General features: G+C 67.4%; 52 protein-coding genes. 16 read left to right on the plus strand and 36 right to left on the minus strand.

The window, feature by feature from the left end; translation table 11 throughout:
• Positions 1-13 precede the first annotated feature (13 nt).
• The gene (locus tag ACTJK0_RS01130) at positions 14-1,009 is read right to left on the minus strand and encodes a DNA topoisomerase IB (RefSeq protein ID WP_440743947.1); all 996 of its coding nucleotides are present in this window, start codon (positions 1,007-1,009) and stop codon (positions 14-16) included.
• Between the two features lie 119 nt (positions 1,010-1,128).
• Here ACTJK0_RS01130 and rarD point away from each other — a divergent pair, with 119 nt between their 5' ends.
• Positions 1,129-2,154 (plus strand): EamA family transporter RarD, encoded by a 1,026-nt coding sequence (gene rarD, locus ACTJK0_RS01135; RefSeq protein WP_440743948.1) that lies wholly within the window; start codon positions 1,129-1,131, stop codon positions 2,152-2,154.
• An 88-nt stretch (positions 2,155-2,242) separates the two neighbouring features.
• Here the strand turns inward: rarD and gabT are convergent, their stop codons facing one another.
• Both gabT and ACTJK0_RS01145 read right to left on the minus strand, forming a co-directional pair.
• Complete coding sequence (gabT, locus tag ACTJK0_RS01140; RefSeq protein WP_440743949.1) at positions 2,243-3,613, minus strand: 4-aminobutyrate--2-oxoglutarate transaminase; 1,371 nt, start codon at positions 3,611-3,613, stop codon at positions 2,243-2,245.
• Positions 3,614-3,672: 59 nt separating this feature from the next.
• On the minus strand, positions 3,673-5,103 hold the full coding sequence (locus ACTJK0_RS01145; RefSeq protein WP_440743950.1) for an aminobutyraldehyde dehydrogenase: 1,431 nt from the start codon (positions 5,101-5,103) through the stop codon (positions 3,673-3,675).
• A 168-nt stretch (positions 5,104-5,271) separates the two neighbouring features.
• On the opposite strand from ACTJK0_RS01145, the gene ACTJK0_RS01150 reads away from it, so the two are divergent.
• Positions 5,272-6,708 carry a PucR family transcriptional regulator gene (locus ACTJK0_RS01150; protein ID WP_440743951.1) on the plus strand — a complete coding sequence of 479 codons (1,437 nt, stop codon included), beginning with the start codon at positions 5,272-5,274 and terminating at the stop codon, positions 6,706-6,708.
• Positions 6,709-6,748: 40 nt separating this feature from the next.
• On the opposite strand, the gene ACTJK0_RS01155 is transcribed toward ACTJK0_RS01150, so the two are convergent.
• A complete protein-coding gene (locus ACTJK0_RS01155; RefSeq protein ID WP_440743952.1) occupies positions 6,749-8,335 on the minus strand; it encodes a CYTH and CHAD domain-containing protein in 1,587 nt (528 codons plus the stop codon).
• 135 nt (positions 8,336-8,470) lie between these two features.
• Between ACTJK0_RS01155 and ACTJK0_RS01160 the strand changes: the two genes are divergently transcribed.
• Complete coding sequence (locus ACTJK0_RS01160) at positions 8,471-9,778, plus strand: MFS transporter (RefSeq protein WP_440743953.1); 1,308 nt, start codon at positions 8,471-8,473, stop codon at positions 9,776-9,778.
• A gap of 4 nt (positions 9,779-9,782) precedes the next feature.
• A complete protein-coding gene (locus ACTJK0_RS01165; protein ID WP_440743954.1) occupies positions 9,783-10,463 on the plus strand; it encodes a FadR/GntR family transcriptional regulator in 681 nt (226 codons plus the stop codon).
• Between the two features lie 68 nt (positions 10,464-10,531).
• Here ACTJK0_RS01165 and ACTJK0_RS01170 read toward each other — a convergent pair whose 3' ends face one another.
• Positions 10,532-11,071 (minus strand): hypothetical protein, encoded by a 540-nt coding sequence (locus ACTJK0_RS01170; RefSeq protein WP_110541425.1) that lies wholly within the window; start codon positions 11,069-11,071, stop codon positions 10,532-10,534.
• 159 nt (positions 11,072-11,230) lie between these two features.
• Between ACTJK0_RS01170 and ACTJK0_RS01175 the strand changes: the two genes are divergently transcribed.
• From ACTJK0_RS01175 to ACTJK0_RS01185, 3 genes are read left to right on the plus strand one after another with little or no spacing between them, the layout of a single operon-like run.
• On the plus strand, positions 11,231-11,521 hold the full coding sequence (locus tag ACTJK0_RS01175) for a hypothetical protein (protein WP_440743955.1): 291 nt from the start codon (positions 11,231-11,233) through the stop codon (positions 11,519-11,521).
• Positions 11,522-11,524: 3 nt separating this feature from the next.
• Complete coding sequence (locus tag ACTJK0_RS01180) at positions 11,525-12,352, plus strand: DUF1206 domain-containing protein (protein WP_110541427.1); 828 nt, start codon at positions 11,525-11,527, stop codon at positions 12,350-12,352.
• A 28-nt stretch (positions 12,353-12,380) separates the two neighbouring features.
• Positions 12,381-13,583, plus strand: a complete 1,203-nt coding sequence (locus ACTJK0_RS01185) for an SRPBCC family protein (protein ID WP_440743956.1) — start codon at positions 12,381-12,383, stop codon at positions 13,581-13,583.
• A gap of 66 nt (positions 13,584-13,649) precedes the next feature.
• On the opposite strand, the gene ACTJK0_RS01190 is transcribed toward ACTJK0_RS01185, so the two are convergent.
• From ACTJK0_RS01190 to ACTJK0_RS01220, 7 genes are all read right to left on the minus strand, one after another.
• Complete coding sequence (locus ACTJK0_RS01190; RefSeq protein WP_440743957.1) at positions 13,650-15,116, minus strand: FAD-dependent oxidoreductase; 1,467 nt, start codon at positions 15,114-15,116, stop codon at positions 13,650-13,652.
• Positions 15,117-15,139: 23 nt separating this feature from the next.
• The gene (gene cobA, locus ACTJK0_RS01195; protein WP_440743958.1) at positions 15,140-16,396 is read right to left on the minus strand and encodes a uroporphyrinogen-III C-methyltransferase; all 1,257 of its coding nucleotides are present in this window, start codon (positions 16,394-16,396) and stop codon (positions 15,140-15,142) included.
• 87 nt (positions 16,397-16,483) lie between these two features.
• Positions 16,484-16,930: an SRPBCC family protein gene (locus ACTJK0_RS01200; RefSeq protein WP_440743959.1), complete on the minus strand. Its 447-nt coding sequence runs from the start codon at positions 16,928-16,930 to the stop codon at positions 16,484-16,486.
• Between the two features lie 144 nt (positions 16,931-17,074).
• Positions 17,075-18,040, minus strand: a complete 966-nt coding sequence (locus tag ACTJK0_RS01205) for an ABC transporter permease (RefSeq protein WP_440743960.1) — start codon at positions 18,038-18,040, stop codon at positions 17,075-17,077.
• On the minus strand, positions 18,030-18,755 hold the full coding sequence (locus ACTJK0_RS01210) for an ABC transporter ATP-binding protein (RefSeq protein WP_277797150.1): 726 nt from the start codon (positions 18,753-18,755) through the stop codon (positions 18,030-18,032). The genes ACTJK0_RS01205 and ACTJK0_RS01210 overlap by 11 nt, the downstream gene beginning before the upstream one ends.
• A gap of 27 nt (positions 18,756-18,782) precedes the next feature.
• On the minus strand, positions 18,783-19,913 hold the full coding sequence (locus ACTJK0_RS01215) for an ABC transporter substrate-binding protein (protein WP_440744011.1): 1,131 nt from the start codon (positions 19,911-19,913) through the stop codon (positions 18,783-18,785).
• Positions 19,914-20,043: 130 nt separating this feature from the next.
• Positions 20,044-21,210 carry an RtcB family protein gene (locus tag ACTJK0_RS01220; protein WP_440743961.1) on the minus strand — a complete coding sequence of 389 codons (1,167 nt, stop codon included), beginning with the start codon at positions 21,208-21,210 and terminating at the stop codon, positions 20,044-20,046.
• 74 nt (positions 21,211-21,284) lie between these two features.
• On the opposite strand from ACTJK0_RS01220, the gene ACTJK0_RS01225 reads away from it, so the two are divergent.
• Complete coding sequence (locus ACTJK0_RS01225) at positions 21,285-21,722, plus strand: SRPBCC family protein (RefSeq protein WP_440743962.1); 438 nt, start codon at positions 21,285-21,287, stop codon at positions 21,720-21,722.
• A gap of 87 nt (positions 21,723-21,809) precedes the next feature.
• Here ACTJK0_RS01225 and ACTJK0_RS01230 read toward each other — a convergent pair whose 3' ends face one another.
• The 5 genes from ACTJK0_RS01230 to ACTJK0_RS01250 are packed head-to-tail and all read right to left on the minus strand — an operon-like array spanning position 21,810 to position 27,551.
• A complete protein-coding gene (locus ACTJK0_RS01230; protein WP_440743963.1) occupies positions 21,810-23,213 on the minus strand; it encodes a sulfate adenylyltransferase subunit 1 in 1,404 nt (467 codons plus the stop codon).
• Positions 23,213-24,157, minus strand: coding sequence for a sulfate adenylyltransferase subunit CysD (cysD, locus tag ACTJK0_RS01235; RefSeq protein ID WP_440743964.1), 945 nt, complete (start codon positions 24,155-24,157; stop codon positions 23,213-23,215). Before cysD ends, ACTJK0_RS01230 begins: the two co-directional genes overlap by 1 nt.
• Positions 24,154-24,882: a phosphoadenylyl-sulfate reductase gene (locus tag ACTJK0_RS01240; RefSeq protein WP_440743965.1), complete on the minus strand. Its 729-nt coding sequence runs from the start codon at positions 24,880-24,882 to the stop codon at positions 24,154-24,156. Before ACTJK0_RS01240 ends, cysD begins: the two co-directional genes overlap by 4 nt.
• On the minus strand, positions 24,882-26,627 hold the full coding sequence (locus ACTJK0_RS01245; protein WP_440743966.1) for a nitrite/sulfite reductase: 1,746 nt from the start codon (positions 26,625-26,627) through the stop codon (positions 24,882-24,884). Before ACTJK0_RS01245 ends, ACTJK0_RS01240 begins: the two co-directional genes overlap by 1 nt.
• A gap of 54 nt (positions 26,628-26,681) precedes the next feature.
• Positions 26,682-27,551: a sirohydrochlorin chelatase gene (locus ACTJK0_RS01250; RefSeq protein ID WP_440743967.1), complete on the minus strand. Its 870-nt coding sequence runs from the start codon at positions 27,549-27,551 to the stop codon at positions 26,682-26,684.
• A 60-nt stretch (positions 27,552-27,611) separates the two neighbouring features.
• On the opposite strand from ACTJK0_RS01250, the gene ACTJK0_RS01255 reads away from it, so the two are divergent.
• Both ACTJK0_RS01255 and ACTJK0_RS01260 read left to right on the plus strand, forming a co-directional pair.
• Positions 27,612-28,265: a trimeric intracellular cation channel family protein gene (locus ACTJK0_RS01255; protein WP_110541440.1), complete on the plus strand. Its 654-nt coding sequence runs from the start codon at positions 27,612-27,614 to the stop codon at positions 28,263-28,265.
• A gap of 51 nt (positions 28,266-28,316) precedes the next feature.
• Positions 28,317-28,745: a hypothetical protein gene (locus ACTJK0_RS01260; protein WP_110542094.1), complete on the plus strand. Its 429-nt coding sequence runs from the start codon at positions 28,317-28,319 to the stop codon at positions 28,743-28,745.
• A 138-nt stretch (positions 28,746-28,883) separates the two neighbouring features.
• Here ACTJK0_RS01260 and ACTJK0_RS01265 read toward each other — a convergent pair whose 3' ends face one another.
• The 4 genes from ACTJK0_RS01265 to ACTJK0_RS01280 all read right to left on the minus strand — a co-directional run bounded on the left by ACTJK0_RS01265 (position 28,884) and on the right by ACTJK0_RS01280 (position 33,236).
• Positions 28,884-29,360, minus strand: a complete 477-nt coding sequence (locus ACTJK0_RS01265) for an endonuclease domain-containing protein (RefSeq protein ID WP_440743968.1) — start codon at positions 29,358-29,360, stop codon at positions 28,884-28,886.
• A 661-nt stretch (positions 29,361-30,021) separates the two neighbouring features.
• Positions 30,022-31,122, minus strand: a complete 1,101-nt coding sequence (locus tag ACTJK0_RS01270; RefSeq protein WP_440743969.1) for a polyprenyl synthetase family protein — start codon at positions 31,120-31,122, stop codon at positions 30,022-30,024.
• Positions 31,119-32,459 carry a geranylgeranyl reductase family protein gene (locus tag ACTJK0_RS01275; RefSeq protein ID WP_440743970.1) on the minus strand — a complete coding sequence of 447 codons (1,341 nt, stop codon included), beginning with the start codon at positions 32,457-32,459 and terminating at the stop codon, positions 31,119-31,121. The genes ACTJK0_RS01270 and ACTJK0_RS01275 overlap by 4 nt, the downstream gene beginning before the upstream one ends.
• Before the next feature lie 3 nt (positions 32,460-32,462).
• Positions 32,463-33,236, minus strand: coding sequence for a demethylmenaquinone methyltransferase (locus tag ACTJK0_RS01280; RefSeq protein ID WP_440743971.1), 774 nt, complete (start codon positions 33,234-33,236; stop codon positions 32,463-32,465).
• Positions 33,237-33,356: 120 nt separating this feature from the next.
• Here ACTJK0_RS01280 and ACTJK0_RS01285 point away from each other — a divergent pair, with 120 nt between their 5' ends.
• The 4 genes from ACTJK0_RS01285 to ACTJK0_RS01300 all read left to right on the plus strand — a co-directional run bounded on the left by ACTJK0_RS01285 (position 33,357) and on the right by ACTJK0_RS01300 (position 37,663).
• Complete coding sequence (locus ACTJK0_RS01285; RefSeq protein WP_440743972.1) at positions 33,357-34,757, plus strand: isochorismate synthase; 1,401 nt, start codon at positions 33,357-33,359, stop codon at positions 34,755-34,757.
• Between the two features lie 184 nt (positions 34,758-34,941).
• Positions 34,942-35,895, plus strand: coding sequence for an ABC transporter substrate-binding protein (locus ACTJK0_RS01290; protein ID WP_110541446.1), 954 nt, complete (start codon positions 34,942-34,944; stop codon positions 35,893-35,895).
• A 35-nt stretch (positions 35,896-35,930) separates the two neighbouring features.
• The gene (locus tag ACTJK0_RS01295) at positions 35,931-36,890 is read left to right on the plus strand and encodes an amino acid ABC transporter permease (protein ID WP_440743973.1); all 960 of its coding nucleotides are present in this window, start codon (positions 35,931-35,933) and stop codon (positions 36,888-36,890) included.
• Positions 36,887-37,663 (plus strand): amino acid ABC transporter ATP-binding protein, encoded by a 777-nt coding sequence (locus tag ACTJK0_RS01300; RefSeq protein ID WP_440743974.1) that lies wholly within the window; start codon positions 36,887-36,889, stop codon positions 37,661-37,663. The genes ACTJK0_RS01295 and ACTJK0_RS01300 overlap by 4 nt, the downstream gene beginning before the upstream one ends.
• Positions 37,664-37,723: 60 nt before the next feature.
• Here ACTJK0_RS01300 and menD read toward each other — a convergent pair whose 3' ends face one another.
• The 10 genes from menD to ACTJK0_RS01350 all read right to left on the minus strand — a co-directional run bounded on the left by menD (position 37,724) and on the right by ACTJK0_RS01350 (position 50,490).
• A complete protein-coding gene (menD, locus tag ACTJK0_RS01305; protein WP_440743975.1) occupies positions 37,724-39,526 on the minus strand; it encodes a 2-succinyl-5-enolpyruvyl-6-hydroxy-3-cyclohexene-1-carboxylic-acid synthase in 1,803 nt (600 codons plus the stop codon).
• A gap of 87 nt (positions 39,527-39,613) precedes the next feature.
• Positions 39,614-41,680: a PhoX family protein gene (locus ACTJK0_RS01310; protein ID WP_440743976.1), complete on the minus strand. Its 2,067-nt coding sequence runs from the start codon at positions 41,678-41,680 to the stop codon at positions 39,614-39,616.
• Between the two features lie 128 nt (positions 41,681-41,808).
• Positions 41,809-42,180 (minus strand): hypothetical protein, encoded by a 372-nt coding sequence (locus ACTJK0_RS01315; protein ID WP_440743977.1) that lies wholly within the window; start codon positions 42,178-42,180, stop codon positions 41,809-41,811.
• Positions 42,181-42,243: 63 nt separating this feature from the next.
• A complete protein-coding gene (locus ACTJK0_RS01320) occupies positions 42,244-43,284 on the minus strand; it encodes an o-succinylbenzoate synthase (RefSeq protein ID WP_440743978.1) in 1,041 nt (346 codons plus the stop codon).
• A gap of 37 nt (positions 43,285-43,321) precedes the next feature.
• Positions 43,322-44,782 carry an aminotransferase class I/II-fold pyridoxal phosphate-dependent enzyme gene (locus tag ACTJK0_RS01325; RefSeq protein WP_440743979.1) on the minus strand — a complete coding sequence of 487 codons (1,461 nt, stop codon included), beginning with the start codon at positions 44,780-44,782 and terminating at the stop codon, positions 43,322-43,324.
• A gap of 91 nt (positions 44,783-44,873) precedes the next feature.
• The gene (locus ACTJK0_RS01330) at positions 44,874-46,226 is read right to left on the minus strand and encodes an Nramp family divalent metal transporter (RefSeq protein ID WP_110541452.1); all 1,353 of its coding nucleotides are present in this window, start codon (positions 46,224-46,226) and stop codon (positions 44,874-44,876) included.
• 110 nt (positions 46,227-46,336) lie between these two features.
• The gene (gene corA / locus ACTJK0_RS01335; RefSeq protein ID WP_110541453.1) at positions 46,337-47,353 is read right to left on the minus strand and encodes a magnesium/cobalt transporter CorA; all 1,017 of its coding nucleotides are present in this window, start codon (positions 47,351-47,353) and stop codon (positions 46,337-46,339) included.
• Positions 47,350-47,883 (minus strand): MarR family transcriptional regulator, encoded by a 534-nt coding sequence (locus tag ACTJK0_RS01340; protein ID WP_110541454.1) that lies wholly within the window; start codon positions 47,881-47,883, stop codon positions 47,350-47,352. The genes corA and ACTJK0_RS01340 overlap by 4 nt, the downstream gene beginning before the upstream one ends.
• Positions 47,880-49,502 carry an ABC transporter permease gene (locus tag ACTJK0_RS01345; RefSeq protein ID WP_440743980.1) on the minus strand — a complete coding sequence of 541 codons (1,623 nt, stop codon included), beginning with the start codon at positions 49,500-49,502 and terminating at the stop codon, positions 47,880-47,882. The genes ACTJK0_RS01340 and ACTJK0_RS01345 overlap by 4 nt, the downstream gene beginning before the upstream one ends.
• 1 nt (position 49,503) lies before the next feature.
• On the minus strand, positions 49,504-50,490 hold the full coding sequence (locus ACTJK0_RS01350) for an ATP-binding cassette domain-containing protein (protein ID WP_440743981.1): 987 nt from the start codon (positions 50,488-50,490) through the stop codon (positions 49,504-49,506).
• Between the two features lie 53 nt (positions 50,491-50,543).
• On the opposite strand from ACTJK0_RS01350, the gene ACTJK0_RS01355 reads away from it, so the two are divergent.
• Together ACTJK0_RS01355 and ACTJK0_RS01360 are read left to right on the plus strand one after the other, a co-directional pair.
• Entirely contained in the window at positions 50,544-51,728 is a 1,185-nt protein-coding gene (locus ACTJK0_RS01355; RefSeq protein ID WP_440743982.1) for an MFS transporter, read from the plus strand.
• A gap of 36 nt (positions 51,729-51,764) precedes the next feature.
• Positions 51,765-52,670, plus strand: coding sequence for a phosphatase PAP2 family protein (locus ACTJK0_RS01360; protein ID WP_110541458.1), 906 nt, complete (start codon positions 51,765-51,767; stop codon positions 52,668-52,670).
• A gap of 191 nt (positions 52,671-52,861) precedes the next feature.
• On the opposite strand, the gene ACTJK0_RS01365 is transcribed toward ACTJK0_RS01360, so the two are convergent.
• The 5 genes from ACTJK0_RS01365 to ACTJK0_RS01385 form a co-directional block, all read right to left on the minus strand.
• Entirely contained in the window at positions 52,862-53,245 is a 384-nt protein-coding gene (locus ACTJK0_RS01365; RefSeq protein ID WP_440743983.1) for a VOC family protein, read from the minus strand.
• Positions 53,246-53,443: 198 nt separating this feature from the next.
• On the minus strand, positions 53,444-53,941 hold the full coding sequence (locus ACTJK0_RS01370) for a hypothetical protein (RefSeq protein WP_440743984.1): 498 nt from the start codon (positions 53,939-53,941) through the stop codon (positions 53,444-53,446).
• Positions 53,925-54,590, minus strand: coding sequence for a signal peptidase I (locus ACTJK0_RS01375; RefSeq protein WP_440743985.1), 666 nt, complete (start codon positions 54,588-54,590; stop codon positions 53,925-53,927). Before ACTJK0_RS01375 ends, ACTJK0_RS01370 begins: the two co-directional genes overlap by 17 nt.
• Positions 54,580-55,188 (minus strand): SipW-dependent-type signal peptide-containing protein, encoded by a 609-nt coding sequence (locus ACTJK0_RS01380; RefSeq protein ID WP_440743986.1) that lies wholly within the window; start codon positions 55,186-55,188, stop codon positions 54,580-54,582. The genes ACTJK0_RS01375 and ACTJK0_RS01380 overlap by 11 nt, the downstream gene beginning before the upstream one ends.
• A gap of 77 nt (positions 55,189-55,265) precedes the next feature.
• On the minus strand, positions 55,266-55,805 hold the full coding sequence (locus ACTJK0_RS01385) for an alternate-type signal peptide domain-containing protein (protein ID WP_440743987.1): 540 nt from the start codon (positions 55,803-55,805) through the stop codon (positions 55,266-55,268).
• Positions 55,806-55,949: the final 144 nt, after the last annotated feature.

Genomic DNA, 55,949 nt, shown 5'->3' on the forward strand with positions numbered 1-55,949 from the left:
ACAGTCCCCCATTCTAGTTGGCGGCAAGAGCCACCACCTTGCCTTCCCGGTACAGCAACGCCCGGAGTTCCGCCTCCGCAGAGTCCAGGCGCTTCGGATCGATGGTTTCACCGGCATGGTAATGGTCCAGGACGCGGGGGTCGACGTAGCTTTTACGGGCGATGGAGGGAGTGTTGCCCAGCGTCCCGGCGGCATCGTGCATGGCGCGGCTGATGGCCCGCTTCCGTTTTGCGGCCGTCCGCTGGGGACCGGTGCGGGCCAGGCTTTCCGCGGCCGCCACCGTTCCGCGCAGCGTCCGGAAGTCCTTGGCCGTGAAGTCGGACCCGGTGCGCTCCTTCACGTACGCGTTGATGTCCGCGCTGGTGACCGGCCGCCACCTCCGCCCCTCCTTGTAGGCCAGGAGCCGGGCATTGGGCCCGCGCCTCTTGAGCAGGCGCAGCAGGACGGCGAGGTCGGGGTCGCGGATTTCGGATTCCCAGTCCTTGCCGCTCTTGGCAGGGAAGCGCAGCAGGATCCGGTCTTTGCGCACCTGGACGTGGGCGCAGAGCAGGGTGGCCAGGCCGCGGCTGCCGTTCTCGTTGGTGTATCGCTCAGAACCGACCCTGAGGGAGCCGCTGTCCAGCATCCGGAATGCCCCCGCCAGGACGCGTTCGCGGGTGAAGCCGTCGCTGCGCAGGTCCATGGTGACCCGGCGGCGGGCGGCAGGCAGCGATTCAGCCAACTGAAGGGACCGGTCGAACTTCACCCGGTCCTTACGTTCGCGCCACTCGGGGTGGTAGATGTACTGGCGCCGGCCCACTGCGTCCAAGCCCGTTGCCTGGATGTGGCCGTTTTCGAATGGCGCGATCCATACGTCGGTCCATGCCGGGGGTATGCCGATGCTTTCCAGCCGGTCCCGGACGGGTCCGGGCGGCAGGGTGGAACCGTCCAGGTCCCGGTAACTGAAGCCCTTGCCGGCAGGCACCCTGCGGTAGCCCCGGCCGGAGGCGTTGCTGCGCCGGAGCCTCATCGGGCGGGCTCCGGGATACGGGCACGTGTCATAAAAGCAAGCCTACTGACTATTTTTCCGTTTTCCCGCCTGTCTGCTGGAATACCTGTCAGGTGGCTGCTGTTATGGACATCGTGCCTATGCCAGAAGGAATCCCCGCCCCGTCCGTAGCCACCTCCCAAACCGGCGCTTCACCGGCGGGCTCCACGGCGGCTGCCCCTTCAGCCAAGGGCCCCCAGCCGGTGTCAAAGGATACGACGGCGGGAATGCTGTTCGGCGTCGGCGCGTACGTCTTGTGGGGGCTGCTCCCGCTGTACTTCTTTATCCTCATGCCCGCGGGCGCCGTCGAAATTGTCGCCAACCGGGTGGTGTGGTCCCTGCTGTTCTGTGCGCTCCTGATCACCGTTACCCGCGCATGGGGCGTCCTGGGAACCGCGTTGAGGGACCGAAGGGTCTTCGGCTCGCTGGCACTGGCGGCATTCCTGATCGCCATCAACTGGCTCACCTACACGTACGGTGTCACCACCGGGCAGGCAGTGGAAACGTCACTGGGCTACTTCATCAACCCGCTGGTCTCTGTCCTGCTTGGCGTGCTTGTCCTGAAGGAGCGGCTGCGGCCGCTCCAGTGGACAGCCGTCGGCGTGGGGTTCGCAGCGGTTGGCGTCCTCACTTACTCCTACGGGAAGCTGCCGTGGATCGCCCTGACCCTGGCGTTCAGCTTCGGCCTGTACGGCTTCGTCAAGAACCGGGTGGGCTCCAGGGTGGACGCCATCACCAGCCTGAGCGTGGAGACCATGGTACTTGCCCCGCTGGCCGCCGTGGCAATGGTGGTGCTGGCCGTGAACGGCAGCTCCACCCTCGCCTCCGAGGGCCCCGGGCACTTTTGGCTTCTGCTGGCGTCAGGCGTGATTACTGCCGTCCCGCTGCTCTTCTTCGGCGCCTCCGCGCGGCGGCTGCCCATGACCACCATCGGGCTGCTCCAATACTTTGCCCCAATCCTGCAGTTCCTGGTGGCCCTGCTGGTATTCCGGGAGGCAATGACCGTGGAGCGCTGGATCGGGTTCGGTGTGGTGTGGCTGGCCCTGCTGCTGCTGACCCTGGACATGCTGCGGACCGCGCGCAAGAACTCGGTGGCCCGAAAGGCAGCGCGACGCCAGGCCGCCTGACGCGCCGGCCAAGCGGCCGTCCAAACACAGAAGGTGGGCTCCCTGCCGGNAGCCCACCTTCTGTGCGTTGCGGGAGGAGTGGTTCTGTTTAGGCGTTGGCCTTGATGGCGGCGGCAAGGACTTCCAGTCCGTCGGCCAGCAGTTCATCAGTGATGACCAGCGGCGGCAGCAGGCGGATCACGTTGCCGTAAGTGCCGCAGGTGAGGATGATGACGCCTTCCTTCAGGCAGGCGGCGGCAACAGCCTTGGTCAGCTCCGGGTTCGGTTCCTTGGAGCCTGCCTGGACCAGTTCGATGGCCAGCATGGCGCCGCGGCCACGGACGTCACCGATCACGGCGGTGCCGGCAGCGGCCAGTTCGGCCTGCAGGTCGCGGAGCCGGCCGAGGGCGAGTTCCTCGATGTGGCGGGCGCGGCCGTTCAGGTCGTATTCCTCCATGGAGCCGATGGAGGCCAGCGCTGCGGCGCAGGCCACCGGGTTTCCGCCGTAGGTTCCGCCCAGGCCGCCCGGGTGGACAGCGTCGAGCAGGTCGGCGCGGCCGGTGATGGCGGACAGCGGCATGCCACCGGCGATGCCCTTGGCCATGGTGATGATGTCCGGGACGACGCCCTCGTGGTTCACGGCGAACCATTCACCGGTGCGGCAGAAACCGGACTGGACCTCGTCCGCGATGAAGACGATGCCCTTGTCCTTGGCCCAGGCGGCCAGTGCCGGGAGGAAGCCTTCGGCCGGGACGATGAAGCCGCCTTCGCCCTGGATGGGCTCGATGATGATCGCGGCCACCTGGTCGCCGCCGATCTGCTTCTCGATCATGGTGATGGCACGCTTGGCGGCCTCGGCGCCCGTGATGGCGGGGTTTTCCTCGCGGTACGGGTAGCTCATGGGCATGCGGTAGACCTCGGGCGCGAACGGGCCGAAGTTGGTCTTGTACGGCATGGCCTTGGCGGTCAGCGCCATGGTCAGGTTGGTGCGGCCATGGTAGGCGTGGTCGAAGGCGACGACGGCGTCCCGGCCGGTTGCCAGGCGGGCCACCTTGACAGCGTTTTCCACGGCCTCGGCACCGGAGTTGAAGAGGACGGTGCGCTTTTCGTGGTCGCCCGGGGTGAGTCGGTTCAGCTGCTCGGCGACAGCGACGTAGCCTTCGTACGGCGTGACCATGAAGCAGGTGTGGGTGAAGTGCTCCACGGCTTCCTTCACGGCACCGACGACTGCGGGATCGGACGCGCCCACGCTGGTGACCGCGATGCCCGAGCCAAGGTCGATGAACGAGTTGCCGTCGACGTCGTGGATGATGCCGCCGTCGGCGTCGGCAACATAGACCGGGATGCTGGAGGCGACGCCGGCAGCCACCACGGACTTGCGGCGTTCGGTCAGTGCCACGGACTTGGGGCCCGGGAAGTCGGCCTGGACGTTGCGCTTCTGCTCCAGGCGGTACGTGATGTCTGATGCGGTGGTGGTCATTGGGATTCTTTCTTTCTACGTTTCCGGGGTTTCGGCAGGCTCAGCCGGCGGGGAAATGGTCAGGCGTCCAGGGCGGACATCACGTGCTTGATGCGGGTGTAGTCCTCCACCCCGTACATGGACAGGTCCTTGCCGTAGCCGGACTGCTTGAAGCCGCCGTGCGGCATTTCGGCGGTGAGCAGGATGTGGGTGTTGATCCAGACGGCACCGAAGTCCAGGTCGCGGCTCAGCCTCATGGCGGTGCCGTGGTTGGAGGTCCAGACGCTGGAGGCCAGGGCGTAGTCCACGTCGTTGGCCAGTTCCACTGCTTCGGCTTCGGTGCTGAACTTCTGCACGGTGATCACGGGGCCGAAGGTCTCCTTCTGGACCACGTCGTCGGTCTGCTTTGCACCGGTGACGATGGTGGGCTCGAAGAAGAAGCCCTTCTCCCCTGCCCGGTGACCGCCGGTTTCGATCCGGCAGTTTGCCGGCAGGTTCTCCACCACGGAGGTCACCGCGTTGAAGTGGTTGACGTTGTTCAGCGGGCCGAAGTAGTTGTCCTCGTCGTTCTGGGAGCCGGTGTGCAGGGTCCGGGTGTGCTCCACCATGGCCGCCACGACGTCGTCGTGCACGGATTCCTCCACCAGCACGCGGGTGATGGCGGTGCAGTCCTGGCCGGCGTTGAAGAACGCAAACTCAGCGATGGCCGCCGCACTCTTCTTGATGTCCGCATCCTTGAAGACGATGGCCGGGGCTTTTCCGCCCAGCTCCAGGTGGGCGCGCTTGAGGCTCTTGGCTGCACCGGATGCCACGGCGATGCCGGCCCGGACGGAGCCGGTGATGGACACCAGTCCGGGGACCTTGTGCTCCACCATCATGGCACCGGTTTCGCCGGTGCCGAGCACCACGTTCAGGACGCCGGCGGGCAGGATTTCGCCAGCCAGGCGGGCCAGCACCAGGGTGGATTCGGGGGTGGTGTCGGAGGGCTTGAGGACCACGGTGTTGCCGGCGGCCAGGGCGGGGCCGATCTTCCAGATGGCCATCAGGAACGGGTAGTTCCACGGGGCCACCTGTGCCACCACGCCAATGGGTTCGCGGCGGACGTAGGAGGTGTGGCCCTCGAAGTACTCGCCGGCGGACTTGCCTTCGAGGATGCGGGCGGCGCCGGCGAAGAAGCGCAGCTGGTCGGCACCGGCAGCCACTTCCTCGGAGGCGATGAGGGAGCGGACCTGGCCGGTGTTGCGGTGCTGGGCTTCGACCAGTTCGTCGCTGTTGGCCTCGATGGCGTCGGCGAGCTTGAGCAGCATGAGCTGCCGCTGGCCGGGTGTGACGTGCTTCCAGGTCCTGAACGCGTCCTTGGCGGCCGCCATGGCGGCGTCGACGTCTGCCTGCACCGAGACGGGGGCGTGTGCCACGACCTCGCCGTTGGTGGGGTTGACCACGTCCAGCAGGGTGGTGCCGGCGGGGGTGACGAACTTCCCGTTGATGAAGTTCTGCAAGGTCTGGACCACGGTGTGCAACCTCTTTCGTAAGGGCCATCGGCGGCCGGGCGGGCACCAGGACGGATGGATGGAACTGCATTGAGCCTATGCCAGCGCCCTAACGGGGTGAATAGCCACCTGCACACCCTTCCGGAACAGGTTTAGTGCGGTTGCCCAGCTCGCGTTTATCCTTGCTTCATGGCCATTTCCCTTGCTGCCCTGGTGGGCGTGACGTCCCTGAAGCTGTCCAAGGCGGGCGTGGCGGAGACCACCTGGACCCAGGACATCAACTGGGTGGCCGTCACGGAGCTTGAGGATCCGCAGCGGTTCCTCAACGGCGGGGAGCTGGTGCTCACCACGGGGCTGCGGCTCCGGTCAGCGCCTGAGCAGCGCCGGTTTGTCCGCCAGGTGCAGCGTGCCGGCGCGGTGGGCATCGGCTTCGGCGTAGGGCTGTCGCACGAGGCGGTGCCGCCGGCCCTCCTCGCGGAAGCCAACCGCTGGGGCCTGCCGGTGGTGGAAGTGCCGTATGAGACCCCCTTCATCGCCATCACCAAGCTCGTAGCCGATGCGCAGTCGGCGGACCATTACGCCAAGCTGGAACGGCTGATTGCCGGGCACCAGGTGCTGGCGCGGGCGCTGCTGACCGGCGGCGGCCTGGCCGAGCTGCTGAAGAACCTGGGCGGCATGCTGCGCACGGACATCGCCCTCACCCAGTTCACGGCGCAGCTGTACAACAGCAGCAATGCCGGCCCGTCGGCGGACACCTGGTCCAGCTACCCCGTCCCCACCGGACGGCGCGACGCCTGCACCCTGTGGGTGCGCCAGCCCTTCGAGGACACGGGCATCATTGGCTACGCCCAGAACCTGATCAGCGTGGAGCTGAACAACATGGTCAAGCAGCGCCAGGCCCAGCGCGCCCTTTGCGGCCAGGTGCTGGAGGACGTGATCCACGGGGCGCTGGAGACCAGCGAGGCCCAGCGCCGGTTGGCCGGCGTGGGTGTGAACAGCACCCGCAAGAACGTGGTGCTGCTGGCCGTGTCGGCCGCACACGGCAAGGCCTTGGGGAGCACGTCGGTGCCGCAGGAACTGGAGAAGGCCGTGGCCGCCGTCGTGGGCAAGGACCTGGTGCTGGTGATTAATGACGACGGCGGCAGCGCGCCGGCGCTGGCACGGAAACTCAGTGACCACCTGGCCGAGGCCGGCATCCACGCAACGATCGGCATCGGCGGTGCTTACACCAAGCCCAACGGGCTGCGCTGGAGCTACTTTGAAGCCCGTGATGCCGCCAGCCATGGCCTGCCGGTCAACGAACCCGAGCGGCTGAGCCTCACCTCGCTGCTGCTGGCCAGCGAGGACGTGCCGCTGGCGGACATGGCGCACGAGTCGCTGAACCCGCTGCGGTCCTTCGACACCTCGCACGGCTCGGAGCTGGTGGCCACGCTGGAAAGCTACCTGAACAACAATGGCTCGGTGGCTGCGGTGGCCGAGGAACTCACGCTGCACCGCAACACCGTGCGCTACCGGTTGGCCCAGATCACCGAGCTGACCGGCTACGACCCCGCCGTCACCGCGGACCGCGTGCAGTTGTGGCTCGCCCTTGCGGTGGGCCGGCTCTCGGCACGGCAAGGGAAGTAGCGCCGAAGGGCAAGGGGGCGTACCTGCCGGGCCGGATCCGTCAGAGGACCCCGTGGCCCAACAGGTCGCGGGTCTTTTTGCGCGCCTTCCGGTAATCGGTCCGGGCCGCCTGCATCTTTTCCTCCTGCAGGTTCAGCAACTGGGCGTAGATGCCGGCGGTGGCAGCCTCTCCGGCCTCTGCTGACAGTGCGGCCAGCAGGTCGCGGGCCACCACGGCGTCCTGGAACCGGCCGAGGATTTTCTGCTGCCGGCGGGCCGCCTTGGCCACCTTGCCGGCGCGTTTCCCATGGACCAGTGCGGCCGACTCCGCCACGTGCCGGAGCCGCTTGGCATCCTTGCGGACCCGGTGCAGGGCAAGTTCCTGGTCCTTGCCACGCCTGGCGTCCTTGACCGCCTTGTGCGAGCGCCGCAGCCGTTTGGCCGCTTTATCCACCGCCTTCGACGCGGCCCGCCGCCCCGGCTTTACTGCATCGGCACGCACCGGCGGGTTGTCCCGGAAATCCTCGAGCTTGTCCAGGAGCCGGAAGTAGCGCGCCGACCCCAGCGCTTCGTGCAGCAGGCGGTAACCGGCGTCGAAATCGCCGCCGGCACGCTCCTCCACCGTGTTTGCGGCAGCGGCAACCCCATCAGCCGGGGGCAGTTGTCCCAGCTGTTCACGCAGCTGGGACCGCAGGATTTCGGCGTCGCGCGGCCGGCCGAGCAGCTGCCCCAGCCACTTCAACTCGCTGCGCAGCTTCCGGACCGGCGAGGCGCGGTAGAGCCTGCCGTACGCGGCCAGGACCGAGCGGATCCGGCGGGTGGCCGAGCGCATGTTGTGGACGGCGTCGGGTTCTTCGAGCCGAACGGCGGGGTCATCTGCGAGCATCTGGTCGATCTGCGCGGCAACGTAGACGGTGACGACGGCGGCTGCCGGGGCACGCTTTCCCGCCAGGAGCGCCGGGGTGCTTTCGCCTGCGCCGCCGGTTTCCCCTTCAGGAGCCTGCCGGCGGGCTGCATTGCCAGCCTTCGTGTCATCACCGAGGGCGCGCGCCAGTTTGGAGGCGTGCGCTGCCGGACGGGCGCCGGCAGCGGTAAGCACTTCCTCCACCGGTCCGAAGAGGTCCGGCTTCCCGTGGACCAGTTCCAGCTCCCATTCGCGCCATTGCCGGGCCTCCCCGGCGCCGTCCTCCAGCCGGACGGCCGTCACCTGGTCGTCGGCAAGGTCGGCCAGGTGCACGCCGTCCTGCCCGTACAGCGCGTGGGTGGTGCGGCGGGTTTCCAGCCGGACCACCGGGGCGGGAACGGCACCCCGGAGGAACGCCTGGAGGTGGGTCAACAGGGCGTCGGGGACGACGTCGGCCCTGGCAAGGGGTGCGTGCAGTTCCGTCCGCTGCTGCGGCCCTTCGCCGGCCACGGCGGGCGGCAGCTTCAGGTGCCAGCCGGCGTCCTTGCCGCCCGTGCGGCGGCGCAGCGTAATGCGCCGGGCAGCAAGGGCATGTTTGGGGGTGTCGAAATACACCGCCTCGAGCACGTCGGTGTGCGGTTGGCCGGTCCGGGCCACTCCGGCGGCCTGGTCCAGCGGCGGCACTTCGGCGTCGGCATCGACGTCGTACTTCTTCTCGATCTCCAGTCCCCGGGAAGCCTCCACAGCCGTCCTTCCGCACCGCCTGGTCCGTGCCAGGCCCTCCGACAGTCCCTTGGAAGTCTATTCCAGTCGTATGGGACCGGAGAGGTTCGCCACAAAACCACAAACATCAAACGTCTAACCTTTAGAGTGGACGGTATGTCCGCCACACCACCCGCTCCCGCGCCAGCAACCGTCCACGCCCCCGCGACGGGCACGGCTGCCCCGCCCGCGCACAGCGGCGCGGTTCCTGCCAGGCCACGGTCCGCCGTCGTGTTCGGTGTCATTGCGCTGGTTCTGATCGGGCTCAACCTGCGGGCCGGCATCACCGGGGCCTCGGCGCTGCTGCACGATCTCCAGGCGGTCCTGGGGTACGGCGCGCTGGTGGCGGCCATCATCCCGTCCATCCCCACGCTTTGCTTCGCCCTGGCCGGCGCCGCCACGTCCTGGCTGACGGGCCGGCTTGGAGTGGAGAAGGCCATCCTGCTGTCGCTCGCGCTGCTGGCCGGCGGCCTGCTGCTGCGCGGCATCCCCGCCACCGGAATGCTTGTGGCCGGCAGCGTGGTGGGCATGTCCGGCCTGGCCATCTGCAATGTCGCCATGCCGTCCTTCATCCGTGAGTACTTCGCCTCCCGGACCTCGCTCATGACCGCCGTCTACACGGTCACCATGACCACCGGCGGCACACTGACCTCCGTCCTGGTGGTTCCGCTGGCCCAGGCGCTGGGATCCCCGTCCGCCGCCGTGGGCGCCGTGGGCATTGCTGCCGTGGCCGCCTTCCTGGGGTTCCTCCCCGTGGCACTGCACGCCCACCGCAACGCCGCCCCGGCCACGGCCCTGCGGGTGTCCCCCTGGCCGCTGCTGCGGACCCGCAAAGGGCAGCTCCTCACCGCGATCTTCGCCCTGCAGGCCCTGCTCGCGTACGCCTTGCTCAGCTGGTTCCCGTACATGCTCACCACCATGGGGCTGGGCGCCACGGACAGCGGGCTGATGTTCGGGTTGATGCAGTTGGTCTCCGTTCCGGCGGGCATGGTGCTGATTGCCCTCGGAGCCCGGCCGGGGATGCTGCGCCCGGCGTTCTATCTGGTGAGCATCACCATGATGGTTGGCATTGCGGCGCTGCTGGTCCTCCCTGTGGGGCTCGCAATTATCCCCGCCGTCCTGCTGGGTTTTGGCCTGGGCATCTTCCCGCTGGTCATGGTGATGATCAGCCGCAGCGGCACCAGCACGGCGGAGACCACCGCGTTGTCCACGCTGGCCCAGTCCTCGGGGTACCTCCTGGCCACCGTGGGCCCGTTCGGCATGGGGCTGCTGCACAGCGCCACTGGCGGCTGGACGCTGCCCCTGGTCCTGCTGCTGGTGCTGGCGCTGGTCCAGATCGTGGTGTCCCACCTCATCACCGGCGCGGCCATGAACGGCAAACCCTCCGGCTCCGCCAGCCGCCGGACTGCGGCGGGAAGGAAGTAGCAGCGTGTCCCTGAGCCACTCCGTCCGTCCCCCGCTTGCCGCTGAAGTGACTGCCAAGCTGCGGGAAATGGTCCACTCCGGCGAATGGCCCCTGAACGGGCGGATCCCGCCCGAGCCCGAGCTCATGGCCCGGCTCGGTGTTTCCCGCGGCACCCTCCGCGAGGCGGTGAAGGCCCTCGCCCACGGCGGCATGCTCGAGGTCCGGCGCGGTGACGGCACCTATGTGCGCGCCACCAGCGAGATGTCCGGCGCCGCCCGGCGGATGTACCAGGACCACACCGAGCAGCACATCCTGGAGGTCCGGCTGGGCCTGGACACGCAGGCGGCCCGCCTCGCCGCCCGGAACGCCTCCGGGGAAGACGTCACCGCGCTGCGCGCCTTCCTGGCAACCCGTGACCTGGCCTGGAGAAACGGGGACTTCGAGGCATGGGCCGACGCCGACTGGCACTTCCACGAAGGCATCGCCCGGGCTTCCGGCAATCCGCTGCTGCACGAGCTCTACGCCAGCTTCGGAACCGTGTTCCACCAGGATCTGCTCACGCAGCAGGGCCGGCCGGGCTTCAACGGGCTTCCCCGGGACGGCCACGAAACCCTGCTCGAAGCGATAGAACGGCGGGACGGGGAAGCGGCGGTGGCCACCGTGAACCGCAACCTCAACTCCTGCGCGGAGTGGCTTGCGGAGTAGGGCCCGACGCCCGGACACACAGGTACGGCCCGGCANGTGCCGGGCCGCCGTCGTGGTTCCCTACCGCGCTACTCGCCGCGAAGGCCCGCAAACACGTTCTTGGGGCGCTGCATCTCACCGTGCTTGGCGCCGAGGATGATCACCAGGGCCGCGAAGCCGGGGATGGCCCACTGCAGGAGCTTGAGCTGCTGCTGGGCCGTCTTCAGCTCGTCGGAGGCAGCACCGTGCGGCTCCGTTGCACCTTCGGCACCTTCACCGGCGAGCTTCTCGACCTTCTTGCCCAGGACGCCCGAATACAGGGTTACCGCTGCGCCCACCACAGTGACGGCCGTCTTGATGACGGTGTCCCGGGCCACGCCCTCCTGCTTGGCAATGCGGCCCTTGTTCTCCCAGGCGATGGCCAGGTCGGCCACCAGGTGGGAAGCGAACGCAGCCGTCTGGAACGGGGCCCACTTCATCCAGCCGGCGCTGGAAAGGCGGGTGCGCTCCGAGGGGTCCTTGGCCTGGGCTGCTGCCCCGTTGAGTCCGATGGCGCCCATCAAGGACCCGCCGAACCATGCTGCCGCCGTCAGGTCGTGAACTGAACGGGCAATGAGATTTCCTGCCATGATGTGCATTCCTAACGTTGTGAACTGGTTCCGGTTGCCGCTGTGTTGCGGACTTCACGTGCCGTATCCCATCGAAGTATGGTGTGCTCATGGTAAGCACACTTACTAATATTACGAAAGCCCGTCCAGGACCGGTGCCGACCGCGTAATATCGTCGCCATGGGAAACACAGGGACATTGTTCGGCTGGGCCTTCGGGGATCCAGCCCGCGAAAACGACGGCGGCTACGTGGACGGCCTGCAGCGCGAGGCGTTCGGCAACGCGAAGGAGACGGCCAAGGCCAAGGGCGTGGACGTGGTAGCGGAATCCGAAGTGTTCACCGTCCTCAGCGCCGATGATTCCCTGGTGGAGCTGGACAACGCCCCCGGCCGGCTGGTGGTCAGGTGCACCGTGCACGTCGAGGGTCCGGGCGCAGAAAAGCTGCGGGCCGAAGGTCCCATGAACGGCTAAGAGATGTCCGACGGCGATTCCACCCTCAGCCAGGCAGCGGACGTGGTCGAGGAGGCGTCCAACGCCAAGGCCCTGGACGTCCTGGCCCGCACGGGATTTGCCGTCATGGCCCTGCTGCACGTCATCATCGGGGCCATCGCCATTGCCATCGCATTCGGCCATCCCGGTGAGGCAGAACCCACCGGCGCCATTGCACGGCTGGCCGACAACCCCTGGGGTCCGGCTGTCATGTGGGGCTGCGTGGTGGCGTGCCTGGGCCTGGCGCTGTGGCAGGCCAGCGAAGCAACCCTGCGTGCGCGGAGCCTGCCCCGCAAGGAACGGCTGGCCAAGCTGGTGTCATCCGGCTTCCTGGCCGTTGCCTACGGCAGCGTCGGCCTGACCTTCGCAGGCTTCGCTCTGGGGCAGCGGAGCGACTCGGGCGACAACACGCGTGACTTCAGCGCCAGACTGATGGCCAACCCCGTGGGTCCCTGGGTCCTGGTTGCCCTGGGCCTGACCATCCTGGGCATCGGCATCTACTTCATGGTCAAAGGCTTCCGGCGCGGGTTCAGGGAAGAGCTCCTTCATTTCGAGGGCACCCGGCGCGGCAGGCTCATCGAGAGCCTGGGCGTCACCGGGCACGTGGCCAAAGGGATGGCGCTGAACCTTACCGGGTTGTTGTTCATTATTGCTGCTGCCAAGCACCGGCCTGACGAATCCACCGGCCTGGACGGCAGCCTCAAGGCCCTGCAGGGCCACCCGTTCGGGCCCACGCTGCTGGTGGCGATCGGCGGGGGCTTTATCGCCTACGGAATCTTCGCGCTGATCCGGGCCAGGTTCGGCCGCATGTAGTCCCGGGGTTTGTGGGTAGGGAGGAAGTATGACCCAACAGCTGCGCGTTGTTTCCGCCGTCACCGGGAGTGCCGGGCAGGCCTTTGCTGCCCTCTTCCGGCTCCTGAAAGTGGCGCGCCCTGACCGGCCCATCCACCCGGAGGGCCTGGGCCTGACCGGAACGTTAACCAGGACCGGCAACCCGGCAGGCCCCAGCGGGATCGACTGGCTGGACTCGTCCGGGACGGACCAGGTGGTGGCACGCTTTTCGCGGTCACTGGGGCTGCCGCAGGTATTGCCTGACATCCTGGGCCTGGCCCTCCGGGTGACGCCTTCCGGTGCCGCGGCTCCTGGTTCCGGTCCCGCGGACGTCCTGTTCGCCTCCACCGGCTGGGGCCTGGCCGGCCGGTTCCTGCTGATGCCCCGGCTGGATGTTGCCGGGGCCGCGATGACCACGCTCATGCCCTACCGGAGCCGCAGCGGCCCCGTGCTGCTGGGACTTCGGACCCGCAGCCTCCCGCCGGGTTCGCTGTCTTCCGGTGAGTGGGTCCTGGGGCTGCACTGGGCCAAACCGGGCGGCCGCTGGCGGGAATGCGGTGAACTGCGGCTGCAAACGGGCGCCACTCCGGGGGACATCCCCTTGCGTTTCGATCCCCTCGAGAACCAGCCGCCCGGGGCCGGAACCTACGGGTGGACCCGGCGGCTGCGGAAGCCGTCCTACCGGGCCGCGCGGCGGCCCGCACCTCCCGCCGTCGTACGTCCCACCGGACCGGCCGCACAGCACAGCACCACTGGAAGGAACTCCATGTCCACCGTCTCGCAGTTGTTCGAATCCCCCTCCGCGGACGTCTGGCGGGTCATCGCCGACGGTTGGCTGTACTCCGGCTGGGTGGTGGGCGCCTCCAGGATCAGGGACGTGGACGCGGAATGGCCCGGGCTCGGAGCCCACCTCCACCATTCGGTAGGCGCCTGGCCGCTGGTGATCAATGACAGCACCCGCGTCACCGCCGTCGAGCCCGGACGCTCACTGGAACTGGTGGCGCGGGGCTGGCCGATGGGTGAGGCCAAGGTGGACATCAAACTTGAGGACCGCGGCAACCAGTGCCTGGTGACCATCGCGGAGGACGCCATCCGCGGCCCCGGCAAGCTGATGCCCAAGTTCCTGCGCGATCCCATGATCTCGGCACGCAACCGGGAGACCCTGCGGCGCCTCGAGTTGATGGCGGTCGGGGGCGCGGGCAAACCCAAATAACCCAAGCGGGTTAAACCGTTAAAAGCAGGAACCGCGGGANCCCGCGGTTCCTGCTGTTCCAGACTCCTAGACCTGGGCGGACACGCCGTCACGCGAGATGTCCACCATGTCCCCGCGCGGCACCACCTTGATGCGCTCACGCGTGACCTCCACTCCGTGCGAGCCGCCGGCTTCGGTGGCCGCTGCGCCGAGGGCGAGCTCGTGGGCGTCCAGTGCCAGCCAGCCTTCCCAGCTGGTGAACTTCACGCCGCGCGAATCGAGGAGGTCCACGACGGCGTCCTCCTGCGGGGCGGACGCGACCGGCAGGTTTTCGCGGTCTTCGAGCAGGTAGGTCACGGTCTCCAGGGCGTCGCCCTTGGTGTGGCCGATCAGGCCGACCGGTCCGCGCTTGATCCAGCCGGTGGCGTAGAGGCCCGGCACGTGCTGGCCGTCGGCATCCAGGACGCGGCCGCCGTCGTTCGTGACAACGCCCTTCTTGTGGTCGAACTCGACGTCCGGCAGGGCGGAGCCGAAGTAGCCGATGGCGCGGTAGACGGCCTGGACAGGGTAGTCCACGAACTCGCCGGTGCCGCGGGCGTTGCCGGTGCCGTCCAGTTCGGTGCGCTCGAACTTGATGCCGGCAACCTTTCCGGGGGTCTCGGCGTCGTCGTAGATCTCCACCGGGCTGTGCAGGAAGTGCAGGTGCAGGCGGCGGGAGGCCTTGAGCTCGGAGAGGTCCTCGGGCTGCTCGGCGATCCAGTTGGTGAGCGTGCCCACCATCGTCTTGGTCTGGTTGTTGGTCTGGATCTGGCGGTCCGATTCCTCGTCGAACTCGAAGTCCTCCGGGTACAGGATGATGTCCACGTCCTTGGAGTGGGACAGCTCGCGCAGCTCCAGCGGGGTGAACTTGACCTGGGCGGGACCGCGGCGGCCAAAGACGTGCACGTCCGTGACGGGCGAGGCCTTCAGGCCGGCGTAGACGTTGTCCGGGATCTCGGTGGTGAGGAGGTCGTCGGCGTGCTTGGACAGGACGCGGGCCACGTCCAGGGCCACGTTGCCGTTGCCGAGCACGGCGATTTCCTTGGCCTCCAGCGGCCATTCGCGCGGGACGTCCGGGTGGCCGTCGTACCAGGACACGAAGTCGGCGCCGCCGAAGGAGCCCTCCAGCTCGATGCCGGGGATGTTCAGGTCCGCGTCCTTGATGGCGCCGGTGGCGAAGATGACGGCGTCGTAGTGGGTGCGCAGGTCCTCGATGGTGAGGTCGGTGCCGTAGTCCACATTGCCGAAGAAGCGGATGTCGCCGCGGTCCAGCACCTTGTGCAGCGCGTTGACGATGCCCTTGATGCGCGGGTGGTCCGGGGCAACGCCGTAGCGGATCAGGCCATAGGGTGCCGGGTAACGGTCAAAGAGGTCGATGCTGACCGTCAGCTCGCCGCTCTTGACGGCTTCGCTCTTGGTGAGGATGTCAGCGGCGTAAACGCCGGCCGGGCCGGAGCCCACGACGGCGACGCGCAGCGGACGTTCGGCAGAACCTACGGAGGTGCTTGATGACACGGCTGTGTTCCTTTTGTTCGGTCTTAGGCGGTGAGGACGCGGGGCTTGTTCGGGGTGGTGGTGCTGTAGTCAGCGGTTTTGAAGTGCGACGGCGCGTACGGGCTCACGCGCACCACATCACCGATGACAATCACGGCAGGATTTGCGACGCCGGCCGCCTGGGCCTGGTCGGCGATGGAACCGAGCGTGCCGATGGTGACGCGCTGGTCCGGCAAATAGCCGTTTTCCACGATACCAACAGGGGTGTCGGCGGGCAGGCCGGCTTCGCCCAGCGCGGACGCGGACTCTCGCAGCTGGCCGACGCCCATGAGCAGGACAATCGTGTGGTCGGCGCGGGCCGGAACCTCGGAGAGTTCCTCGTGGCCAGTGACGACGCTGAAGCCCTTGGCCAGGCCGCGGTGGGTCACCGGGATGCCTGCTGCGGCCGGAACCGAGATGGCGGAGGTCACGCCGGAGACCACTTCCACCTCCACGCCGTGCTGGCGGCAGTATTCGGCTTCCTCGCCGCCGCGGCCCAGCACGTACGGGTCGCCGCCCTTGAGCCGGACCACGCGGTGGCCTTTCAGAGCTTCCTCGACGAGGATCCGGTTGATCTCCGCCTGCGGGACCGGGTGGTGGCCGGGGGTCTTGCCGACCTCGATGATCCGGACGTCCGGAGCGAGTTCATTCAGGAGTTCGCGCGGGCCCAGCCGGTCGGCCACCACGACGTCGGCCTGGCCCAGGAGCCGGCGGCCGCGGACGGTAATAAGGCCGGTGTCACCGGGCCCACCGCCGACCAGGGCGACGCTTCCCCGGTGGGCGCGGCGGCGGCGCAGCGGCAGGTCGCCGGTTTCCAGGGCGGTGGCCACGGCGTCACGGACGGCCATGGCGCGGCGCGGGTCTCCCCCGGCGTTGACGGCGATCTTGACGTCATCCACATGGGCGACCGCGGGGGTCCAGGCGGCGGAAGCTTCATGGTTGGAGGCGTTGACGCACCAAACCCGCTGCGCCTCGGCGTCGGCCGATACCTGGGCGTCCACCGCGGGATCCCCGGTGGCAGTCTGGACGAACCAGACGCCGTCGACGTCCTTTGAGTCATAAGGGCGCGCTTCCCAGGTAAGCAGGCCGGCGTCGGCCATGTCCCTCAGCGCGGGTGCGGCAACCGGAGCCACGACGGTGACTACGGCACCGGCGTCGAGCAGCCCCTTGGCGCGGCGGGCAGCAACGGGGCCGCCGCCCACCACCAGCACGGGACGGCCGAGCAGCCGCAACGCGGTGGGGTAAATATCCTGAATTGCCATGGATCAACGGTAGGTCCGCGTCACATTCGCCCACAAAGGCCGAGCAACACCAGTTCACGCAAGGTAACGCTGCGTCACAAACGTTTCTTAACCGCGGGTGGACAGGAACTGCCCCCTGCGGATGATGAGGCGCTCCAGGTACCGGGCCAGGAACAGGCGTTCGACGGCACGGCCCAGGACGCCCAGTGGGGCAGTGAATTCCACCCGGTCAATCATTACGCTGCCGGTTGCCGTCGGTGCGAAGTCGTGGAGGTGCCGGAAGGCCTTGAAAGGACCCGCGACTTGCTCGTCCGTGAAGCTGCGCGGGTAGTCAAAGGCGGTGATGCGGCTCGTCATCATGAGCGGTATGCCGAAGTGCGTGGCCCGCCACGTTACTTCCTCGCCCTCCCCGATCAGTCCGCTGGTGATGCCCTTCACGGCCCTCTCCCCCGCTTGTTTTTGGGAGTCGAGGTGCAGGTCGATGCTGCGGGCCCGGTCGAAGAGCTGCTCCACGGGGAGGGCGGACGCGGTGCGGCACTCGAAGCTGACGGTCATGGCGCCAGTCTTCCATGGGCGCTGGTTGCGCGGACGGCGCTCACTCCAGCCCGCCAGCCTGGACGCAAATGCGTCAGGGATGCAGAAAGCCCGACGGCGGGAGGTCGCCGTCGGGCCCTTGCGGTGCGGTGGGATGGGGCAGGGTCAGCGGGTGCTGCCGGCCAGGAGGCCCCGGCGGCGCAGGAGCCGCTTCTCGATGGGGCCGAACACCAGGAGTTCGATGAGGATGCCGACACCGAGGATCAGCAGGATCGCGGCCATGACCACGGACATATCCGAAAGCGTGCGGCCCTGGTCCAGGAGGGAGCCCAGGCCAAAGCCGATGGTTCCGCCCACCGCGATGATTTCCGCGGCCATGAGCGAGCGCCACGAGAATGCCCATCCCTGCTTCAGGCCGCTGAGGTATCCGGGCAGCGCAGCGGGAAGGATCACCTGCAGGGCCATCTGCAGCCGGCTGGCCCCCAGGACTGTACCCACGCGGCGGTACTGCGGCGGGATCTGGTCCACCCCGGAAATGAGTCCGTTGATGATGGATGGGATGGCGCCCATGAACACCACGAAGTACACGGTGGCGTCGGTCAGGCCGAACCAGATGATGGCCGCCGGGACCCAGGCCACGGACGGCAGCACCTGCAGGCCGGAAATCAGCGGACCGAACGCACGCCGCAGCGGTGCAACCTGGGCCAGCAGCAGGCCGACGGGGGTGGCAATGGCCACTGATATGAGGAAGCCAATTACCCCGCGCTGCAGCGAGGTCCACATGGACTCCTGAAGCTTGCCCTCGCTCCAGAGCGAGCCCATCTGCGCCACCACGTCCAGCGGCCCGGGGACCAGGTCGCGGCGCTTCATACCCAGCGACACGTAGAACTGCCAGACCAGCACCAGGACCACCAGCGCGGCCACGGGCAGCAGGATCCGGCTCCAGTCGATGCGGTGTTTGCGGTCGGCGTCGGACTGCAGCGAGTCCAGGCCGGATTCAAGCTCCCGGAGGTCCTCGTTCCCGGTGGACGTCCGGGTCAACGCGGCATGCACGTGGCGGGTTTCAGCAGCTGTGGTTTCGACAGGCTCAACCACCGGCTCCTCCTCAAGCAAAGGCGGGTTACTTGGCATGGCGGCGAATCTCCTCCCGCAGCCGGGCGGTGATGACCCCGGTCAGCTGGCCGGCGAGCCCGGCGTCGGTTCGGTGTTCCTCGGTGACGGCCCATTCCTGGACCACGCGGCCGGGTCGGGAGGACAGCAGCAGCACGCGCTGGCCAAGCCGGACGGCTTCGCGGACGTTGTGGGTGACGAAGACGATGGTGCGCCCGGTTTCCTTCCAGATGCGCTCGAGTTCGTCGTGCAGCAGGTCGCGGGTGATGGCGTCCAGGGCGGCGAAAGGTTCATCCATGAGCAGCAGCTGCCGGTCCTGGGCCAGGGAGCGGGCCAGGGATACGCGCTGGCGCATGCCGCCGGACAGCTCGTGCGGGCGCTTGTCCCCGGCCGAGCCGAGGTGCACGAGTTCCAGGAGTTCCTGGGCCTTGGTGCGGCGTTCGGCCTTGCCCACGCCGCGCAGCTTCAGGGCGAGTTCGATGTTTTCGCGGGCGGTAAGCCAGGGGAACAGGGCGGCGTCCTGGAACATGAAGGCGGCACCGTCGCTGGGCACTTCCAGGGCGCCCGACGTCGGCGCTTCCAGTCCCGCGATGATGTTCAAGAGGGTGGATTTGCCGCAGCCGGAGGCACCAAGGAGGGCGACGAACTCGCCTCTCCCGATGTTGGCGTTGACGTCGTCCAGTACCGGGGCGCCGTCGCCGAAGCGCTTGCCCAGGTGTTCCAGTACCACTGGCATGGTGGCGTCCTTCGGTAGTTGGGTTGGTCAGTCCTGGCCGAGGCCGGCTGCTGAAATCTTGTCGGTACTGCCGGTGATCCCGTTGAGTGCGCGGAGGTCGAAGAGGCCGTTGATGTCCGCCTTCTTGGTGGTGCCTGCGTCCACGCCGTCCTGCAGCAGCTTGGGGTAGCTGCCGGCCAGCGGGTCAAGGGTGAAGGTGATGTTCGCCAGCGACCGGGCCAGGACGTCAGCGGGCAGGGCTGCACCGGCGGTCTCCTGCAGGGCGGAGTTGATGAGGGTTGCCTTCTCGTCGGCCGGTGCAGAGTTGAGCCAGGCCACCGACTCCGCGTTGCCCTTGATCAGGGCCTTGACGGTGTCCGGGTGGTCGGCGGCGAACTTCTGGTTCACGATCAGGATGGTGGTGGGGAACTCGCCGGGCTTGCCGGTGCCGCTTCCGTCCCACAGGTCTTTTTCGTCCACCAGGACTTTGGCTCCGGCGGTGAGCACCAGGCGGGACGCCCACGGCTCAGGCAACCAGGCGCCGTCGATCTTTCCGTCCTGGAACAGCTTGAGCGTCTGGGCGTTGTCCGTGGGGTTGATGGCGACGTCGCCGCTGCCGTCCACGTTGGTCTTGTAGCCCTGTCTGGCCAGCCAGGCCCGCAGCGCCACGTCCTGGGTGCCGCCGAGCTGAGGCGTGGCCAGGGTCTTGCCCTTCAGGTCGGCGGCCGAGGTGATCCCCGGCTTGACCACCAGCTGCGCACCGCCGGCCGCGGCCCCGGCGATGACGCGCACGGACTGGCCCTGGCTTTTGGCGAACGAGTTGATGGCTGGGTTGGGGCCGATGTAGGCGGCGTCGATGGCTCCGGCGTTCAGGGCTTCGATGGCGGCCGGGCCGGCGTTGAAGGTCTCGGTGCTGAGACTGGTGTTGCCCAGGGCATCGGCCAGGAACCCCTTCTTGACTCCCACCAGGGCGGCGGCGTGCGTGACGTTGCCGAAGTAGCCGAGCTTCAGTTCGGCGGCCGGGCTGGGCTCGGCAGCCTGGGCCTCCGTGTTCCGGGAGACGTTTGACGCCACGATGGCCCCAAAAGCGATCAGCAGGACCAGCCCGAGGGCCAGGGCAGCCTCAACGGCACGCTTGCGCTTGGGGACCGCGCTTTCGCCTGCCACGATGCGGGTCATCCCGGGCTTGGAACTAGTCATTGTTTCACCATAGGGAGTGGCCCAAACCCGTTCAATGAAGCGGAAACGGGGGGTCACGCACGTTCATCTAGCGTCACATTTGGCCGCGCTGCTGCCCGGTTTGGCAGATTCAGTTGCCTTTGACGTTGACCAACTGCCGCAGCTTGTGCCGCACCCTGACGAGGTCCGCGGCGTCCTGCATGACCTGGTCGATCGGCTTGTACGCGGCCGGGATCTCGTCGATGAAGGCCTCCGACGCGCGGAACTCGATCCCCCGCATGGCCCGCTTCAGTTCCTCCAGGGTGAAGGTTTTGCGGGCGGCGTTGCGCGAGTACTCCCGGCCGGCGCCGTGCGGGGAGGAGTTCAGCGACGCGGGGTTGCCCAGGCCTTCCACCACGTAGGACGCTGTCCCCATGGACCCGGGAATCAGTCCCGGATCGCCGGCCGCGGCCTTGATGGCACCCTTGCGGGACACCCATACCGGCTTTCCGTAATGCGTCTCCTGTTCGGTGAAGTTGTGGTGGCAGTTGATCCGTTCGCGTTCCCGGACCGGCCCGCCTGCCCAGCGGCTGAACTGGGCCATCACGCGGTCCATCATTTCCTCCCGGTTCAGCAGCGCGAAGTGCTGGGCCCAGCGCAGCTCGGCGATGTAGCGCTCGAACTGCGGGGTGCCTTCGTCCAGGTAGGCGAGATCGGGGTCCGGCAGGTAGATCTGGTGCTTCCTGCTGATGTGCTGGGCGACGCCGATGTGGTGCTGGGCGATCCTGTTGCCGATGCCCCGCGAGCCGGAATGCAGGAAGAGCCACACGCCGTCGTCCTCATCCGCCGAGACCTCGATGAAGTGGTTCCCCGAGCCCAGGGACCCCAGCTGCAGCTCCCACTTGTCGACGTACTGGGCGGGGTTGAAGCCGGCCTTCGCAGCCCGGCGCTTCAGTTCGGCGACCCGGGGCTCCGCCGTGGGCAGGACCTTCCGGTTGTTGCGCCCGGCGGACAACGGAATCGCCCGCTCGATGTCCTCCCGCAGGCTCTTCCGGTCCTTGGGCAGGTCCTTCACGGAGTACTGCGTCCGGACCGCGATCATGCCGCAGCCGATGTCCACGCCTACCGCGGCCGGGATAATGGCGCGGAGTGTGGGGATGACCGATCCCACGGTGGCGCCCTTGCCCAGGTGCGCGTCAGGCATCAGCGCCAGGTGGGGGTAAATGAACGGCAGGCCCGACGTCATCACCGCTTGTTCGCGGGTCTTGTCATCCAGGATGGACGCCCAGTTCAAGAGCTTGGGACCTATGGTTTCCATTGCCGCCTCCCGCCGCAGTGACCAGGACTAGGGTAGGTCCTAGGCTAACCCCGCCTTCGAGAGGAGATGCAGCCATGGTCAGCGTCCAGACGGACATCCACATCGACAGGCCGCGGGCCGAAGTGGCGGACTTCGCGGCGAACCCGGACAACGCGCCGCGGTGGTACGTCAACATCCACTCTTCGCAGCGGCTGGACGGCGGCCGGCTGGGCCCGGGCTCGAAGGTGGCCTTCACGGCGAAGTTCCTGAGCCGGGAGCTCAATTACACGTACGAGTTCGTGGAGTACGTCCCCGGCGAAAAGCTGGTGATGCGCACCGACCAGGGCCCGTTTCCCATGCAAACCACCTACACGTGGACGGACGACGCCGGCGGGACCAGGATGACCCTTGGCAACAGCGGGAGACCGTCGGGTTTCTCGCGGCTGGCCGGGCTGGTCATGGAACCAATGATGCGCCGCGAAAACCGGAAGGACCTGCAGCGGCTCAAGGCGATCCTCGAGGCGCGAACGTAGGCCGTTAACCGCGAAATCGCCGGAACAGTGCGAGGCAGCCGTAGCGTTACGGCTGCCTCGCAGCGTTTCCGGCGATTTCGGCGAAGACTAGATGCTGTAGCGCTCGTCCTCGTGGTCGCCCGGGTGGTCCTTGACCAGGCCCGCGGCCAGCGTGTTGCCGTCCAGCGGATCGATCACCAGGAACGCGCCCGTGCGGCGGTGGTGCAGGTAGTTCTCCAGCGGCAGCGGCGCGGCGAGCCGGAGCTGCGCGTGGCCGATGTCGTTCAGTTCCAGGGTGGACGCCGGCTCCAGTTTGAAGGAGGCCAGGTCCAGCTTGCCGGTGACGTTGCGGACCATCGCCTGGACGGTGCGCGTGCCGTGCTTGACCAGCACCTTCTGGCCTTCGCGGAGGGGCTTGGGCGAGAGCCAGCACAGGGCTGCGTACAGGTCGGCCGACGCTTCGCGGACGGTTCCGGCAGCGGCGATGGTGTCTCCGCGGGCGACGTCGAATTCGTCTGCCAGCCGGATGGCCACGGACTGCGGCGCGGCGGCTTCCTCGAGGGAGGCGCCCGCGAAGTCGATGCCGGCCACGGTGGTGGTGCGGGGATCCTGGCCGGGGGTCAGGACGGACACCTGGTCCCCCACCTTGACGGAGCCTTCGGTGATCTGGCCGGCGTAGGCACGGTAGTCACGGAAGGCCTCCGCGTCCAGGCCGGCGGCGACGGCGTCGGGAGCCAGGGCGCCCTGCGGCCGGATGACCAGCTGCACCGGGAAGCGGAAGCTTTCCAGGTGGCTTTCGAGTTCGTCGGCGGCGGGGAGGGTTTCGAGGACCTCGAGCAGGGCCGGGCCGTTGTACCAAGGGGTACGTTCGGAGCGGTCCACCACGTTGTCGCCATCAAGGGCGGATACCGGGATGACCAGCAGGTCGCTGATGCCGTCCGAGCCGAGGCCCAGTTCGCGGCCCACCTGCTGGACGTCGGCTTCGATGTCGCGGAATACGGACTCGCTGAAGTCCACCAGGTCGATCTTGTTCACGGCCACGATCACGTGCGCCACCCGCAGCAACTGCAGCACGGAGAGGTGCCGGCGGGTCTGCTCCAGGACACCCTTGCGGGCGTCAATGAGTACGACGACGGCATCCGCGGTGGACGCGCCCGTCACCGTGTTCTTGGTGTACTGCACGTGCCCGGGGCAGTCGGCCAGGATGAAGCTGCGGCGGTCGGTGGCGAAGTAGCGGTAGGCCACGTCGATGGTGATGCCCTGTTCCCGCTCGGCGCGCAGGCCGTCGGTAAGCAGGGCCAGGTCGATGCCGCCCTTGTCGCCGCCGAAGCCGCGGTCGGCCGAGGTGCGGGCCACGGCGTCGAGCTGGTCGGCCAGGATCGCCTTGGAATCGTGGAGGAGGCGGCCCACCAGGGTGGACTTGCCGTCGTCGACCGATCCCGCGGTGGCGAAGCGGAAGAGCGTGGTGGGCAGGGCCGACTCGAGGTCTGCAGCCAAAGTTTCGGTGCTCATTAGAAGTACCCGTCCTTCTTGCGGTCTTCCATGGCGGCCTCGGAGATGCGGTCATCTGCGCGGGTGGCGCCACGTTCGGTCAGGGTGGAGGCGGCGACTTCAACCACTACGTCGGACACGGTGTACGCGTTGGACTCGACGGCGCCGGTGCAGGACATGTCGCCCACGGTGCGGTAGCGGACGGTCTTGGTGATGACGTCCTCATCGGGGCGGGGCTGGGATACCTCGCCGACAGCACGCCACATGCCGTCGCGGGCGAAGACCTCACGCTCGTGGGCGTAGTACAGGCCGGGCAGTTCGATGTTCTCGCGCTCGATGTAGCGCCAGATGTCCAGTTCGGTCCAGTTGCTGATGGGGAACGCGCGGACGTGCTGGCCCACGGTGTGGCGGCCGTTGTAGAGGTTCCACAGCTCGGGGCGCTGGTTGCGGGGGTCCCACTGGCCGAACTCGTCGCGGAGGCTCAGGATGCGTTCCTTGGCGCGGGCCTTGTCCTCGTCGCGGCGGCCGCCACCGAAGACGGCGTCGAACTTGTTCTGCTGGATGGCGTCCAGCAGCGGCACGGTCTGCAGCGGGTTGCGGGTTCCGTCGGCACGCTCGGCCAGCTCACCGCGGTCGATGAACTCCTGCACGGAACCCACCACGAGTTTCAGGCCGAGGCGCTCGACGGTGCGGTCGCGGAAGTCGATGACCTCGGGGAAGTTGTGCCCGGTGTCCACGTGCAGCACGGGGAACGGCACCTTGCCGGGCCAGAACGCCTTGGTGGCCAGGTGCAGCATCACCACTGAGTCCTTGCCGCCGGAGAACAGCAGCGCAGGCTTCTCGAACTCGGCAACCACCTCACGGATGATGTGGATGGCCTCGGATTCAAGGGTGTCCAGGCTGGACAGTCGGGTTGAGACGCCGGCCTCGGTCACCTGGGTCTCCTCGGTAAGTGAAGTGCTCATACGTGTAGTCCGCATTCTGTCTTGTCGGATCCTGCCCAGCGGCCGGCGCGGGGGTCTTCGCCGGGCGCCACCTTGCGGGTGCAGGGCTGGCAGCCAATGGAGGGGTAACCCTGGGAAAGCAGCGGGTTGACGGGCAAAAGGTTGTCGTCCGAATACTGGACCAGCTGGTCGAACGTCCACGCAGCCATGGGGTTGACCTTGACCAGGCCGTTCTTCTCGTCCCAGCTGACCAGCGGCGTGTTGGTGCGCGTGGGGGCTTCATCGCGGCGGACGCCGGTGAACCAGAGTTCGTAGCCGGCCAGGGTGCGCTGCAGCGGGGCCACCTTGCGGAGGGCGCAGCACTGGGCGGCGTCGCGGGCGAAGAGGTCCTTGCCCAGCAGCCGGTCCTGCTGCTCCACGGTGTTCTCCGGGAGCACGTCCACCACGTTGACGCGGAGGTTCGCGGCCACCTCGTCACGCGTGGCGTAGGTTTCCGGGAAGTGGTAGCCGGTCTCCAGGAACAGGACGTCGACGCCGGGCATCTGGTCCGCCACCAGGGCGGGCAGGACGGCGTCGGCCATGGAGCAGGCGACGGCGACCGCGGGCAGGTCGAAGTTGCGCTCCACCCAGGCAATGACGTCGCGGGCGGGGGCGTCCCAGCCAAGCTCGGCAGCGCCGGCTTCGGCCAGGGCCTTCAGCTCTTCCGTGGGCCGCTTGGCGGGTGCGGGTGCGAGATGCTTTGCCATTACTGCAGTGCCTCCTCGTCTGCTGCGTGGGCCCATTCGGCGAAGGTCTGGCCTTCGGCATGGTCGGCCACGAACCGGCGCACCACGCGCTCCACATAGTCGGGCAGGTCGTCGACGTAGACCTTCAGGCCGCGGACGGTGCGGCCCAGGCCTGCTTCCTCACGGTCATTGTTGGCCAGCCCGCCGCCCAGGTGGACCTGGAAACCCGGGGAGGGGTCGCCGTCGGGCGTTGGCAGCATCATGCCCTTGAGGCCGATGTCCGCGGTCTGGATGCGGGCGCAGGAGTTGGGGCAGCCGTTGATGTGCAGCGACAGTGCCTGCGGCAGCCGGCCCGAGTCCGCAAGGTCGGCCAGGCGGCGTTCCAGCTCGGCGATGGCGGTGGCGGCCGTGTACTTGGTCTCCACGATGGCCAGCTTGCAGTACTCGATGCCGGTGCAGGCGATGGTGCCGCGGCGGAACACGGACGGGCGGGCGGACAGGCCAAGGGTGTCCAGCTCGGTGATGAGCGGCTCCACCTGGTCCTTCTCGACGTCCAGCACCACAATCTTCTGGTGCGGCGTGGTGCGCAGCCGGTAGGAGCCGTGGACCTCAAGGGTGTCGGCGAGCTTGACCAGGGCGGCGCCGGAGAGGCGGCCGGCGATCGGGGTGGCGCCGATGAAGAACTTGCCGTCCTTCTGCTCGTGCACGCCCACGTGGTCACCGGGGGTGGCGGGCTTGGGTGCGGCGGGACCGTCGGCCAGCTTGTAGCCCAGGTATTCGTCCTGCAAAATCTGGCGGAACTTCTCCGGGCCCCAGTCGGCCAACAGGAACTTCAGGCGGGCCTTGGTGCGCATCCGGCGGTAGCCATAGTCACGGAAGATGCTGGTGACACCCAGCCACACGTCGGCGGCCTGGTCCGGCTGGACGAAGGCGCCCAGGCGCTTGCCGAGCATCGGGTTGGTGGACAGCGCGCCGCCTACCCAAAGGTCGTAGCCGGCCCCGAGTTCGGGGTGGCGGACACCCACGAACGCGCAGTCATTGATTTCGTGGACCACGTCCTGGCTGGGGTGCCCGGTGATCGCGGTCTTGTACTTGCGCGGCAGGTTGGACAGCAGCGGGTTGCCGATGAACCGCTCCCCCAGCTCGGCGATGAGCGGAGTGGGATCAATGATCTCGTCCTTGGCGATGCCGGCCACGGGCGAACCCAGGATGACCCGGGGCACGTCGCCGCAGGCTTCGGTGGTGGACAGGCCAACACCTTCCAGGCGGTTCCAGATTTCCGGAATGTCTTCGACGCGGATCCAGTGCAGCTGGATGTTCTGGCGGTCGGTGAGGTCGGCCGAGTCCCGGGCGAAGTCCACGGAGATCTGGCCGATGACGCGCAGCTGCTCGGTGGTGAGGGCGCCGCCGTCGATCCGCACGCGCAGCATGAAGTACTTGTCTTCGAGCTCGTGCGGCTCAAGGGTTGCGGTCTTGCCGCCGTCGATCCCGGGCTTGCGCTGGGTGTACAGGCCCCACCAGCGGAAGCGGCCGTGCAGGTCCTGGCCGGGGATGGCGTCGAAGCCTTCCTTGGCGTAGATGGTCTCGATACGCTCGCGGACGTTCAGGCCGTCGTCTTCCTGTTTCCAGGTTTCGTTGGCGTTCAGCGGCGTCTTGCCGTCCACTTTCCACTGCCCGTGCGGTTTTGCAGCGGGGCGGGACGGGCGTGCGGGGCGCTTGGCGGCAGCGGAATCCGCCGACGCTCCGGCTAGAGCTGTATCAGTCATGCATCGACTGTAGGGCCGCGCCGAAGGGCGTCACAAAGGCCCGGAAACGCTAAGTCACCTAGGGAAATATTTCGTCACGAAACGCCGGACAGCCTTGAAGAAGCCTCCCTGCTGTGCATCGGCGGCCGCTTCTTTTTGGGCTGCCGCGGGGGCCCCGGGTGCGGCTTCTTCGGGCGCTGCGGCGGGTGCTGAATTCATCCGGGCGACGGCGGCGTCGTACCTGTCCAGCGCGATTTCCGCGAGCACGCGGGAGGGCAGCAGGGGCTCGGTCACGAGGTCGGCTCCCGCCTTGGCCAGCTGGTCGTGGAAGAAGCCCGGCGCCAGGAGGTAGGAGGCAACCACCACCCGCCCGCCGACGTCGACCGCTCCCGCGGACTCCCCCGCCCCGGCACCCCCGGCGAGCTCCTCGCGAAGCATGGCGACGGCGTCGGGCACGGAAGGCTTGGCGGACGCACCGTAGGCGGCCACGATGCGGTTTGACCGCAGCTCCCGCAACTGGCCCAGCAACTCCTCCACGCTGACGGCGGCCTTGGGGTTGGAAGAGCCGGCGGCGGCCAGCACGATCACGTCATTGTCCGTGGTGCCGGCCTCACGCAGCCGCTGGTCCAGCAGCCGGGCGAGCCGCGGGTCGGGGCCCAGGGGCGCGGCGGCTGCGCTGCCCGGGCGGCTCTTCACGGCGCGGGCGATGTCCACCTTCACGTGGTAACCAACGCTCAGCAACAAAGGAACCACGACGGCGGGCTCCCCGGCCGGCAGGCCCGCCACCACGTCCACCAGGTCGGGCTGCTGGACGTCCACATAGGCCTCCCGGACATCCAGTCCGGGGCGCAGTTCGGCGATGGCCGCGCGCAGGGCGTTGACCTCCGCGGCTCCCTGTGTGTTGGACGTCCCATGGGCGCAGGCGATCATGATGGGGCTGTTCATAGGGGTTAGCGTAACGTTGGAGCCGCCCTGTCCGCCCTCTTTGAATTGCCGGGACGCTCCATGACATTCGCCTTTGACAACTCCCCGGTGTGGCTGGATCTGCTGGGCGTATTCTTCTTTGCCGTCTCGGGCTCGCTGCTGGCCGCGCGGAAGCAGATCGACATTGTGGGATCCCTGCTGCTGGCCTCCATGGTGGGGCTTGGCGGCGGCGTCATCCGCGACATCATCCTTGGCACAGTTCCGGCGGCCTTCACCAACCCGGCGTATTTGGCCCCGCCGCTGCTGGCGACCGTGCTGGTGTTCTTCCTGTTCTCCAGCGTCCAGCGCTACACATCGCTGCTGATCCTGTTCGACGCCGCCGGACTGGCGCTGTTCTGCATGACCGGCACGCTCAAGGCGCTGGCCACCGGGCTGAATCCGGTGGCCTCCGTACTGCTGGGAGTAACGACGGCGGTGGGCGGCGGCCTGCTGCGGGACATCACCGCCAACGAGGTTCCGGAACTGTTCAACCCCAAGGACATCTATGCCCTGCCCGCGTTTCTGGGTTCCACGCTGACGGCAATCCTGTGGGTCTTCGGTGTGTTCAACGTCCTGACGGCCGCAGTCATCGCTGCCGTGGTTTTCACCTTCCGGGTCCTTGCCTGGCGGCGGTCATGGCAGGCGCCCCTTGCGGTCCGCGGGTGGCAGCGGCGGACGGCTGATCCGGGCCTCTGAGGGTTCGCCCGATGGCATTTTGGGGTGGTCCGGATTGGCTAGGATATGAGCATGACTGACATGTTCCTCGAGAAGTTCAAAGCGCTTGTTCCGAAGTATCTCGAGGATGAATGGCAGGAAGAGGACGGCCTGACCCTCGAGGAGCTGGACAAGGCCCTCGCCGACCATCAATTCCAGATCCCGCTGGTCCTGCGTGAGTTCTACCTCGCCCTGGGTGGCTGCGAGGACTTGATGGAGGCCTACCACTACTTCTGGGACCCCGAGGAACTCGAGGTCGATGACGAGGGCTTCCTGATGTTCCTTGAGGACGAAGAGGAACAGTTCACGTGGGGCTTCCGCGTAGGCGACCTCGGCGTCCCCGATCCCATCGTGTACCGCCGCAACAACGCCCGCGGCCAGTGGAAGTCCGAGGAAGGCACCTTCTCCGAGTTCGTCTTCGACATGTTCGAGTGGGCGTTTGAGGACGAAGAGGAAGAGTAAAGGGCTCTCTCCTTCCTGGTCCGCTGCCTTCGCGGGTAACCTCAGCCTGCTGAACTTCCCCACCTTTGCGGGCTTCCGACGGGGTGTCCCCCGCTTCTACGGCGTGTCTGGACGTCCCCGATTCAAACCCGGGGTATTTCAGCGGACAACCCGGCCGCGCAGCACCTGCCACACCTCGGCAACCACTTTTTCGGGGTTGTAGACGACGTCGGCGTATCCGTAGCGCAGGACGGCATAGCCGCTGAGGGTACTGGCGTTGTTCCGCGAGCGGTCCTTCTTGACCTGTCGCGGCTCTAGGTGGCTGCGGCCGTCGATTTCCACGATCAGGAATCCCTCGAGCAGGAAATCCACGAAGCCGATCCCGGGCAAGTCGACCTGGGTCTCGGTGTAAATCCCTTCCGCACGGAAGAGCAGGCGGGCCACCACCTCAATGGCGGAATCAGCCGTGCCGTCAACCAGGTCAAGCACTTTCCGGGCAGCTCCATTACGGTTTCCCGGCAGCCGTTGGTGCAGGTACGGCAACGTAGTCACGCCCTGCCGTATGGCGCTCTCCACCATTACCGCCGCTTCGATCTCAGCCAGGCAGCGCAACCCGTGAATGAGTATGTCAGTCATGCTTGCGACCGGCTCCGCAGTTCCGCGTGGAACCAGTGACGTACGGTGCACCACTGCATTTCGTGGTCCGCCATGCCGGCATAACAGGTGGACTTTATTCGGCTGGTGCAGCAACCACAGCCCGCGGTGGGCAGCGCCCGACGCGCAGGTCACCAGCCCATTGCCTAGGACCGCATCAACCAGATCCGACGGGGCTCCGGGCAGGGCCAGCACTCCGTGCCTGAGACGGCAAACTTCACCGGAGGCGGCCGCATTGCGGATGTCCCGATCCGAAAATCCAGCTCTCAGGATCGTTTGCGTGCGGGCCACAGAACCGGCGTTGTCCAAAAAGCGGCAAAGATCCATAGAACCAGCACAGCGGATGGCCGCTTCGGCCAGAAGGCGTGAAGCGGGCCATGTGCGTAACCGGCATTGGAAAGCTCTTTGACATAGGGAGTTACACAGAACTTGCGCATTGTGACAAATCTGTCATAAGCTATTCACGGATCCGCTAAACGCCTCCGGCGGGTCTGATGCGAACGGAGAGATAGCCCCGGTTCACAGCAGCTTCGGTTGCCGCGGACCGGGGCTGTCCCGTTAAACAGCCGGCGCAACAGCAGTCAAAGAAGAAGCCCGGCTCCCGGCTGGACAACCAGCGGAACCGGGCTCCTGTCAGGCTCGATCAGCTGGCGCGGTCCACCACGGCCAGCGCGAAGTTGGACAGGGACTCCTTGACCACGCCTTCGGGCAGCGGAGCCAGGGCGGCGATCGCCTCGTCGGCCCACCGGCGTGCCACCACCCACGACTCGGCCGTGACGGAGTGCTCGCGGAGTCCGGCAACGGCGGCGGCCAGGGCCTCGTCCGAGGACAGGTCGCCATCAATCAGCGTTAGAAGGTCGACGGCGGACTGGTCACCATCCGCGGCGGCCTTGCGCAGCAGCAGCACCGGTAGGGTGGGGACGCCTTCGCGCAGGTCGGTTCCCGGGGACTTGCCGGACTTCACCTTGACGCCGGTGACGTCGATGACGTCATCCGCGAGTTGGAAAGCAACGCCCACCTTCTCGCCGTACTCCACCAGGATGTCCTCGAAGGCCTCGTCGGCGCCCGAGAAAATGGCACCGAACTGGCCGGAGGCCGCCACCAGCGAACCGGTCTTGTCCGCAATGACTGAGAGGTAGTGCTCCACCGGGTCCTCGTCCGGCCGGGGGCCCACGGTTTCGTGCAGCTGGCCCAGGCACAGCCGCTCAAAGGTGCGGGCCTGGATTCCGAGTGCACGGCCGCCAAGTTCGGACACCAGAATGGAGGCACGGGCAAAGATCAGGTCCCCGGTGAGGACGGCCACGGAGTTGCCCCACACCTCGTGGGCAGTAGGCGCGCCGCGGCGGAACGGGGCGGAGTCCATGACGTCGTCGTGGTACAGGGTTGCCAGGTGCGTCAGTTCAACCACGACGGCGGCCTGCACCACCGCGGGCAGGGACGCGTCACCGAGGTGGGCGCAGAGCAGCGTCAGCAGCGGCCGGATGCGCTTGCCGCCGGCTTCCACCAGGTGGCGCGACGTTGCGTCAGCCAGGGGATCCGAGTTGGCGATGGCTTCGCGGAGTTTCTTCTCCACTTTGGCCAGGTTGTTGGTGATGGCAGGGCCCAGTTCAGCGTCCGCCGCAATGGCCGCGAAGCCCGCCGGCAGCTGGAGTCCCGTGGCGATGGCCGTGGTGTTGAGGCTGGGTTCGGAGTCCGGCAGGCCGTGCCCGGCGTGCGTCCAGCTGTGGTCTGCGGATTTGGTCACGGGTTAACCCTAACTTTTTGTTGCGGATACCGCTGGTTCGTAGCTGGCGGGACAGTGGACGTATTGCTAGTGGCCGGCACCAGCGATTCGAGGACGCGGATCACCCGGTCCTCGAGGCCTTTCGCGGAGCTGTCCGTGAGGTTCGCCAGGAGCCGCACCACGAACCGCATCAGCACGGGGATGGGCATTCCGGTCCGCAGGGCCAGTTTCATGACGGTGGGTTTCCCGATCAGCGCGGCGAATGCCCGGCCCAGGGTGAAGTGCGAACCCCACTGGTCCCGCACATAGTCCGCGTACCGCGAAAGGTGCGCGTCGGCGTCGTACGTTCCGCCGGAAGAAGCCGAGCGTGAGGAAGCGTCGATGATGAACTCGGCGGCGAAGCGCGCCGACTCCATGGCGTAGGAGATGCCTTCGCCGTTGAACGGGGAGACCATGCCGCCGGCGTCGCCCAGCAGGAGGAGCCCGGGTGAGTAGTGCGGGGTGCGGTTGAAGCCCATGGGCAGGGCCGCGCCGCGGATCTCGCCCACCTGGTTGTCGGGTGTGAAGCCCCAGTCGGCGGGCATGCCGGCGGTCCATTCGCGCAGGACCTGCTTGTAGTCGAGCTTGCCGAATTCCTTGGAGGAGTTCAGGATGCCCAGGCCTACGTTGGAGGTGCCGTCGCCCACGCCGAAGACCCAGCCGTAGCCGGGCAGCAGCTTGCCGTCCCGGCCCGGGAGCTCCAGCCAGCCCTCCATCCAGTCGTCGTCGGTGCGGGGGGACGTGAAGTAGGTGCGGACGGCGACGCCCAGCGGCCGGTCGTCACGTTTTTGGATGCCAAGGGATACGGCGGTGCGGGTGGAGTTTCCGTCGGCGGCGAGGACGACGTCCGCGGGAAACTCACGCGTCTCCCGTGTCTTGCGTCCGGACTCGTCAAGGAGCGCTGCGCGGACCCCGGTGACGCGGCCGTCGTCGTTGCGGAGGGCATCGGTGACGCTGTGCCGTTCGAGGATGGTGGCCCCGGCGGCCTGGGCGTGCCGGGCCAGTTCCTCGTCAAAGCCCAGTCGGGTGCGGATCAGCCCGTATTGCGGGAAATCGGACACCTCGGGCCAGGGCAGTTCGATGGTCCGGCCGCCGGCGATGAGGCGCAGGCCCTTGTTCCGGCGCCAGCCGTCGTTCTCGGGGTGGGGCAGGCCGAGCTTCTGGATCTCGCGGACGGCGCGGGGCGTCAGGCCGTCGCCGCACACCTTCTCCCGTGGAAACGACGTCTTCTCCAGGACCGTGACGTCAATGCCGGCCTTGGCCAAGTAGTACGCGGCGGTGGATCCGGCGGGACCCGCGCCGACAATCAGTACCTTCACAGGTCAGCGGACGATGTTGCGGCGCAGCTTGGCCACCGGGCCCTTGTGCGCGGCGATGGCGGCAGCGGAACCATTGGATGAATCTGCGGGCTTGGAGGCGCGGTGGACCGCGACGATGCCGCCCGTGAGGTTGCGGTAGGTGACGTTCTCCCAGCCGCTCTCCTGCAGCCACGCGGCCAGGTGATCCTGGTCCGGCCACGCGCGGATGGACTCGGCAAGGTAAACGTAGGCGTCCGGGTTGGAGGCCACCTTGACGGCAATGGCAGGCAGCGCGCGCATCAGGTATTCGGTGTACATGGTGCGCCACAGCGGAACCACGGGCTGCGAGAAGTCGGCGATGACCAGGCGGCCGCCGGGCTTGGTGACGCGCAGCATCTCCCGCAGTGCCTTTTTGGGCTCGTTGACGTTGCGCAGGCCAAAGGAAATGGTAGTGGCATCGAACGTGTTGTCCGCGAACGGCAGGTTGGTGGCGTCGCCCGCGACGAAGTTGATGTCCGGCCGGCGGCGCTTGCCCACCTTCAGCATTCCCAGCGAGAAGTCGCAGGCCACCACATCTATGCCGGCGTCGGCATATGGTTCGCTGGAGGTACCGGTTCCGGCGGCGAGGTCCAGGACGCGCTGGCCCTTGGAGACTTCCATCGCGTCCACCACGATCTTCCGCCAGCGGCGGGTTTGCCCCATGGAGAGGACATCGTTGACGACGTCGTATTTCGGTGCGACGTCGTCAAACATCGTGGCTACTTCGTCCGGACGCTTATCCAAGGATGCTCGGTTCACCATGACATTGTCTCAAATGTTCCCGAAGGTCCTGACCAGCCCCGCCAGGAAAGGATCGCTACTGGGTTCTACCCAGGCCACACGGTAAAACGCAGCAGAACACAGTAAGTTGGAGCAATCATGACGAGCACGCTCCGCACCTTGACATTTCCCCTCAACGGACACCAATACTCCGGCGGACTGCCTTCGTTTGTGGTCCGGGACGACGTTCTCTGCTGGACCCGCCGCGAAGCCGGACTGGCAGGCTTCGGGGAGACCGCGCGTTTCACCGCCACCGGCCCCGACCGGTTCCTGGAGGCCGACATCTGGTGGCGGCACCTGGTCCTGGAAGCAGACGTCACCGACTCCGTGGAGCTGCCCGGGACCGGTCCAGTGGCGTTCGGCTCCTTCGCTTTTTCCAAAACGTCCGCCCATGAGTCCCGGCTGATCGTGCCGGAGATCGTGGTGGGCGTTCGCGACAACCGGGCCTGGCTCACCCAGCTGACGTTCGACGACTGCCCCCTCACCGAAGAGACGGCCCTCGCGGCGCTGGACAAGTGGCTCAGCGGTGGTACCACCGGCGCTCCTGCCGGTACAGGCACGACGGCGGCAGCGGACTCCGCCGGGGACGGCACCGGGGAGAGCGGTCCCGGCACGGCGGGGGGCGCCGTCGTCCGCCCGCTCCGCCTGGCAGCCGGGGCGACGCTGCACACGGGCTCGCTCAGCGAGGAAGCCTGGATGGACGCTGTTGCTGCCGGGGTGGCCGAGATCCGCACCGGTGCGCTGGAAAAGCTGGTGCTGGCACGGGACGTGGTGGCAACCATTCCTGCCGGCGTACATGCCGCCGACGTCCTGCGGGAGCTCGCCGCCCGGTACCGCGAATGCTGGACCTACGGCGTGGACGGGCTCGTGGGTGCAACACCGGAAATGCTGATCCAGGTGGAGGGGCGCACCGCCCAGGCCCGCGTCCTGGCCGGCACCCTGGACCGGCGCGACGCACACGGCGAGGACGGCGCGCCGATGGATTACGCAACACGGGTCCTGGCAGGCTCCGAGAAGCAGCGGCATGAGCATGAGATCGCCATCCAGTCCCTCACCAGGCAGCTGGCGCCGTTCTCCGAGGCGATGAACGCCCACGACGAACCCTTCATCCTGGAACTGCCCAACGTCTGGCACCTGGCCTCGGACGTCAAAGCCGAGCTCACCGAGGTTGAGGGCCACGTGCCCACCTGCCTGGCCCTGATCAACGCCCTGCACCCCACGGCGGCTGTCTGCGGAACCCCCACGCTGGTGGCGGGCGAACTGATCCGCAGGCTGGAGCACCTGGACCGCGGCCCCTACGCCGGACCGGTGGGGTGGCTGGATGCGGCAGGCAACGGGGAATGGGGCATCGCACTTCGGGGCGCCGTGATTGAATCCCCCGAAACCGTCCGGCTGTATGCAGGCTGCGGAATTGTGGACGGTTCGCAGCCGGAGGCCGAACTCGCGGAGACGTGGGCCAAGTTCCGGCCGATGCTTGAATCCCTGGGCATCAGCAGCTGAATCTTTCCCCATCAGGGCCCCCCAGTCCGGGATTGCAGACTGTTCTCTTCCCTGAAGGCTTGATTTTGCCCCCGATACAGTTATCCAATAGTGAAACTTAGTTGCGTGTGACGTACCTCTCTTGTTGAGCGTTACACTATAAGCCGCGTTAGTACCTCATAGCCCCTGCAACAAAAGGTAAGAAATGCAGACTCCCCGTACCCTCCTGGGCACTTCCAAGCTGACTGCCGCCACCATGATCGCCATCAGCGCCCTGGCCCTCTCAGCATGCACGAACGCCTCGGAAACGGGCCCCTCCAGCGCGGCCACCTCCTCCGGCAGCGCCGCCGCAAGCTTTGACCCCACCACCGTCAAGAAGGACGACAGCCTGGCGGCAATGGTGCCTGACGCCATCAAGTCCAAGGGCACCATCACGGTGGGCTCAGACACCAGCTACGCCCCGGCCGAATTCCTCGGTCCGGACGGCCAGACACCTGTCGGCTACGACGTTGACATTGCCAAGGCCATCGGAGCCACCCTGGGCCTCAAGGTGCAGGTGCAGACCGCAGAGTTCACGGGCATCCTCCCGGCCCTCGGCCCCAAGTACGACCTGGGCATCTCGTCATTCACCATCAACCCGGAGCGCCTTGGCGCGGTGAACATGGTCAGCTACTTCAACGCAGGCACCGCCTGGGCTGTGAAGAAGGGCAACCCCAACAAGTTCTCCCTGGATGATGTCTGCGGCAAGTCCATCGGCGTGCAGACCGGCACCGTCCAGGAAGACCCGGACCTCGCCGACCGCAACAAGAAGTGCGCCGCCGATGGCAAGAAGCCCATCGACATCGTCACTTTGAAGAACCAGACGGACGTCACCACGCGCCTGGTCAACGGCAGCATCGACGCCATGGCAGCGGACTCCCCCATCATCGGCTACGCCCTGACGCAGACCAACGGCCAGCTGGAGAAGCTCGGCGACGTCTACGATGCCGCTCCGCAGGGCATCGCCGTGGCCAAGGCAGACACCGCCTGGGCCGACGTCATCCAGAAAGCTGTCACCAAACTGATGCAGGACGGCTCCTACAAGAAGATCCTTGAAGGCTGGGGCAACTCCGAAGGCGCCATCTCCAAGTCCGAAGTTAACCCGGCGGTCAAGTCTTGAGTTTTCGGGTTACCGACGAAAAGTCAGGTGTGCACATGCACGGGCAGCATAAGGACGAGGCGCCGGTACTGAACAACCCGGTACCGGTGCGCCACCCCGGCCGCTGGGTCAGCGCCGCCATCATTCTCCTCTTGGTTGCAGGTTTCCTGCAGAGCATGTTCACCAACCCCAACTTCCGTTGGGACATCGTGGGCACCTACATCCTGGACGTCAAGGTTGTCCAAGGTGTGGGCTGGACTCTGCTGCTGACTGTTGCGTCCATGGTTCTGGCCATCGTCCTGGCCATTCTCCTTGCGGTGATGCGGCAGTCCGACAATCCGGTATTCCGTTGGACCAGCTGGGTATGGGTGTGGTTCTTCCGCGGTACTCCTGTTTACACGCAGCTGGTGTTCTGGGGACTGGTGACGGTTCTCTACCCTGCGATCACGCTGGGTATCCCGTTCGGACCGGAACTGTTCAGCTACGCGCTCTCGGATCCCACCAAGGGTTTGATTCCCGCCATCCTTGGTCTTGGCCTGAACGAGTCTGCTTACCTGGCGGAGATTTTCCGGGCCGGGCTGAAATCGGTTGATAGGGGCCAGCAGGAAGCCGCCGAGGCGCTTGGGATGTCCAAGGGCAAGATCATGTGGCGGATCATTCTGCCCCAGGCCATGCGGATCATCGTTCCGCCCACGGGCAACGAGACCATCGGCATGCTGAAGACCACTTCCCTTGTCCTCGCGGTTCCGTTCACCCTGGACCTGACGTTTGCCACCAACGCGCTGGCAAACCGTATCTACCTTCCCATCCCTTTGTTGATCGTTGCGGCATTCTGGTACCTGCTGGTGACCAGCATCCTCATGGTGGGCCAGCACTACCTTGAGGCCTACTACGGCAAGGGCATGGACAACCTCGCTCCGGCCGCGGTGAATCCTGCTGCCGCCAAGGCAGCCGGTGCCGGTGCTGACGCCCAGCACTCGATCAAGATGGACTTCCCCGAGGAGAGTGCACGATGACGGTCACAGCAGAAATGCCGCTGGTCAAGATTGAGGGCCTCCATAAGTACTATGGGCACCACCATGTGCTCCGGGGTATCGACATGACGGTCAAGCAGGGCGAGGTGTCGGTGGTGATCGGTCCTTCCGGGTCCGGCAAGTCCACCATGCTTCGCTGCGTCAACCTCCTGGAGACCATCAGCGCAGGGCGGATCTCCGTAGGCGGCCAGCTGATCGGCTACCGCGAGGTCAACGGCAGGCTCCACGACCTCAAGACCAAGGAGATCGCAGCCCAGCGCCGCGAGATCGGCATGGTGTTCCAGCGGTTCAACCTGTTCCCGCACAAGACGGCGCTCCAGAACGTGATGGAAGCACCAATTCATGTAAAGGGACAGTCGAAGGCCGACGCGCAGAAGCGTGCCCTTGAGCTTCTGGACCGGGTGGGGCTGGGGGACCGCTCCGGCCACTACCCGTCCCAGCTCTCCGGCGGACAGCAGCAACGTGTGGCCATCGCCAGGGCGCTGGCCATGGAGCCCGAACTGATGCTCTTCGACGAGCCCACGTCGGCGCTTGACCCCGAACTGGTGGGTGACGTGCTCAACGTGATGAAGGACCTGGCCAAGTCCGGCATGACCATGATCGTGGTGACCCACGAGATCGGCTTCGCCCGCGAAGTGGGCGACACCCTGACCTTCATGGACGGCGGCGTGGTGGTGGAATCGGGCGATCCCCGCGAAATCATCGCCAACCCGCAGCATGCGCGCACCAAGGAGTTCCTGGGCCGCGTGCTCTGACGCCTGGCTTAAAGGACGACGGCCGCTGCGTGGATTCCGCGCAGCGGCCGTCGTTCTTTTTTACTGCCCGGCCAGCACGCCCTCGACGGCAGCGGACACGGCATCCTTAATGCCGGCGTGCAGCTGCCGGAGCTGCGTTCGGTCCGTGTGGACTTCCACGATGCTGCGCCCCTGCACAGGGCGGGACAGTGCTTCGGCGAGTCCCGCCGTCGTACTGACCAGGGAATGTCCGACGCCGTACGCTGCGGCGAGTGCCGCGATGTCCACGGAGTGCGGGGTGCCGAAGAGGCGCTCGACGGCGTCCCCGTAGCGGCCGCTTTCCTCCACTCCCCCGTGCTCGAGCAGCCCGAAGATGGCCCCGCCGGAATCGTTGAGGACCACGATGCGCAGGTCCGGCTGTTCTTCCCCGGCGCCGAGGAGGAGTCCGCCGGCGTCGTGCAGGAAGGTCACGTCGCCCAGCAGGACGGTGGTCTCCTGCCGGCCGCCAACGGCGATCCCGGTAGCGGTGGAAATGGTGCCGTCGATGCCCGCCAGGCCGCGGTTGGCGTAGACGGTGGCGGCGGGATCGGGGGCAGGCAGTCCGGCGAGGTCCACGTCCCGGATGCCGTTGGAGGATCCGAGCAGCAGCTGGCCGCGCGCATGCTTCCAGACCAGGGAAGCAACCGACGGACCGGTGGCGGCTGCACCGGCGGACACCACCTGGTCCAGCGCGTGCTGCGCCGCCGAACCTGCCAGGAGCCACGTGTCCAGCCAGTCGGAAGTCCCGCGGCCGGCGAAATCGGCCAGGTCAGCGAGGTTTTCCAGCGGCAGCTCTGTACGGCGGCCCGGTTCGTACCAGGCGACGGGTACCGGCTGGTACAGGGCTGATTCAACATCGGCCCGGGCCAGGAGGGCGGCCACCGGGCGGGACAGGGTGGGCCTGCCGAACAGCACCACCCGCTCGATCGGCTGTGCGGAACCGGGCCCGAAATGCTCCAGCAGCAACCGGTACGGGCCCAGTGCGTTCGGTCCGAAGCGTGCGTTGGAGGACGGTTCGGCCAGCAGCGGCAGGTTGTGGGCGCGGGCGAACGCCTCGGCGACCGGCCCGGCGTCGTGCCCTGCCAGCACCACCGCCCGCCGCCCGGGCAGTGATTCGGGGGCCGGCGGCAGGTTCATGACCAGCGGCTCGGTGCCTACCCGGTAGCGCTGCCGCTCCACCACATCCGGCAGCCCCTCGCCGGCGGAGGGAACCAGCGGGTCGCGGAACGCGAGGTTCAGCTGCACCGGGCCCGGCGGCAGATCCGGAAACGCGCCGGTGGCTGCCGAGATGGCCGTTTGAACGGCTCGCTCGGGGCTCGTCCCGGCGGGAACATCGGCGGCGAACCGGACCTGCTCGCCGAAGAGGTCCGGCTGCACGGTGGTCTGGTTGGCGCCGGTGCCCCGAAGCTCATCGGGCCGGTCCGCGGACAGGACGATCAGCGGGACGGCGGCGTGGTTGGCCTCCATCACCGCCGGCATCAGGTTACCGACGGCGGTCCCGGACGTGGTGAGCACGGCCGCCGGCGACCCCGTGGACAGGGCGAGGCCAAGCGCCGTGAAGCCGGCGGACCGCTCGTCGATCCGGACCAGCAGGTCCACCCGGCCCGCCGCCGAGGCCTCGGCCAGGGCGTACGCCATGGGGGCAGACCGCGAACCTGGTGACACCACCACGTGCCGGACCCCGCCGTCAAGCAGCACGTCGACGGCGGCCCGTGCGGCAGCCAGCGCGCTCAACTCGCCGGCACCCACCTCGGGCACGGTTTCCGGGGTGTCGGCGGCGGGAATGTCCGGAACGGATTCGTTGGGCGAAGTCACCAATCCAGTCTGCCACCCCCGACGCCCCATCACTTCCCGTCGAGGTGGACAAGAGGTGATGGGGCGTCGCCAAAAAACACACCAAAGGTGACGGGGCGTCGCCGGTTGGTGGCGGGGTCAGCCGCGGAACACCTGAACCACGGCGGGACGGGGCGCGCGCACCTGGCCGGGAGCCGGCGTCGTACCTGCCGGGACGTAGTCCGGGAAGAAGGAGTGCGGGGCCTCGAAGGTGCCTTCCTCGCCTGGGTGCTGCACGGAGACGAACACCATGCGCTCGTCGTCGTGGATGACCGGTCCGCAGGTCTCGGCGTCGCGCGGGACGGAGAGGAACTGCTCCACCTTACCGCGCTCGGCGCCGTCCAGGGTCACTTTGAAGAGGCCGTCGTTGTAGCCGATGCCGGAGGGGGCGCCGTCGGTGGAGATCCAGAGGTTGCCCACGGAGTCGAAGGCTACGTTGTCCGGGCAGGAGATGGGCGAGACCTTGTCCGCCGGGTAGCCGGAGAAGTAGGTGACGTCGCCCTGCGCGGGATCGCCGCAGACCATCAGGAGGGTCCAGTTGAACCTGGTGGAGGTCTGGTCGCCGGATTCGGTGATTTCCACGATGTGCCCGTCGCGGTTCTGGGTGCGCGGGTTCACCTCGGTGGCGGCTTCCTTGGTGCCGGTGCCGCGGTCCGAGTTGTTGGTGCAGACCACGTAGACCTTGCCGGTGTGCAGGCTGGGCTGGACGTCCTCGCAGCGGTCCATCTTGGTGGGGCCTACTTTGTCCGCGGCCAGGCGGGTGTACACCAGGACCTCCTCGACGGACATGCCGGGGACGGCGGATTTGCCGCCCACCACGAGCGGCAGCCATTCGCCGGTGCCGTCGAACGCGCCGTCGGACGGAAGCGCTCCGGTTCCGGTGATTTCGGCTGCGGGCGAGTTTCCGGTGAACTTGGCGACGTAGAGGTCGCCCTCGGACAGCAGGTTCATGTTGTTCCTGCGGTCCCCTTCCACGTACTTGCCCTTGGAGACGAACTTGTAGAGGTAGTCGAACTTCTCGTCGTCGCCCATGTAGGCCACCACGTGGCCGGATTCGGCCACGATCACGTTGGCGCCCTCGTGCTTGAAGCGGCCCATGGCGGAGCGCTTCTTGGGGGTGGAGGTGGGGTCGAACGGGTCAACTTCGACAATCCAGCCGAAGCGGTTGGCCTCGTTCTCATAGCCGGGGTTGCGGGTGTCGAAGCGGGGGTCATCGAGTTCCCACTTGCGTGCGGTGGGCTTGGCGGTGAGCCCGTAGCGCTTGTCGGAGGCGGAGGTGCCGCCGGCGACGAAGTAGCCGTTGAAGTTCTCCTCGCCGGAGAGGATGGTGCCCCAGGGGGTGGTGCCGCCGGAGCAGTTGCCAAACGTGCCCTTGATGGCGCGGCCGGACGGGTCTGCCACGGTCTTCACCAGCGCCGAGCCGACAACCGGGCCGGTCAGTTCGTAGGTGGTGTCAGAGAGGTAGCGGCGGTTCAGCGGCGCGCCCTTCACATAGCTCCACGGCTTGGTGGTGTTCTTGCGTTCCAGTTCCACTACGGCCAGGCCGTGGGCGGCGCGGCCGATGGCACGGGTTTCCACGAGGTCGTAGCCAGCCGGCACCATGATGTTTTCGTTGGTGTACTCGTGGTTGGTGAACAGCACGGCGCGGCGGCCCTTGCTGCCGGGGATTTCCACAATGTCCGTGTAGTCGTTGTTGTAGCCGAACTGGCGGGCCTGGGCTGCGGCGGTCTGGTTGTTCAGGTCGAACTCGGGGGAATCGCTGAACAGCGGGTCGCCCCAGCGGATGACCGGCTGCCAAGTGAAGCCCTCCGGCACGGTGAAGGCGTCGACGGCCTTGTCCACCGGCTTGATGGCGGTGAACTGCAGCTTGGAGTTGCCGAAGCCTTCCTTGGCGGCCTTGGACAGCCCGGCGGCGGAGGCAGGTTCGGCGGAGCTCACGGCTGAACCGAGGGCGACGGCGAGCGCACCGGCGGCGCCAAGGCCCAGGGCGGCGCGGCGGGACATGGTGGCGGAGGCGATGTCGCGGAAGTAGCTGTTGGAGCTGGTGTTGCAGACGTCGCCGGCGCAGGCGTTGTCGCACTTGAGCGCACACGTGACGGGGCTGCGCTTGCCCTTGGTATGGCCGAGCATGGGCAGCAGGGTGAACTTGCGGGCGGTTTCAGACATGGGGAACCTTCCAAGGAATCTCACTGGGGTGCCCGACCCCCCCCTTCCAGCCGCTTCCTACAGGAACCCATCCAGTTGATGAAGTTAGGGTTAACCGCCCGTGACCTGCAGGAACGTTGCCCAATCCCTCATCGGCTGCTCCGTGGCGGGAAGAAGGCGCGGACCGGCAGCAGGAGCCCGGCGAGCGAAAGGGCGATGAAGACCACCTGGTGGACGTGGTCGTTACCCGGAGGGAGATTCCCTATGAGATGCGCCGCCCAAAACAACGGATAGAACCAGAGTGCGTACCAGGCCCAGCGTTCGCGCCGCCGGTACGGCACCAGCACGATCAGCAACCCGAAAAAGCCAAGTCCTGCAGAGGCCAGCCCATCCGCGCGGTAGAGGCCGGCATCCCCGGCCGGCGGAAACAGGGCAACCACCACACCGAACACCAGGATGCCCAGGCTGACGGCAGCAAGGCAGAGCCAGCCCACCCGCATTGTCAGCTTCTCCCCGCGCACGCCGCCACCCTACCGCCTCATCGACTGCTCCGTAATTGCCGTTTTCGGGCCTGTAAACGGCAGTTACGGAGCAATCGATGGGGTGAGGAGGGCGTGGACCCGGCGGAGCCGGTCCAGCCACCAGTCCCGGCGTTCCTGCGGCGCGGCAAACCGCTCCAGCAGCCCGGCGTCGGCGGCGACGTCGCGGAGGCGGATGGCGCCGTCGTCGGCCACCAGCGGGTCCAGGGTGATGTCCGATTCGAACAGCGACACCGTCCCCAGGCCGCACGCGTACGGCAGGTCCGGCAGGGCGGCGGCCAGCGCCAGCCCGGCGCGGATGCCCACGGACGTGTCCAAAGCTGAACTGACGACGGCGGGAAGTCCGGCCTGTGCCACGATGTCCAAGGCGCGCCGCACTCCCCCAAGCGGTGCCACCTTGACCACGATCAGGTCCGCCGCGCCGGCCCGCGCCACGCGGAGGGGGTCGGTCTCCTTGCGGACACTCTCGTCCGCGGCGATCAACACGGGAGTTCCGGCGTCACGGAGCCGGGTCCGGACCTCGGCCAGGCCCTCGATGGACGGCACCGGCTGCTCTGCGTACTCGAGCCCCACCGGCGCAAGCCTCGTCAGCGCCTCCACCGCCCCCGGTACGTCCCACCCGCCATTGGCATCCACGCGGACGGCAGCCTCCGGCAATGCGGCGCGGACGGCGTGAAGCCGCGCAACGTCGTCGTCCAGTGACTGCCCCTGCTCCGCCACCTTGACCTTGACGGCGTCCACCCGGCCGAACCGTGCCAGCACGTCTGCCACCCTGTCTGCGGGAACGGCCGGGACCGTGGCGTTGACCGGCACCACGGAACGCAGCGGGGCCGGAAATCCGTGCCACCCCGCCTCGATGGCGGCAACCAGCCACCGGGACGCTTCGGCGTCGCCGTACTCCGGGAATGGGCAGAACTCGCCCCAGCCCGCGGGACCCTGGAGCAGGAGGGACTCCCGCTGCATGATCCCGCGGAACTTCACGCGCATGGGCAGGCTGACCACGCGGGCTCCCGCCAGCAGTTCCGCCAGCGGGGGAACTGGTTGGGGCGTGTTGGCAGGAGCGGGAGGGCGACCGGGGTTGGGCATGCCGTTTACTGTACGCCGCAGGTCAGGAGCACACGGGTTACTCCCGCACCACCCGGATGGTGCCCAGCGACGGGTCGGCCGGATCGGGCAGGACCATCCCGGCCTTCAACCCGGACTCCAGGTACTCAAGGACCGCTTCGTTGATCCTTTCGCCGGGAACAACCACCGGGATGCCGGGCGGATAGGGCGTGATCTGCTCAGCAGCGACCCGTCCCACGGCTTCCCGGGCGGGCACATCCTCGCGGGGACCGAAGAAGGCGTCACGGGGAAGGGCAACCGTCTCAAGTTCCAGGTCCGACGGCGAGGGCAGGGAAACCTCGGGCGGGGCCGGAAGTGACGGGGCTGCGTCGATAAGGGCCCGCAGTGCCGCCAGAAGCCGCTCCGCAGAGGCGTCGTCGTCGGCCATGGACATGGTTGCCATGATCCGGCGGTGGTCGCTGAGCCCCATGTCGACGCGGCAGTTTTCCCGCAGCCAGTCCGCCGCCTGGTAGCCGCTGATCCCCAGCCCCGAAAGGTCCATGAGGATCTGCAGCCGGTCCAGGTCATGCGAGGACTCTTCGGCCAGGAGCTCGTCCTCGAGGACGTGGATCCCGGGTAGAGCGTCGATGTCGCTGCGCAGCCTCCTGGCCAGGTCCAGGGCGTTGCCAAGGAGTTCGGTCCCGTGCTGGACCATCTGGCGGCGCCACCCGTCGATGGCCGAGTAGAGGATGGCATTGGGGCTGGTGGTCATCAACAGGTCCGCGCACTGTGACAGGTGCGCGGCGTCCACCAGGTCGCCTTGGAGGTGGTAGACGGAACCCTGCTCGAATCCCGCGCCCATTTTGTGCACCGAGACCACACAGACGTCCGCGCCCGCGCTCATCGCCCAGGTGGGAAGGCCATCATGGAACGGCAGGTGCGCACCCCAGGCCTCATCAACGATCAGGGGCTTCCCGCGGTCATGGCATATCTTGGCGATGCCGGCGATGTCGGCGCAGGTGCCATAGGGCGTGGGGCTGACAATCAGGGCGCCGGCCGCATCCGGGTAGCGCTCCCACATCTCCTCCACATCCGCGGGCGACGGTGGGTGGGCGATATGCAGGTTGGGGTCCCAGCGGGGGCGGATCCAGCGCGGCTGGATGCCGGAAAACACCAGTCCGGCAGTGATGGATTTATGCGCATCGCGGCTGACAAGCAAATCACCTTTGCCGGCAGCCACGGCGATGACGGCTGCCTTCACTGACAACGAACTGCCGCACGTGGAGAAGAAGGCCTGCTCTGCACCCACGGCGTCCGCCATCAGCTCCTCTGCCTTTTTCAGGTATCCGCCGGAAGATGACCTGTCGTCCAGGCCCGCCGAGGCAAGGACGTCGGCGCGGAAGGTATCCGCCCCCAGGATGTCCCGCACGCGCGGATCGGCGCCGCGGCCCTGCCGGTGGCCCGGCGGCGTGAAGCCGTAGCGGTCCAACGTGTGATAGCTGTCCAGCGCGTCCAGCAACGGCGCTTCGTTGTGGTCCATGGTGTCTCACTTTCGGTAGGTCGGTCAGGAAGTTTCGTTGAGGGCTGTTTGGGAAGGCGGTCGACGGCGGCAGTATCGCCGGGCGGTTGGCCTAGGCTCCGGTAAGGGTCGTCCAGACACCGACGCCTCCCGCCACCACCATGACGGCGGCCGTGAACCACCCCAGGGTGGCAGCCAGCCGGCCGTTCCTGTAATCGCCCATGATGGCCTTGTCCCGGGAGATCAGCATGGTGACTACCAGGAACGGGGCCGCGGCGATGCCGTTGACGGTGGCGCTGAAGACCAGGAGGCCAATGGGGTCGGCGGAAAAGAAGCTGATCAAGACCCCGGCCACCATTCCCACGCCCAGCAGGGTGTAGAACAAGGGGGCACGCCGCGGGCTGAGGTCCAGGCCCCAGTCCTTGCCGAGCAGGCCGGCCAGTCCGGCTGCACCGGAGGCTGCGAGCACGGGGACCCCCAGGATGCCCGTGCCGATGAACCCGGCCGCGAACAGGAATGTGGCAGCCGGCCCCACCACCGGTTGCAGCGCTTGGGCCACGTCGGCTGCAGTGTTCACCTCCGTCCCGTTCCTCCCCAGGGTTGCCGCCGTAGCCGCCATGATCGAGAACATCACCAGGACGGAAAAGACCATTCCGATGAAGACGTCCGCCCGCGCCTTCCGCAGGGTGTGGGCAGAGGCAGCGGCGTCCGGGCGGTCTTTCAGGCCCACGGCCTCTTCACCGCCATGTTCCTCCGCGCGCAGTTCCTGGACCCGGTGGGCGCTTTGCCAGAAGAACAGGTACGGCGAGATGGTAGTGCCCAGGACAGCGACGATCAGGCCGAGGTACTGCGGAGCGAAGCTGAACTTCAGTCCCAGCAGGCCTTCCAGGACGTCCGGCCAGTTGACGTTGGCGACGAACAGGACGGCCACATATGCCAACAGCGTGACGCACAGCCATTTGAACACTTTGGCGATCACTGCGAATGATCCGCTCATGAGCGCCACGGCGATGCCAACCCCGGCAACGGCGCTCCACAGATGGTCAGGCCCGGCACCGAGCATCTGCATCCCCTGCCCGATCGCCATCAGGTCCGCGGCGGCGTTAAGGATGTTGCCCACCAGGAGGGCGACGATCAGCACGGCAATCACCACCCGCGGGCGGCGGGAGAACTTGCGCCGGGCCAGCCTGCCCAGGCTTTCGCCGGTGGCCAGCGCCGTCCGGTCGCAGATCTCCTGGACGGCCATCATCATCGGCAGCGTGACCGGCGCGGTCCACAGCATGCCGTTGGAGAACGTAGCACCAGCTTTTGCGTACGTTGCAATGCCTGAGGGATCGTCATCCGCGGCTCCGGTCACCAGCCCGGGCCCCAGCAGCGACCCGAAGCGGCGCAGGCGGGACTTCGGCGCTGCTCGGAGCGACGTGTCGCCGTCTGGCGCGCGTCCGGTTGTTTCGGCCGTACTCATCCAATTTCTCCACTTACCATCGGCTGTAAGCCCGCCAACTGCTAAGCAAGCTTATGAATAAGAGCCCATGGTAAGGCATGAATCTGGAAGGCCACCTGATGCGGGGACGCTCAGATCCACTTGTTGTGCTTGAACGCCAGGTAGAGGACAAGGCCCATGGCCACCATCAGCCCCAGGGCGTAGGGGTAGCCGTAGGTCCAGGACAGCTCGGGCATGTTGGCGAAGTTCATGCCGTATATGGATGCCACCAGGGTGGGAGCGAACAGGATGGCCGCCCAGGAGGAAATGCGTTTGACCTGCTCGTTCTGTTCGAAGCTGGACTCGGTCATCCGCTGCATCTCGTCGTTCTGCCGCTGGGCCACCAGGGCGGCGTTGACGGCGAGCGCGTTCTGGAGCAGGGCCCGGAAGGAGGCCACGCGCTCGTTGAGCCGGATGACGTGGTCCAGGACGTCCCGGTAGTGGTCCCGAAGCTCGCTGGCTTCGCCGCGGTCGGGAGCTCCGGCCATCAGGGCCTGCAGGATTCCGGCGAGCGGGCTCGTTGCCCGCTGGAAGGTGATGACCTGCCGGGACAGTTCGTAGATGCGGCGGGAGACGTCCGGGTCCGCGCCAAAGAGGTCGTCCTCAATCTCGTCGATGTCGTTTTCGAGGCCCGCCACCACCGGCTCGTATTCGTCCACCACCTGGTCGAGGATTCCGTAGAGCACGGCGTCGGGCCCGAGGGCCAGGAACTCCGGCATGGACTCCATCCTCCGCCGGACCTTGGCGAGGTCCGGGGACTCGGCGTGCCGCACGGTCACCACGTACTCATCGCCGACGAAGACGTGGATCTCGCCGAAATCCACTTTTTCCTCGTCGTCCCGGTACCGTGCCGGCCTCAGCACCAGGAATAGGCACTCGCCGTAGTGCTCCAGCTTGGCCCGTTGATGGCCGGCGAGGGCGTCCTCGACGGCCAAGGCATTCAGGTCGAATTCCTCGCCTACGGACTGGAGTTCCGCGGCGTCCGGCCGGTAGAGCCCGATCCACGCCATCCCCTCGCGCTGGCGGAGCAGGAAGTACGTCTCGTCGAGGTCTTCGGGGTCCTCGGTGCGGACCCCGTTCACGTAGACCGCGTTGTCGATGATGGTCACTGCCCGCCCTCCCTCGTGCGCTCCCGCTCCCAGTCGTCCAGCAGGGCCGGCATGCGGGACTTGAGGAACCGGTAGAACCTTGCCATCTCTGCCATCCGGGCCCGGGCAGCCGAGCCCTCGGGCAGGGTTTCGGCGGTGGCGTCGGTCAGGGCCGCGAGCTTTTCGTACACAGGGCTGTTCCGCATGGACACCACGTACCACTCGTCCTCGTGCAGGGCGTACAGGTCCCGGCGGCTTCCGGGCTGCGATACCCGGTGGACGAAACCTACGGTCTGCAGGTAGCGGACGGCCCCCGATACCGCGGCGGCACTGGCCCCCAGCCGCTCCGACAATTCGGCAGCTGTCAGGCTCCCCTGCTCCGAGGACACCAGGGCCAGCAGCGCCCGGGCGGGCATCTTCGGAAACCCGGCCGCGGCGAAGGCGGCTGCCGTCCGTTCGGCTGCCGCGGCGGCGGCATCAGCCGCAGCCGCAGCCGGATAACCGTCCGTTGTTGGAGCAGCGCCGGACTCCACGTGGGCATCGGTGCTCATGCGGAGCCCACCTCCCGCCGGCGCATTGCCCCAATCGCCAGCGCCCCTGCCAGGACGGCGATGGCCAGCATCCACCACGCCCCGCTCCAGTCCGTGGCATCCCCGTGCGGCACGGGCGTGTGGGTGAACGGTGACAGGTCGCGCAGGCTTTGGTCAATGCCCAGCATGCCGCCGAAGATGCCCAGCAGCACGCCCAAAGCCAGCAGTGCCCAGCTGGTCCCGATGGTCGCCGTTGGCCACAGGACGAACACGAGTGCGGGAACGGCAAGGTAGACCAGCGCCGCCGGCAGCTGGGCCAGGGCGGTCTGCCACAGCGCGTCCGCCGGCATGGACTGGTCGCCGGAACCGTTAAGCGTGGCCCAGGCACCCACCCCCGTGAGGCCCACCACCAGCACCACGGCCGCCGCGCCCAGCAGCAGGTAGCCGGCAAGCCACCGGACCCGGCCCACCGGCGCCGAGAGCAGGAGTTCGGCGGTCCCGGCCGCTTCCTCCTGCCGCATCCTGATCACCGCCTGAAGGGCGCAGGCTGCCGCCAGGACGCCGGCCATGGAGAAGATCACCGAGACCATGAGCTGGGTCAGCGAGGTCCCCTGCGACTGCAGCATGGCGCGCATAACGGCAGTGATGTTGGTGTCCGGGGTGTCGACGGCGGCAATCGCCTTTCCGAGCGAGCCGGCAAGCAGCCCGAGGGCCAGCCCGCCGGCGCCCCAGCCGATGATCGATCCGGCCTGCAGCCGCAGGGCAAGGGCCACCGGACTTTCAAGTCCGCGGCGGGCGGCAGCGCGTCCCGGCCGGGCGCCCCAGATGCTGGTACCGCTGTCACGGGTGCGGAGGATGAGCCAGGCCGCGGTGAGGCAGCCGGCACCGAGTGCCACCGGCAACAGCAGCGGCCAGCCGCGGTTTCCGGTGTAGGCATAGGTTTGCTGGCCCCAGCCGATGGGCGAGAACCAACTGGCGGCCCCCTCCGTCATGGTGGTCCCGTCCGGGCCCGGCGTCCCGGTGGCATCCCCGATTCCGCGCAGGAGGTAGGCAAGGACCACCAAGGCAGCAGACACACCGTTCGCGCCGCGTGAGGTCCCCATGAACTGGGCCACCAGCAGTCCAACGCCAAGGAAAGCGAAGCCGACGGCGCCCGTTGCGGCTCCGGCTATCAGGGACCCTTGGGGTTCCAGGCCCTGTGCAGCGAACCCGCCGAACACGGCGAGGGCCACGAGGAGGTTGGCCGTGGTCCCATGCAGCAGGGTGGCAATGGACGGCAGCAGGCGGCCGGCGGGGGTGGCGGCCACCAGTTCCGCGCCGCCGCTTTCCTCGTCGGCGCGGGAATGGCGGACGGCCAGGAACGTGCTCATCAGGCCCGCCAGAAGGGCGAGGAATGCGTAGATCAGGAAGAACGTGAAGGCGCCTTGGTCCGCCCCTCGGGGAAGGCCGCGCAGCAGCAGGATGGCCGGGGTAGCGATGGCCACCTGCAGGATTTGGGTCCGGCTGGCCACATTGCCGTAGGTCTGGGAGACGGCAGCCGCCGCGAACAAGGCAAACGCGCCGATGGCCACCACCCAGCTCAGGAGCTGCCAGCGGTCCCGGCGCAGCCGCTGACCCCAGAGGACCAGGAGGACTGCCATGTCAGCTGCGCCCCCTCGCGCCGAGCAGGTGGCGGCGGGAGGCATGGCCGGCGGCGTCAGCGGGCGCGCCGGCCCCGGGCATTGCGGAGGCGTCCCCGTAGTGCCGGAGGAAGAGCTCTTCCAGCGACGGCGGGACGATGGTCAGGCCCTGCACGGCCAAGGCGCCCAGGGCGGGAAGCACCTCGGCGATCCGGTCCGAGTCGGCACTGAACCTTACCCGGCCGGCGTCGACCGTCAGGTCGTGCACCACGCCAAGGCGGGCCAGGGCGTCAGGGTCCAGCCCGTCCGCCGCGAAGGACACCTCCGACCGGGTGAGGTGCCGCAGCGAGTCCAGCGTGCCGCCGTCGACGATCCTGCCGGCGCGGATGATGCTGACGCGGTGGCAGAGCACTTCCACCTCGGAAAGGATGTGGCTGGAGAGGAGCACGGTGGCGCCGCGTTCGACGGCGGCGAGCAGCTCGCGGCGGAAGACCTCCTCCATGAGCGGGTCCAGTCCGCTGGTGGGCTCGTCCAGGAGGTAGAGCTCGGCTTCGGTGGCAAGTGCCGCAATCAACGCCACCTTCTGCCGGTTGCCCTTCGAGTAGGCACGCCCCTTCTTGGCAGGGTCGAAGTCGAATACCTGGCACAAGCGGTCCTTCCGGCGGCGGTACCCTTCGCCGTCGGCCGTCCCGCCGCGCAGCCGCGACAGCAGGTCGATGGTCTCACCGCCGGACAGGTTCGGCCACAACCGGACGTCACCGGGAACATAGGCCAGGCGCCGGTGCAGTTCCACGGCCTGGGTCCAGGGCTCGAGGCCCAGGACGGTTGCGGAGCCGGAGGTCGCCCTGGCCAGGCCGAGCAGGATGCGGAGCGTGGTGGACTTTCCGGCGCCGTTGGGGCCCAGGAAGCCGTGGATTTCACCCCGCAGGACGTCGAGGTCGAGTCCGTCCAGGGCCCTGACCTTTCCAAAGTGCTTGTGCAGGTTCGCCGTGTGGACAACGCTGTTCATGCTTCAAGTCTTCGGAGTTTTCACAAGTTTGTGAAGGTACTAAAGTCCCCCGTATGACCCCCGCCAAACCCGTGCCCAGCGATCAAGCAACCCGCGGGTCATCGGCACCCCTTTACGCCGCAGGGTTCGTCACCGCCTTCGGCGCCCACAGCATCGCTGCCGGCCTGGGCGCGCAGAGCGGCAATATCGGCCTGAGCCTGCTGAACCTCGGAATCCTGCTGGCCCTCTACGACGTCGCCGAGGTGTTCCTGAAGCCCGTCTTCGGCGCGCTCAGCGACCGTATTGGCGCCAAACCCGTGGTGGTCGGCGGCCTGGCAGCCTTTGCCGCCCTGTCACTGATCGGCCTTGGTGCGGGCGACCCCTTGATCCTTGCCCTCGCCCGGTTGGGACAGGGCGCGGCGGCCTCGGCCTTTTCGCCGGCGTCGTCCGCCATGGTGGCAAGGATGGCCCGCGGCGGCAAGGCCGGCACCTACTTTGGCCGGTACGGGTCCTGGAAGAGCCTGGGCTACATCATCGGGCCGCCACTGGGTGCGGGCCTGATCCTGGCTGGCGGCTTTCCCCTGCTGTTCGGCGCCCTGTCCGTGCTCGCTGCGGTGACCGCGGTGTGGGTGCTGGTGTCCGTGCCGCACCTGGCGCCGCTGCCACGGAAGCGGTACACGGTGATGGACCTGGCGCGGCAGGTGGGCGAGCGCCGCTTCCTGGTGCCCACGCTGGTCCTGGCCGCCTCCACCGGTGCACTGGGTGCCGCCGTCGGCTTCCTTCCGGCGCTGGCCACCCGCCATGGCCTGGACGCCCTTGCCGGCACGGCGGCGGTGAGCGTGGTGGCGCTGGGGTCGGTGCTGACCCAGCCGTGGATCGGGAGGCTGCGGGACCGGCATGCAGTCACGGACAACAAGGGCACGACGGCGGGCCTGCTGCTGATTGCCGCGGGCGTGGGCCTGGTGGCGGCTGCTCCGGGAGTGGTCACCATTTTCGTTGCCGCGGCACTGGTCGGCACCGGAATCGGTGCTGTCACCCCCCTGGGCTTCGCGCACCTGGCCGACACCACGCCGCCCGAGCGGATGGGCCGGACCATGGGATCGGCCGAGCTGGGACGCGAGCTGGGCGACGCCGGCGGCCCGCTGCTGGTAGGCGGCATCGCAACGGCCACCGCCTTGCCTTTCGGCCTCGGCGCGCTGGCCCTGTTGGTGGCGGCGGCAGCCATCCCCCGGCTCGACCCGGTCAAACCCACCAGCTGAGCGGCCTTCCAGCTTTCTGTGTCACCCTTAACCCCGATGACTTCTTCACGGCAACTATCCACCAGGACTCCTGCCCGGCCCGCCCCGGGCTCGGCTTTCCTGTTCGTGCTGTCCACGCTGGCCTGCATTGCCGGACTTGTTGCCACCTACTACTTCTTCGTCCAGACCACCACCGGACAGTTCATTGACGAGTCCGCGCTGGTGGAGGCTGTGGAGATCCATGGGCCCGCCGGCAAGGCCGCCACCCAGTTCCTCGATTGGCTGCCCACCATCTCACTGGTGATGGCCGCCGTCGTGGTCCTGTTTGTCACCGTGATCCGGCGGCACTGGGCCGAAGCCGCAATCGCAGTGTCCGCGTGCGTCGGCGCGAACGTTGCCACGCAGGTACTGAAGGACCTGCTGCCGGCACGCCCGGACAAGGGCGTGCTGACGCTGGAACTGAACTCCCTGCCCTCCGGCCACACCACCCTCGCGGCCTCCGCGGCCGCTGCCGTGTTCCTCATGGCGTCACCGCGCTGGCGTCCGATGGCAGGTTTCATAGGCGGCACCTTCGCCATCGCCTCCGGGGTGTCCACGCTGATCAACCAATGGCACCGGCCTGCCGACGTGGTGGCCGCGTTCCTGCTGGTGGGCGCGTTCATGATCCCGGCCGGGTGGCTGATCCTGCGCCGCGGTTCCTGGAACGAGTGGGACGGGTTCGGCGAGCACATCGGCTCGGCCCGGATCTGGCTCACGCTGCCGGTGCTGATCGGCCTGGCCTCCGCCGGCGTCGCTGTGTATTCGCTGATCCGGATCGCGCCCAGCCCGTGGCAGGAAAGCAGCACCACCAACTACTTCTGGGCCGGCATCTCCCTGATTGTGATCGCGGGGTACCTGGCCACCGTTGCCACCACCTCCCTGTTCGCATTTGCCGCCCGACGGCGGGACGTACAGGGCCGCTGACCGGTCACCTCCTGCAGAGGGCCCGGCACGGAGATCCTCCAGGACGGGGAATCTTGAGCAGACCTTGAGGAAATGGAGCCCCCTGGCTTGAGGCGTGCCAGGAATAGTTGCAGGTGCCCGGGCGGCGTCTTGAAGCAGGCGCCGCCGGGTACTCCCTCCGGCAGTCCCCGGCACCAGGCCGGGCGCCGGCCCTACTTCAGGGGTTCCAACCGCTTGCGCAGCAGGCAGAACTCGTTCCCTTCGGGGTCCTGCAGCACGTGCCATTGCTCGTCGCCGGTCTGCCCCACATCCGCGGGCCGGGCCCCCAAAGCCAGCAGGCGTTCCAGTTCGGCATCCTGGTCCCGGTCCACCGGGTTGACGTCGATGTGCAGCGGAAGCCTCCCCACGCGCGGATTGCTGCTGGGGCTCAGGAAGATCGTGGGCTGCAGTCCCCCGAATCCCGCGTCCGGCGGCCCGATCTCGATCGCCCCGTCCTCACGGTCGAGCTCCACGTAACCCAACACGCCACTCCAGAACCGGGCAAGCAGTTCGGGGTCGTTACAGTTCAGGACAAGTTCACTGATTCGGCATGACATGGTGACAGTGTACGGACGGCCCACGGGTGGGCCTGCGCCGGACACGGGACGGGCCGGACACGGGACGTTGGGTACAACCCCGGCACGTCCTTCCCCGGACCGTCCGCGCCACTGCGCCAGCTTGGTGGGAGGCGGCGCCGCTGCGTGGGGGGAGTTGCAGCGGCGCCTTCTTCCACTGAGCTGGCGCTCCATGGCCGGTTAGAAGGCGGTGGACAAGCACGTGACCTTGTCGCTGTTGTTACCTTGCTCCAGCGACACTTTGGCCGTGGCCGTGCTTTGGCTCTGATCCGCATAGGTTGCGGTGACGCGGATGGTCAGCGGCGTCGTTGTCCGGTTGGCCAGCACGATCTGCGAGGTAATCGTCAGGTTGATGGTGCTTGTTGATCCCAGGGTGACGGATTCCGTGTAGGACGGCCCGTAGGTTCCGTTGGCCTGGAGCGCAGAGTATGTCAGCGTGGTGGGCACCTTTGATCCGGCCGCTGTCAGCGTTGCCACTTTCTGCGGGCTGTCGTTGGTGCAGGTGAAGCTCGAGAACCCGGCCGCGGGCCAGGTGCCGGAGGCCGTGACGGTCATGGCCGCCGTCGCGCTCTGCTGCCACAAAGCCGACGCCGATGCCCCGCCGACTCCCAGCAGCACCGTGAGTACGAACGCCCCGACGGACAGGCGTGCGCCGGGAAGGTCACGCATCCTGTCCATCTGGCCCACCCCCAGCGCCTGAGGCCTCGTCCCGTTTGCGGACTTTGCGCACCGACGTGTAGACGGTGATGGCTCCGTACCCGATCAGCGCCACGGCCGTGATGACGGTCCACATTCCGCGGTCCGAATTGCCCAGGAAATTCGCTGCGAAGCCCACATACGGGACCGCGTAGAACAGCTTGCCCTTGACCTGGACGGCAACCACCGGATTGGGGTCATTGGCGCCATTGTTGTCACCCTTGGTGATCAGCGTTTTCTCGCCCGCCTGGGTGGAACCGAAGCCGACGATCCTGTGCGTTTCCACCTCGGGACGCCCGGAGTACAGCTGGAAGGTGATGACGTCGCCGTATTTGAGGTCCTCGAACGGCGCAGGCTTCATCACCATGAAGGTGCCCGGCGGAAATTTCTGGGCCATGGAGTTGGTCAGAACCGTATAGGTCTGCGAGCCTGTCGCCACCGGCACCACGATGAGCACCAGGGCGGCGAACAGTGCCGCCAGCAGTGCGGCCATGCTGGCGAGACGTCCGACGGCGGTCCGCACAGCACGGCGTCTACGTCCCGGCTGCGGAGTGGTTGCCCGCGCTTCCTCCTCGTGGTTCCCGGGATGGGTACTGCCGCCCAGCAGGCGTTCGGTCAGGTCAGCAGCCACTGGGCACCCCACAAAGTTGACGTGCGGTGAGTTGCAGGGAGATGTTCACTGCCTGTCCTTTCACTGTGGATGGGGCGCTGGAGCTGAGGCTGACCTGGAAGCAGAAAACGGTGGTCCCGCCCTTGGCCACCGTGGGCGAGGCGAGGCCACCGGTACCCACCGGGGCAAAACCGGTGGCGGTGCTGCATTCCGCCGAGGACGTTGCGCTCTTGGCGTTGACGGTGACATAGCCGGCGAGGGTCCCGCCATTAACGTTTGCGATGCTGGGCTGGCTGGCCGTGATGGCCGTGTTGAACTGGCCGCCGGCGGTCGTGGTGTTGGTGACCACCAGGCCGCCGTAGACGGCTGTACCAGGACCCAGGGTCCCGGCGGGAGACAGGGTGAGCGTTGCCGCCGTCCCGTCCGGGAGTGTCATGGTGGTTGTTTGGCCCGTGTTGACCGCTGTGAGCGCCGTATCGAACGACGCCGACGACACAGTCCCGGGCGAAGCGACTGCCGACGCACTCCATAACGCGTAGGTTCCCTGCACTGCTAAGAGGCCCAGGACGACGGCCGCGGCAGCCAGCGCGGCCGCCTGCAGTCTGCGCTTGATGCGCATGGTCTCCTCCTGGTCCTGGTCCTCGTTTCGGTTGCCTTTGGCGGGTGGCTCTTTAATCAGCCACCCGCCCCGGTTGATCAGGAAAGGCCGGCCTGGGTTACCTGGGTCAGCTGGAACGCCACGTTGTTGAAGTTGTAGCTCGCCGTGGTGTCCGCGCGGCCGGTGGTGCTGGACAGGAATTCGAAGGTGATGGTCGCGGTTACCGTCTGGGCGGAGCCCGTGGGCTTCAGCGGGTTGGCGACCGCCGTGCCGCCCACGGTGAGAGCAGGAGCACTCACCGACACGTTGGCGGAAGTGAAGCCGTTGGTGGCGGTGATGCCGGTGGTGGCCACGTTGGCGGCCATCTTGTCTCCGGCGAGGGTCACGGTCAGGTCCTGGGTGAAGGTGAGCTTGTCACCCGGGACAACCTTGTAGGTGTTGATGTCGATGGTGGCGCCGGCGCGGTCCTTCCAGACGCCGGCAGCGGTCTTCGCGACGTTCAGGTCGCCGGAAACGATGATGCCGGGAGCTGCGGTGGCCTCGGCGTTCCAGTTGGCCAGCGTTCCGCCGCCGCCCAGCAGCAGTGCGGCACCTACGGCGATGGCTGCGGTCCCCTTGACCAGGGTGCTGTTCTTCATGATGTGTCCCCTCAGACTTTGTTGGTGTGGTGTGGTCTAGCTGGGGACAACATTGCATGGCGAAGCTCAGGAAGTGAGGGGGTAAAGAGTCAACAAAAGCTCAAGGTATTTGAAATTTCAACTAGGGTCTGACCTGCGGTTATA

The sequence above is a fragment of the Paenarthrobacter sp. 22069 genome, from assembly GCF_052046035.1.
Classification (GTDB): Bacteria; Actinomycetota; Actinomycetes; order Actinomycetales; family Micrococcaceae; genus Arthrobacter.

Bases quoted from the DNA above. Each gene is read 5' to 3' on its own strand.
- ACTJK0_RS01130 (WP_440743947.1), bottom strand. From the start codon at position 1,009: ATGAGGCTCCGGCGCAGCAACGCCTCCGGCCGGGGCTACCGCAGGGTG.
- rarD (WP_440743948.1), top strand. From the start codon at position 1,129: ATGCCAGAAGGAATCCCCGCCCCGTCCGTAGCCACCTCCCAAACCGGC.
- gabT (WP_440743949.1), bottom strand. From the start codon at position 3,613: ATGACCACCACCGCATCAGACATCACGTACCGCCTGGAGCAGAAGCGC.
- ACTJK0_RS01150 (WP_440743951.1), top strand. From the start codon at position 5,272: ATGGCCATTTCCCTTGCTGCCCTGGTGGGCGTGACGTCCCTGAAGCTG.
- ACTJK0_RS01160 (WP_440743953.1), top strand. From the start codon at position 8,471: ATGTCCGCCACACCACCCGCTCCCGCGCCAGCAACCGTCCACGCCCCC.
- ACTJK0_RS01170 (WP_110541425.1), bottom strand. From the start codon at position 11,071: ATGGCAGGAAATCTCATTGCCCGTTCAGTTCACGACCTGACGGCGGCA.
- ACTJK0_RS01175 (WP_440743955.1), top strand. From the start codon at position 11,231: ATGGGAAACACAGGGACATTGTTCGGCTGGGCCTTCGGGGATCCAGCC.
- ACTJK0_RS01180 (WP_110541427.1), top strand. From the start codon at position 11,525: ATGTCCGACGGCGATTCCACCCTCAGCCAGGCAGCGGACGTGGTCGAG.
- ACTJK0_RS01185 (WP_440743956.1), top strand. From the start codon at position 12,381: ATGACCCAACAGCTGCGCGTTGTTTCCGCCGTCACCGGGAGTGCCGGG.
- cobA (WP_440743958.1), bottom strand. From the start codon at position 16,396: ATGGCAATTCAGGATATTTACCCCACCGCGTTGCGGCTGCTCGGCCGT.
- ACTJK0_RS01200 (WP_440743959.1), bottom strand. From the start codon at position 16,930: ATGACCGTCAGCTTCGAGTGCCGCACCGCGTCCGCCCTCCCCGTGGAG.
- ACTJK0_RS01205 (WP_440743960.1), bottom strand. From the start codon at position 18,040: ATGCCAAGTAACCCGCCTTTGCTTGAGGAGGAGCCGGTGGTTGAGCCT.
- ACTJK0_RS01210 (WP_277797150.1), bottom strand. From the start codon at position 18,755: ATGCCAGTGGTACTGGAACACCTGGGCAAGCGCTTCGGCGACGGCGCC.
- ACTJK0_RS01215 (WP_440744011.1), bottom strand. From the start codon at position 19,913: ATGACCCGCATCGTGGCAGGCGAAAGCGCGGTCCCCAAGCGCAAGCGT.
- ACTJK0_RS01220 (WP_440743961.1), bottom strand. From the start codon at position 21,210: ATGGAAACCATAGGTCCCAAGCTCTTGAACTGGGCGTCCATCCTGGAT.
- ACTJK0_RS01225 (WP_440743962.1), top strand. From the start codon at position 21,285: ATGGTCAGCGTCCAGACGGACATCCACATCGACAGGCCGCGGGCCGAA.
- ACTJK0_RS01230 (WP_440743963.1), bottom strand. From the start codon at position 23,213: ATGAGCACCGAAACTTTGGCTGCAGACCTCGAGTCGGCCCTGCCCACC.
- cysD (WP_440743964.1), bottom strand. From the start codon at position 24,157: ATGAGCACTTCACTTACCGAGGAGACCCAGGTGACCGAGGCCGGCGTC.
- ACTJK0_RS01240 (WP_440743965.1), bottom strand. From the start codon at position 24,882: ATGGCAAAGCATCTCGCACCCGCACCCGCCAAGCGGCCCACGGAAGAG.
- ACTJK0_RS01245 (WP_440743966.1), bottom strand. From the start codon at position 26,627: ATGACTGATACAGCTCTAGCCGGAGCGTCGGCGGATTCCGCTGCCGCC.
- ACTJK0_RS01250 (WP_440743967.1), bottom strand. From the start codon at position 27,551: ATGAACAGCCCCATCATGATCGCCTGCGCCCATGGGACGTCCAACACA.
- ACTJK0_RS01255 (WP_110541440.1), top strand. From the start codon at position 27,612: ATGACATTCGCCTTTGACAACTCCCCGGTGTGGCTGGATCTGCTGGGC.
- ACTJK0_RS01260 (WP_110542094.1), top strand. From the start codon at position 28,317: ATGACTGACATGTTCCTCGAGAAGTTCAAAGCGCTTGTTCCGAAGTAT.
- ACTJK0_RS01265 (WP_440743968.1), bottom strand. From the start codon at position 29,360: ATGACTGACATACTCATTCACGGGTTGCGCTGCCTGGCTGAGATCGAA.
- ACTJK0_RS01285 (WP_440743972.1), top strand. From the start codon at position 33,357: ATGACGAGCACGCTCCGCACCTTGACATTTCCCCTCAACGGACACCAA.
- ACTJK0_RS01290 (WP_110541446.1), top strand. From the start codon at position 34,942: ATGCAGACTCCCCGTACCCTCCTGGGCACTTCCAAGCTGACTGCCGCC.
- ACTJK0_RS01295 (WP_440743973.1), top strand. From the start codon at position 35,931: ATGCACGGGCAGCATAAGGACGAGGCGCCGGTACTGAACAACCCGGTA.
- ACTJK0_RS01300 (WP_440743974.1), top strand. From the start codon at position 36,887: ATGACGGTCACAGCAGAAATGCCGCTGGTCAAGATTGAGGGCCTCCAT.
- menD (WP_440743975.1), bottom strand. From the start codon at position 39,526: ATGGGGCGTCGGGGGTGGCAGACTGGATTGGTGACTTCGCCCAACGAA.
- ACTJK0_RS01310 (WP_440743976.1), bottom strand. From the start codon at position 41,680: ATGTCTGAAACCGCCCGCAAGTTCACCCTGCTGCCCATGCTCGGCCAT.
- ACTJK0_RS01320 (WP_440743978.1), bottom strand. From the start codon at position 43,284: ATGCCCAACCCCGGTCGCCCTCCCGCTCCTGCCAACACGCCCCAACCA.
- ACTJK0_RS01325 (WP_440743979.1), bottom strand. From the start codon at position 44,782: ATGGACCACAACGAAGCGCCGTTGCTGGACGCGCTGGACAGCTATCAC.
- ACTJK0_RS01330 (WP_110541452.1), bottom strand. From the start codon at position 46,226: ATGAGTACGGCCGAAACAACCGGACGCGCGCCAGACGGCGACACGTCG.
- ACTJK0_RS01340 (WP_110541454.1), bottom strand. From the start codon at position 47,883: ATGAGCACCGATGCCCACGTGGAGTCCGGCGCTGCTCCAACAACGGAC.
- ACTJK0_RS01345 (WP_440743980.1), bottom strand. From the start codon at position 49,502: ATGGCAGTCCTCCTGGTCCTCTGGGGTCAGCGGCTGCGCCGGGACCGC.
- ACTJK0_RS01350 (WP_440743981.1), bottom strand. From the start codon at position 50,490: ATGAACAGCGTTGTCCACACGGCGAACCTGCACAAGCACTTTGGAAAG.
- ACTJK0_RS01355 (WP_440743982.1), top strand. From the start codon at position 50,544: ATGACCCCCGCCAAACCCGTGCCCAGCGATCAAGCAACCCGCGGGTCA.
- ACTJK0_RS01360 (WP_110541458.1), top strand. From the start codon at position 51,765: ATGACTTCTTCACGGCAACTATCCACCAGGACTCCTGCCCGGCCCGCC.
- ACTJK0_RS01365 (WP_440743983.1), bottom strand. From the start codon at position 53,245: ATGTCATGCCGAATCAGTGAACTTGTCCTGAACTGTAACGACCCCGAA.
- ACTJK0_RS01370 (WP_440743984.1), bottom strand. From the start codon at position 53,941: ATGGACAGGATGCGTGACCTTCCCGGCGCACGCCTGTCCGTCGGGGCG.
- ACTJK0_RS01380 (WP_440743986.1), bottom strand. From the start codon at position 55,188: ATGCGCATCAAGCGCAGACTGCAGGCGGCCGCGCTGGCTGCCGCGGCC.
- ACTJK0_RS01385 (WP_440743987.1), bottom strand. From the start codon at position 55,805: ATGAAGAACAGCACCCTGGTCAAGGGGACCGCAGCCATCGCCGTAGGT.